This window comes from Corynebacterium sp. Marseille-P3884 (genome assembly GCF_017942225.1).
Lineage (GTDB): Bacteria > Actinomycetota > Actinomycetes > Mycobacteriales > Mycobacteriaceae > Corynebacterium.
The window spans coordinates 1-57,671 of the sequence record NZ_JAGKSD010000014.1 but is presented as its reverse complement, the minus strand read 5'-3'; the positions used below and the strand labels follow the sequence as shown (position 1 = coordinate 57,671).

52 protein-coding genes and 1 tRNA gene (1 of these 53 running past the window's edge) are annotated in these 57,671 nt (G+C 62.9%); 20 read left to right on the top strand and 33 right to left on the bottom strand.

All coding sequences use genetic code 11. The features are described from left to right. From J5Y21_RS09065 to J5Y21_RS09055, 3 genes are all read left to right on the top strand, one after another. Positions 1-1,169 carry the 3' portion of a maltotransferase domain-containing protein gene (locus J5Y21_RS09065; RefSeq protein WP_210574752.1) on the top strand. The gene continues 859 nt to the left of window position 1, outside the view, so only the last 1,169 of its 2,028 coding nucleotides appear in the window; its start codon lies off the left edge, out of view; the stop codon is at positions 1,167-1,169. Between the two features lie 46 nt (positions 1,170-1,215). Continuing rightward, a complete protein-coding gene (gene glgB / locus J5Y21_RS09060; protein WP_210574728.1) occupies positions 1,216-3,432 on the top strand; it encodes a 1,4-alpha-glucan branching protein GlgB in 2,217 nt (738 codons plus the stop codon). Positions 3,433-3,584: 152 nt separating this feature from the next. Next, on the top strand, positions 3,585-4,685 hold the full coding sequence (locus tag J5Y21_RS09055) for an HNH endonuclease signature motif containing protein (RefSeq protein WP_210574726.1): 1,101 nt from the start codon (positions 3,585-3,587) through the stop codon (positions 4,683-4,685). On the opposite strand, the gene J5Y21_RS11720 is transcribed toward J5Y21_RS09055, so the two are convergent. From J5Y21_RS11720 to rho, 17 genes are all read right to left on the bottom strand, one after another. Then, entirely contained in the window at positions 4,682-4,957 is a 276-nt protein-coding gene (locus J5Y21_RS11720) for a hypothetical protein (protein WP_246875110.1), read from the bottom strand. The two genes, J5Y21_RS09055 and J5Y21_RS11720, sit on opposite strands and share 4 nt — an antisense overlap. A gap of 2 nt (positions 4,958-4,959) precedes the next feature. Beyond that, positions 4,960-5,652 carry an endonuclease NucS gene (gene nucS / locus J5Y21_RS09050; protein ID WP_210574724.1) on the bottom strand — a complete coding sequence of 231 codons (693 nt, stop codon included), beginning with the start codon at positions 5,650-5,652 and terminating at the stop codon, positions 4,960-4,962. Between the two features lie 53 nt (positions 5,653-5,705). Next, positions 5,706-6,173 carry a DUF2550 domain-containing protein gene (locus J5Y21_RS09045; RefSeq protein WP_210574722.1) on the bottom strand — a complete coding sequence of 156 codons (468 nt, stop codon included), beginning with the start codon at positions 6,171-6,173 and terminating at the stop codon, positions 5,706-5,708. Positions 6,174-6,288: 115 nt separating this feature from the next. Beyond that, positions 6,289-6,651, bottom strand: a complete 363-nt coding sequence (locus J5Y21_RS09040) for a F0F1 ATP synthase subunit epsilon (RefSeq protein WP_210574721.1) — start codon at positions 6,649-6,651, stop codon at positions 6,289-6,291. Positions 6,652-6,660: 9 nt separating this feature from the next. Next, positions 6,661-8,211 (bottom strand): F0F1 ATP synthase subunit beta, encoded by a 1,551-nt coding sequence (atpD, locus tag J5Y21_RS09035; RefSeq protein ID WP_246875108.1) that lies wholly within the window; start codon positions 8,209-8,211, stop codon positions 6,661-6,663. A gap of 3 nt (positions 8,212-8,214) precedes the next feature. Next, entirely contained in the window at positions 8,215-9,189 is a 975-nt protein-coding gene (locus J5Y21_RS09030) for a F0F1 ATP synthase subunit gamma (RefSeq protein ID WP_210574719.1), read from the bottom strand. 79 nt (positions 9,190-9,268) lie between these two features. Further along, a complete protein-coding gene (gene atpA / locus J5Y21_RS09025) occupies positions 9,269-10,948 on the bottom strand; it encodes a F0F1 ATP synthase subunit alpha (RefSeq protein WP_210574717.1) in 1,680 nt (559 codons plus the stop codon). Positions 10,949-10,957: 9 nt separating this feature from the next. Continuing rightward, positions 10,958-11,791 carry a F0F1 ATP synthase subunit delta gene (locus tag J5Y21_RS09020; protein ID WP_210574715.1) on the bottom strand — a complete coding sequence of 278 codons (834 nt, stop codon included), beginning with the start codon at positions 11,789-11,791 and terminating at the stop codon, positions 10,958-10,960. A gap of 8 nt (positions 11,792-11,799) precedes the next feature. Next, a complete protein-coding gene (locus tag J5Y21_RS09015) occupies positions 11,800-12,381 on the bottom strand; it encodes a F0F1 ATP synthase subunit B (RefSeq protein WP_210574713.1) in 582 nt (193 codons plus the stop codon). A 47-nt stretch (positions 12,382-12,428) separates the two neighbouring features. Next, positions 12,429-12,671 (bottom strand): ATP synthase F0 subunit C, encoded by a 243-nt coding sequence (locus J5Y21_RS09010; RefSeq protein ID WP_210574711.1) that lies wholly within the window; start codon positions 12,669-12,671, stop codon positions 12,429-12,431. A gap of 100 nt (positions 12,672-12,771) precedes the next feature. Further along, positions 12,772-13,569, bottom strand: a complete 798-nt coding sequence (gene atpB, locus J5Y21_RS09005; protein ID WP_210574704.1) for a F0F1 ATP synthase subunit A — start codon at positions 13,567-13,569, stop codon at positions 12,772-12,774. 325 nt (positions 13,570-13,894) lie between these two features. Then, positions 13,895-14,323, bottom strand: coding sequence for a hypothetical protein (locus J5Y21_RS09000; RefSeq protein WP_210574703.1), 429 nt, complete (start codon positions 14,321-14,323; stop codon positions 13,895-13,897). Positions 14,324-14,334: 11 nt separating this feature from the next. Beyond that, the gene (locus J5Y21_RS08995) at positions 14,335-15,474 is read right to left on the bottom strand and encodes an MraY family glycosyltransferase (protein ID WP_210574701.1); all 1,140 of its coding nucleotides are present in this window, start codon (positions 15,472-15,474) and stop codon (positions 14,335-14,337) included. Next, a complete protein-coding gene (locus tag J5Y21_RS08990; RefSeq protein WP_210574699.1) occupies positions 15,471-16,136 on the bottom strand; it encodes an L-threonylcarbamoyladenylate synthase in 666 nt (221 codons plus the stop codon). Before J5Y21_RS08990 ends, J5Y21_RS08995 begins: the two co-directional genes overlap by 4 nt. Positions 16,137-16,167: 31 nt before the next feature. Continuing rightward, positions 16,168-17,022: a peptide chain release factor N(5)-glutamine methyltransferase gene (gene prmC / locus J5Y21_RS08985; protein ID WP_210574689.1), complete on the bottom strand. Its 855-nt coding sequence runs from the start codon at positions 17,020-17,022 to the stop codon at positions 16,168-16,170. Next, the gene (prfA, locus tag J5Y21_RS08980) at positions 17,009-18,088 is read right to left on the bottom strand and encodes a peptide chain release factor 1 (RefSeq protein ID WP_210574687.1); all 1,080 of its coding nucleotides are present in this window, start codon (positions 18,086-18,088) and stop codon (positions 17,009-17,011) included. Before prfA ends, prmC begins: the two co-directional genes overlap by 14 nt. Beyond that, a complete protein-coding gene (gene rho, locus J5Y21_RS08975; protein WP_210574680.1) occupies positions 18,088-19,923 on the bottom strand; it encodes a transcription termination factor Rho in 1,836 nt (611 codons plus the stop codon). Before rho ends, prfA begins: the two co-directional genes overlap by 1 nt. Before the next feature lie 271 nt (positions 19,924-20,194). On the opposite strand from rho, the gene J5Y21_RS08970 reads away from it, so the two are divergent. Further along, entirely contained in the window at positions 20,195-21,955 is a 1,761-nt protein-coding gene (locus J5Y21_RS08970) for a long-chain fatty-acid--CoA ligase (protein ID WP_210574678.1), read from the top strand. Between the two features lie 38 nt (positions 21,956-21,993). After that, positions 21,994-23,166 (top strand): glycerol dehydrogenase, encoded by a 1,173-nt coding sequence (locus J5Y21_RS08965; protein ID WP_210574676.1) that lies wholly within the window; start codon positions 21,994-21,996, stop codon positions 23,164-23,166. 276 nt (positions 23,167-23,442) lie between these two features. On the opposite strand, the gene J5Y21_RS08960 is transcribed toward J5Y21_RS08965, so the two are convergent. From J5Y21_RS08960 to argS, 5 genes are all read right to left on the bottom strand, one after another. Further along, positions 23,443-25,596, bottom strand: coding sequence for a VWA domain-containing protein (locus J5Y21_RS08960; protein ID WP_210574667.1), 2,154 nt, complete (start codon positions 25,594-25,596; stop codon positions 23,443-23,445). 158 nt (positions 25,597-25,754) lie between these two features. Then, complete coding sequence (thrB, locus tag J5Y21_RS08955) at positions 25,755-26,684, bottom strand: homoserine kinase (protein WP_210574665.1); 930 nt, start codon at positions 26,682-26,684, stop codon at positions 25,755-25,757. Positions 26,685-26,687: 3 nt separating this feature from the next. Further along, on the bottom strand, positions 26,688-28,040 hold the full coding sequence (locus J5Y21_RS08950) for a homoserine dehydrogenase (protein ID WP_210574663.1): 1,353 nt from the start codon (positions 28,038-28,040) through the stop codon (positions 26,688-26,690). Between the two features lie 35 nt (positions 28,041-28,075). Next, on the bottom strand, positions 28,076-29,452 hold the full coding sequence (lysA, locus tag J5Y21_RS08945) for a diaminopimelate decarboxylase (RefSeq protein WP_210574743.1): 1,377 nt from the start codon (positions 29,450-29,452) through the stop codon (positions 28,076-28,078). 36 nt (positions 29,453-29,488) lie between these two features. Further along, positions 29,489-31,159: an arginine--tRNA ligase gene (argS, locus tag J5Y21_RS08940; protein ID WP_210574661.1), complete on the bottom strand. Its 1,671-nt coding sequence runs from the start codon at positions 31,157-31,159 to the stop codon at positions 29,489-29,491. Between the two features lie 62 nt (positions 31,160-31,221). On the opposite strand from argS, the gene J5Y21_RS08935 reads away from it, so the two are divergent. The 6 genes from J5Y21_RS08935 (at position 31,222) to J5Y21_RS08910 (ending at position 38,044) form a co-directional block, all read left to right on the top strand. Further along, on the top strand, positions 31,222-32,007 hold the full coding sequence (locus J5Y21_RS08935; RefSeq protein WP_210574653.1) for a (Fe-S)-binding protein: 786 nt from the start codon (positions 31,222-31,224) through the stop codon (positions 32,005-32,007). After that, positions 32,004-33,614: a LutB/LldF family L-lactate oxidation iron-sulfur protein gene (locus tag J5Y21_RS08930; protein WP_349236981.1), complete on the top strand. Its 1,611-nt coding sequence runs from the start codon at positions 32,004-32,006 to the stop codon at positions 33,612-33,614. Before J5Y21_RS08935 ends, J5Y21_RS08930 begins: the two co-directional genes overlap by 4 nt. Next, positions 33,614-34,252 (top strand): lactate utilization protein C, encoded by a 639-nt coding sequence (locus tag J5Y21_RS08925; protein WP_210574651.1) that lies wholly within the window; start codon positions 33,614-33,616, stop codon positions 34,250-34,252. Before J5Y21_RS08930 ends, J5Y21_RS08925 begins: the two co-directional genes overlap by 1 nt. Before the next feature lie 285 nt (positions 34,253-34,537). Then, on the top strand, positions 34,538-36,109 hold the full coding sequence (locus J5Y21_RS08920) for an alpha/beta fold hydrolase (protein WP_349236980.1): 1,572 nt from the start codon (positions 34,538-34,540) through the stop codon (positions 36,107-36,109). Positions 36,110-36,373: 264 nt separating this feature from the next. After that, entirely contained in the window at positions 36,374-37,054 is a 681-nt protein-coding gene (locus tag J5Y21_RS08915) for a CPBP family intramembrane glutamic endopeptidase (protein WP_210574649.1), read from the top strand. A 99-nt stretch (positions 37,055-37,153) separates the two neighbouring features. Next, positions 37,154-38,044, top strand: a complete 891-nt coding sequence (locus tag J5Y21_RS08910; RefSeq protein ID WP_210574647.1) for an EamA family transporter — start codon at positions 37,154-37,156, stop codon at positions 38,042-38,044. Positions 38,045-38,082: 38 nt separating this feature from the next. Here J5Y21_RS08910 and J5Y21_RS08905 read toward each other — a convergent pair whose 3' ends face one another. After that, entirely contained in the window at positions 38,083-38,574 is a 492-nt protein-coding gene (locus tag J5Y21_RS08905) for a hypothetical protein (protein ID WP_210574645.1), read from the bottom strand. 472 nt (positions 38,575-39,046) lie between these two features. Here J5Y21_RS08905 and J5Y21_RS08900 point away from each other — a divergent pair, with 472 nt between their 5' ends. Beyond that, positions 39,047-39,406, top strand: a complete 360-nt coding sequence (locus J5Y21_RS08900; RefSeq protein WP_210574642.1) for a VOC family protein — start codon at positions 39,047-39,049, stop codon at positions 39,404-39,406. Positions 39,407-39,640: 234 nt separating this feature from the next. Here the strand turns inward: J5Y21_RS08900 and J5Y21_RS08895 are convergent, their stop codons facing one another. Then, positions 39,641-40,879 carry a hypothetical protein gene (locus J5Y21_RS08895; RefSeq protein ID WP_210574640.1) on the bottom strand — a complete coding sequence of 413 codons (1,239 nt, stop codon included), beginning with the start codon at positions 40,877-40,879 and terminating at the stop codon, positions 39,641-39,643. Between the two features lie 194 nt (positions 40,880-41,073). Between J5Y21_RS08895 and J5Y21_RS08890 the strand changes: the two genes are divergently transcribed. The 3 genes from J5Y21_RS08890 (at position 41,074) to J5Y21_RS08880 (ending at position 42,618) form a co-directional block, all read left to right on the top strand. Then, positions 41,074-41,538: a hypothetical protein gene (locus tag J5Y21_RS08890; protein WP_210574639.1), complete on the top strand. Its 465-nt coding sequence runs from the start codon at positions 41,074-41,076 to the stop codon at positions 41,536-41,538. Beyond that, complete coding sequence (locus tag J5Y21_RS08885; RefSeq protein ID WP_210574637.1) at positions 41,539-42,051, top strand: hypothetical protein; 513 nt, start codon at positions 41,539-41,541, stop codon at positions 42,049-42,051. A gap of 426 nt (positions 42,052-42,477) precedes the next feature. Beyond that, a complete protein-coding gene (locus J5Y21_RS08880) occupies positions 42,478-42,618 on the top strand; it encodes a hypothetical protein (protein WP_210574634.1) in 141 nt (46 codons plus the stop codon). Positions 42,619-42,661: 43 nt separating this feature from the next. Here J5Y21_RS08880 and J5Y21_RS08875 read toward each other — a convergent pair whose 3' ends face one another. Continuing rightward, on the bottom strand, positions 42,662-42,853 hold the full coding sequence (locus J5Y21_RS08875) for a VOC family protein (protein ID WP_246875112.1): 192 nt from the start codon (positions 42,851-42,853) through the stop codon (positions 42,662-42,664). Between the two features lie 99 nt (positions 42,854-42,952). Here J5Y21_RS08875 and J5Y21_RS08870 point away from each other — a divergent pair, with 99 nt between their 5' ends. Next, the gene (locus J5Y21_RS08870) at positions 42,953-43,249 is read left to right on the top strand and encodes a hypothetical protein (protein ID WP_210574632.1); all 297 of its coding nucleotides are present in this window, start codon (positions 42,953-42,955) and stop codon (positions 43,247-43,249) included. A 209-nt stretch (positions 43,250-43,458) separates the two neighbouring features. On the opposite strand, the gene J5Y21_RS08865 is transcribed toward J5Y21_RS08870, so the two are convergent. Next, positions 43,459-43,535: transfer RNA gene (locus tag J5Y21_RS08865), tRNA-Arg, on the bottom strand. A gap of 194 nt (positions 43,536-43,729) precedes the next feature. On the opposite strand from J5Y21_RS08865, the gene J5Y21_RS08860 reads away from it, so the two are divergent. Then, complete coding sequence (locus J5Y21_RS08860) at positions 43,730-44,275, top strand: YceI family protein (RefSeq protein ID WP_210574630.1); 546 nt, start codon at positions 43,730-43,732, stop codon at positions 44,273-44,275. Between the two features lie 76 nt (positions 44,276-44,351). On the opposite strand, the gene J5Y21_RS11845 is transcribed toward J5Y21_RS08860, so the two are convergent. The 6 genes from J5Y21_RS11845 to J5Y21_RS08830 form a co-directional block, all read right to left on the bottom strand. Further along, positions 44,352-44,753 carry a PspC domain-containing protein gene (locus tag J5Y21_RS11845; RefSeq protein ID WP_349236979.1) on the bottom strand — a complete coding sequence of 134 codons (402 nt, stop codon included), beginning with the start codon at positions 44,751-44,753 and terminating at the stop codon, positions 44,352-44,354. Positions 44,754-44,835: 82 nt separating this feature from the next. Next, a complete protein-coding gene (locus J5Y21_RS08850; protein ID WP_210574617.1) occupies positions 44,836-45,324 on the bottom strand; it encodes a MarR family winged helix-turn-helix transcriptional regulator in 489 nt (162 codons plus the stop codon). A 75-nt stretch (positions 45,325-45,399) separates the two neighbouring features. Next, positions 45,400-48,060 (bottom strand): AAA family ATPase, encoded by a 2,661-nt coding sequence (locus tag J5Y21_RS08845; protein ID WP_210574615.1) that lies wholly within the window; start codon positions 48,058-48,060, stop codon positions 45,400-45,402. After that, positions 48,060-49,277, bottom strand: coding sequence for a metallophosphoesterase (locus J5Y21_RS08840; RefSeq protein WP_210574607.1), 1,218 nt, complete (start codon positions 49,275-49,277; stop codon positions 48,060-48,062). Before J5Y21_RS08840 ends, J5Y21_RS08845 begins: the two co-directional genes overlap by 1 nt. 68 nt (positions 49,278-49,345) lie before the next feature. Next, positions 49,346-50,170 carry a hypothetical protein gene (locus tag J5Y21_RS08835; RefSeq protein WP_210574605.1) on the bottom strand — a complete coding sequence of 275 codons (825 nt, stop codon included), beginning with the start codon at positions 50,168-50,170 and terminating at the stop codon, positions 49,346-49,348. A 29-nt stretch (positions 50,171-50,199) separates the two neighbouring features. Next, positions 50,200-53,250 (bottom strand): DEAD/DEAH box helicase, encoded by a 3,051-nt coding sequence (locus J5Y21_RS08830; RefSeq protein WP_210574603.1) that lies wholly within the window; start codon positions 53,248-53,250, stop codon positions 50,200-50,202. 149 nt (positions 53,251-53,399) lie between these two features. Here J5Y21_RS08830 and putP point away from each other — a divergent pair, with 149 nt between their 5' ends. From putP to J5Y21_RS08815, 3 genes are all read left to right on the top strand, one after another. After that, entirely contained in the window at positions 53,400-54,959 is a 1,560-nt protein-coding gene (gene putP, locus J5Y21_RS08825; protein WP_210574601.1) for a sodium/proline symporter PutP, read from the top strand. A 284-nt stretch (positions 54,960-55,243) separates the two neighbouring features. Continuing rightward, positions 55,244-55,897 carry an HNH endonuclease family protein gene (locus J5Y21_RS08820; RefSeq protein WP_210574599.1) on the top strand — a complete coding sequence of 218 codons (654 nt, stop codon included), beginning with the start codon at positions 55,244-55,246 and terminating at the stop codon, positions 55,895-55,897. A 6-nt stretch (positions 55,898-55,903) separates the two neighbouring features. Next, complete coding sequence (locus J5Y21_RS08815; protein ID WP_210574597.1) at positions 55,904-56,386, top strand: DUF2269 domain-containing protein; 483 nt, start codon at positions 55,904-55,906, stop codon at positions 56,384-56,386. A gap of 122 nt (positions 56,387-56,508) precedes the next feature. Here J5Y21_RS08815 and J5Y21_RS08810 read toward each other — a convergent pair whose 3' ends face one another. After that, positions 56,509-57,423: a hypothetical protein gene (locus J5Y21_RS08810; RefSeq protein WP_210574595.1), complete on the bottom strand. Its 915-nt coding sequence runs from the start codon at positions 57,421-57,423 to the stop codon at positions 56,509-56,511. Between the last annotated feature and the right edge of the window lie 248 nt (positions 57,424-57,671).

Genomic DNA, 57,671 nt, shown 5'->3' with positions numbered 1-57,671 from the left:
TCGGCACCGAGAAGGACCTGAAGAAGCTGCTCGACCGCGCAAAGGAGCTCGGCCTCGAAGTCGCCCTCGACTTCGCCCTCCAGGCCGCGCCTGACCACCCGTGGGCGGTAAAACACCCGGAATTTTTCACCGTGCTCGCCGACGGCACCATCGCCTATGCCGAGAACCCGCCGAAGAAGTACCAGGACATCTACCCCATCAACTTCGACAACGACGCCGACGGGATCTACAAAGAGATCTACCGCGCGCTCATGGTGTGGGTGAAGCTGGGGATTACGACCTTCCGCGTGGACAATCCGCACACCAAGCCGGTGGACTTCTGGCACTGGATCATCAACAAGGTCCACAAGACGCACCCCGACGTGATCTTCCTCGCGGAAGCCTTCACCCGCCCGCCGCGCCTGCTCGGCTTGGCCAAGGCCGGGTTCTCGCAGTCCTACACCTACTTCCCGTGGAAGACGACGAAGAAGGAACTCACGGGCTTCACCGAGCAAGCCGTGCGGTTTGTCGACATCTCGCGCCCGTCGTTCTGGGTCAACACCCCGGATATCCTCCACGCGTTCATCCAGACGGGGAACCGCGCGGCTTTCGCGATCCGCGCCACGCTCGCGGCCACGCTCAGCCCGCTGTGGGGCATGTACTCCGGTTTCGAGCTCTACGAGCACGAGCCTGTCGCGCCCGGCAGCGAGGAATACCTCAACTCCGAGAAGTACGAGCTGCGTCCCCGCGACTTCCAAGCGGCCCTCGAGCGCGGCGATTCGCTGGAACCGTACATCACGCGGCTCAACACCATCCGCCGCGAGCACCCGGCGTTCCAGCAGCTGCGTAACCTGCACTTCCACGACGCGGACAACGACAACATCCTCGTCTTCTCCAAATTCGACGCCGCGACCGGCGACAGCGTCCTTACCGTGATCAACCTCGACCCGACATACACACAGGAGGCCACGGTCACGCTCAACATGGACGCCCTCGGACTTGCGCCCGGCGCGAGCTTCCCCGTCCACGACGAGATCTCCGGCGCCGACTACGAATGGACCATGCGCAATTACGTCCGCTTGAGCCCCGTCGACAACGTCGCGCACATCTTCCGCCTTCCGCTTATCGACGAACCCTCCCGCACCCGCCTCGCCTTCCGCCACATCCCCGACGAGGACTATCGCCCGTAAGATATTCCTTCGAACGGATATCGACCGACCATTTATAAGGAACACCATGACCTCCGGCTACGACGACACCCCCGCACAGCTGGAACCGGCGCACTACATCCCGGATGAGGACCGGCGCCGACTCCTCGAGTGCAAGCACCACGCGCCTCATGATTTCTATGGGTGGCACGCCACGTCGACAGGCTCTGTGATCCGCACGCGTCTGCTCGGCGCGACCCACGTGGAGGTGCTGATTCACAACCAGGGCAAGCCCATGACCCCGATCGGCGACGATATCTGGGTCCTGCCTCTCGACGACGACCTCGCACCGGACTACCGCATCCAGGTCTCCTACCCGGATGCCCCGCCCGTCATCATCGCGGACCCGTACCACTTCCTCCCCACCCTGAGCTCTTTCGACCTCCACCTCATCGGTGAGGGCCGCCACGAGCGCCTGTGGGAGGTCCTCGGTGCGAACCAGCACACCTACAACACCTCCATGGGCGAGGTGAAAGGCACGTCCTTCGCGGTGTGGGCACCGAATGCGCAGGGTGTCGCCGTCATTGGCGAGTTCTGCAACTGGAACCCGAACCAGTACCCGATGCGCACCCTCGGCTCGACCGGCATCTGGGAGATCTTCATCCCCGGCATCACACCTGGTACCGAGTACAAGTTCACGGTGCAGGGGGCGGATGGACGGGCCGTCGATAAGGCGGATCCGTTGGCGAAGCAAACCAAGACTCCCCCGGAAACCGTCTCCGTGGTCTCCGGTGCTGACGAGTACGCGTGGACCGACCACGAGTGGATGGCCGCACGCCCCGGCACCGACGCGACGAACGCTCCCATGAGCGTCTACGAGGTGCACATCGGCTCCTGGCGCGTCGGGTACGGCTACCGCGAACTCGCCCGCGAGCTCGTCCCCTACCTCGTCGAGCATGGCTACACGCACGTCGAATTCCTCCCCGTTGCCGAGCACCCCTTCGGCGGCTCCTGGGGCTACCAAGTCTCCGGCTACTACGCTCCCACCGCGCGGTGGGGGTCGCCGGAGGACTTCAAGTATCTCGTCGATACGCTCCACAACGCTGGCATCGGCGTGATCGTCGACTGGGTCCCCGCGCACTTCCCCAAAGATGAATGGGCACTGGCGCGTTTCGACGGCACCGCCCTCTACGAGCACCCCGACTGGCGCCGCGGCGAACAAAAAGACTGGGGCACCTACGTCTTCGACTTCGGCCGCAACGAGGTGCGCAACTTCCTCGTCGCCAACGCCTTGTACTGGTTCGAGGAGTACCACCTCGACGGCATCCGCGTCGACGCCGTCGCCTCCATGCTCTACCTCGACTACTCCCGCAACCCCGGCGAGTGGCTGCCGAACCAATTCGGTGGCCGCGAGAACCTCGACGCCGTCCAATTCCTCCAGGAAGTCAACGGCACCGTGCACCGCACCCACCCGGGCGTGCTCACCATCGCCGAGGAATCCACCGCGTGGCCGGGCGTGACCGCCCAGACCTCCGCCGACGGCCTCGGGTTCTCCCTGAAGTGGAACATGGGCTGGATGAACGACACCCTCGAATACTTCGCCCTCGACCCCATCCACCGCTCCTACCACCACCACGAGATCACGTTCTCCCTCGTGTACGCCTTCTCCGAGCGCTACGTCCTGCCGTTCAGCCACGACGAAGTCGTCCACGGCAAGGGGTCCCTGTGGGAGCGCATGCCCGGCGATGCCTGGAACAAGGCCGCCGGTGTGCGCAACCTGTACGCGTACATGTTCTCCCACCCCGGCAAGCAGCTCATGTTCATGGGCTGCGAATTCGGACAGACCACCGAGTGGGCTGAGGCCGGCTCCATCAACTGGGACGACCTCGAGGGCTGGGACAGCGAGTACCACCACGGCATCCGCACCCTCGTGCGCGATTTGAACCACCTGTACCGCGACACGCCCGCCCTTTACAGCCAGGACAACACCCCGATGGGCTTCCAGTGGATCAAGGGCGACGATTCGCAGCACAATATCCTCGCCTACATCCGCTGGGGCGCGGACGGAACGCCGGTACTCGCCGTCATCAACCTGTCCGGCGCGTCCCACCCCGATTACCGCCTGGGGCTGCCGCGCGCCGGCGAGTGGGAGCTGATCCTCAACACCGACGACGCGCGCTACAACGGCGCGGGCCAACCGCTTGCCGACGCCGTCTCCACCGACCCCCACCCCTGGGACTCCTTCGAGCAGTCCGCCTCGTTCCACCTGCCGGCGATGAGCGCGCAGTTCTACCGCCTCCGCTAGCCCCAGGTCTGCGCCCCACCAGACACGTGGGGCGCAGGGCCCGGCAGGTGTCACTCGGGCACCACAACGGCGTGAAAGGTTCCATGAAAATGCGCATTATAGTGCGCATTTAGCGCTTTACTCGGCCCTGGCGGGCCGCTAGCGTTCGAGGTATGAACCTATTTAGAACACTGATCCAGACAATGTCGGGGGCGGCGATAGACGTCCTCGCGGACTTCGATAAGCAATTAGCGCTCGACGCGGGAATGGACCCGAACCGCGTCAGAGAGTGGGAAGGACTGCACGCGGTCTACTTCGGGAAAACGTCGTCACGCCAAAAACAACGCATCGCGCGCGAAAAAGCACAGCGGAAGGGTTTCTCGCTCGACCAGCTCGTGCTCATCGAGCGGCGCATCAAGAAGGTCGCGTCGAACCGCACGCGTACCAAGTTACGCCTCATGCTTCTCGACGCGACTGGCAACTACAAGGCTCTCGCCCGCCTCGCCAGGAAGATCGTCCCCGGCACAGAAAAGCCCCCGCGCAAACAGGTCACGTTCACCCGATCCAAGGCAGGCTGCCGCACCATGACGGTCACCGCCAGCGATCGTGACATGTCGGACCTCGAACACGCGCTCATGACCGGCGTGGACACCTCCACACCCGTCGCCCCACAGATGCTCGAGAATTTCCTGCGGCTCATGCGCGGCTATCACGCGGAAGGTAGTCCGCCGGAAACAAGCGCGCACGGAGTCCCGTACGCCGTCCCGCGTCCGCTGCTGCTCATCCCGCTGCCTGACTGGGTGAAAATCCACCAAGGCACGGGCGACGAGACGATATTGCAGCTCACGGACGGCACGTCGATGACCGGCGCGGAATTCCTCAACCAGCATTACGCGACAGCGGAGAACCACCTCGAGGCGGCCACGTTCCACCCGGAGGAAGGGGCGGTGAACCTGTACCGCGGGCGTCGATTAGCGAATGAGAAACAGCGCGTTCTCGCGCGCGCAACGAGTCCCGTGTGCCCCGTGCCCGACTGCCGTCACAGCGCCGACGCGTGCGAAATTCACCACATCACCGCGTGGAAGCACGGCGGCGAGACCAACATCGCGAACCTCGCGCCGCTGTGCCGCTACCACAACCGCGTCAACGACGACGACCCGGGACGCAACAAACGCGGACGCATCGTGAACGTCGCGGGCACGCCCACCTGGCGCTCGCCGCGCGGCCGCATCGTGCCCAACACGCACGGCGCGATGCACACGCTTTTCGCTTAACGACGCTCCCAGCAGTGCCTATGCCAGTGCCTCCGATCGTCGCCCCTGCCGCCGGTGTCCCGCGGCCACGCCACGATATGTGACACCCCAGGCGGAATGTTCTGGTTGCACCGCGGACACACGTAGTACTTCTGCGCCGAGGCCGACCCCATGTGACGGACTAAATAGATGTCCCCGTGCGGGCCGACCTCCTCGCGCGTGCCGTAATACGACCCGCCGTCGCGCGGCAAAGGACGCGTTTTCGGCGCGTATCGACGATTCCTCCGCGGCATCTCTAAAACAACCGCAACTCGTTGCTCTCAATGCCGCGCAACTCATCGTAATCGAGGGTGACACACCTGATTCCGCGGTCTTCAGCGAGCGTTTTTGCCTGCGGCTTGATCTCCTGGGCAGCGAATACGCCTTTGACATCGCCGAGCAGTGAATCGCGGCTGAGCATTTCCACGTAACGCGTGAGCTGCTCCACGCCGTCGATATTGCCGCGGCGTTTCACCTCGACTGCGATCGCCGTGCCGTTAGGGTCTTTCGCCATGATATCTACCGGGCCCAGCGGCGTCGGGTATTCGCGGCGCACGAGCGTGTACCCCTCGCCTAGCACCGTGATGTGCTCCGCCAAGAGCTCCTGCAGATGGGATTCCACGCCGTCCTTGATCAACCCCGGGTCGACGCCGAGGTCGTAGGTGACATCCGAATGGATCTCCTCAACGGTCACGCGCAGCTGCTCACCCTTCGGGTTCTCCACGACCCACAGCTGCGCACCGGTCTCGTCCCCGTCGACGTCTACGATCGGTTCTTCCACGATCGTACACGGAGGGGTCATCCAGTTCAGCGGCTTATAGGCTCGGTCATCCGCATGCACCGACAACGAGCCGTCTGCCTTGACCATGATCAGACGGTCCGCGATAGGCAAATGCGCATCCAAGCGGCCGACATAGTCCACCGAACAACGGGCGATAACAAGACGCATAGTCCCCTACCCTAGCGCCGACGACGCGCCGCGCATCCCACGGCCCCCTTCGGCTAGAGATTGCCCAGGCTCGACCTGAACGCGCGATTGTGGAGCCTATTCATGTCCGTGCGCACCTGCCGCCTGTCCGGGGCAGACTCCACCCACGACACCAACGCCATGCCCGCATGGCGGTCCGTCGCGAACTCAAATTTCTCGCTCGCCGAAGAAAACAAAACGACCACCTCGACCCCTGGCATGAAATGCCGTTCGGTCTCAGTGGCCTGTCTATTGCCGTCAATCGAGAGCATGGAACGATTCAGCTCCATATCCGCCGAGAAAGACAGCGAGCGCAGCTTGAAAAAGCGCATCGTTTCGCCGGTATATACAGCAATACCGTGGCGCCACCCATGCGTGCCCGTCGCTGGGAGCTTGCGCAGCAACGCCGGTGTGCCGTTATTCCGAACCGTCAGGAACCTCCACAGCGCGCCGGCAAGCAGCACCACTACTACTGCGCCGAAGAGGAACCCGAGAAGCTTCATAAGGGTCCAGTTTAATGACAAGACCCATCATCTCTGAACCGTCGAAAGTTGTACCCCCGAGAAAAGAAATCGCCCGGACCAAGCCAGTAGGCTCAGTCCGGGCGGAAAGGGAGAACTAGGCGTTGCCGCTACGTCGCAAAGCTGCTTGCTCTGCGTCGTGACGAGCCTTCGACGTCGGATCCTCCTCGTCGAACGCACCGTTGGCATCGACCTCATCGGCGAAGATCGCGTAGTCCGCCAAAATGGTGACCTTATTGCCAGTCACCGAGACGAACCCACCCTGGACGGCCGCAACAACCTTGTCGCCGTCGACCGGGGTGATGGTCACGACACCGTTTTCCTTGAGCTGGCCCAAGAACGGCTCGTGGCCGGGCAGCACGCCGATCTCACCTTCGGAGGTCTGGGCGGTGACAACCTTCGCCTCGCCAGACCACAACATGCGCTCAACCGAAACGAGGTGCGCGGTGATTTCAGCCATGAGCTACTCCTACTTCTCTTGCAGCTTCTTGTACGCAGCCTCGACGTCTTCCAGACCGCCGAGGTTGTTGAAGGCCTGCTCCGGGTAGTGGTCGAACTCGCCGGACGCGAGACGGTCGAACGCGTCGATCGTCTCCTCGAGCGGCACGTAGGAACCCTCGTCGCCGGTGAACTTCTTCGCGACGAAGAAGTTCTGGCCCAGGAAGCGCTGGATCTTACGAGCGCGCATAACGGTGATCTTGTCTTCCTCGGACAGCTCGTCCATACCGAGGATGGCGATGATGTCCTGCAGCTCCTTGTTCTTCTGCAGGATGTTGATCACCTTCTGAGCGACCGCGTAGTGGCGCTCGCCGACGATGCCCGGCTCCAGGATGCGGGAGGTCGAGGTCAGCGGATCCACAGCCGGGTAAATACCCTTCGAGGCGATGGAACGGGAGAGCTCGGTCGTCGCATCCAGGTGAGCGAAGGTCGTCGCCGGGGCCGGGTCGGTGTAGTCGTCAGCCGGCACGTAAACGGCCTGCAGAGACGTAATCGAACGGCCCTTGGTCGAGGTAATGCGCTCCTGGAGAACACCCATCTCGTCAGCCAGGGTCGGCTGGTAACCCACAGCAGACGGCATACGGCCGAGCAGCGTGGACACCTCAGAACCTGCCTGGGTGAAACGGAAGATGTTGTCGATGAACAGCAGCACGTCCTGGTTCTGAACATCGCGGAAGTACTCAGCCATGGTCAGGCCGGACAGGGCCACGCGCATACGGACCCCGGGCGGCTCGTCCATCTGGCCGAAGACAAGGGCGGTGTCCTGAAGGACGCCCATGTCTTCCATCTCGAGGAAGAGGTCCGTACCCTCACGCGTACGCTCGCCGACGCCGGCGAAGACCGACGTACCGGAGAACTCGCGTGCAATACGGGTAATCATCTCCTGGATGAGAACGGTCTTGCCCACACCAGCGCCGCCGAACAGGCCGATCTTGCCGCCCTTGACGTACGGGGTGAGGAGGTCGATGACCTTAATACCGGTCTCGAGAATCTCGGTCTTGCCCTCGAGGTCCTTGAATGCCGGGGGCTCACGGTGGATGCCCCAGCGCTCGCCGTCCTGGCCGACCGACGGGTCGTCCAGGCAGTCGCCCAGAGCGTTGAAGACGTGGCCCTTGACCTGGTCGCCGACCGGAACCGAAATCGGGTTGCCGGAGTCGACGACCTTGGCGCCGCGGACGAGGCCGTCGGTCGGAGCCATGGCGATGGTACGGACGAGGCCGTCGCTCAGGAACTGAGCGACCTCGAGAGTAATGGTCTTAGCCACTGCCTCGAGCTCGATGTTGGTTTGCAGAGCGTTGTAGAGCTCCGGCAGCTCGCCGCGCGGGAACTCCACGTCGACGACGGCGCCGATGACGCGCACGACGCGGCCGTTCTCGGAGCCCTGCGGGTTCTGCGTGCTCTCAGCGCTACGAGCCTGGTTGGCATTATCAGCGGCGTTCTCGACGGCACCGGAGGCTGCGACGTTGTCCTCAGCCCCGGTCGGCTCGTCGTTACGCCCATCAAAAGATTGAGCTGTAGTCATGTTCTAGTCACTTTCTCCGCTACCGGACAACGCGCCAGCGCCGCCGATAATCTCGGTGATTTCCTGGGTAATCTTCGCCTGACGGAGCTGGTTCGCTTCACGCGAAAGCTCGCCGGCAAGTTCGGTTGCGTTGTCGGTCGCGTTCTTCATCGCGGTGCGTCGAGACGCGGACTCCGCTGCCGACGCCTCCAGGAAGATCGAGTAGAGCGACCTGGAAACGTACGCGGGAAGCAGCTGCTCCATGAGCGTTTCTGCATCCGGCTCGAAATCCATGTCCGGCAACACGGCACCGGACGTGCTCAACAGATCTTCCTGCTCGAACTCGACGTCATGGAAGACGGGCTCGATCGGAAGCAGCTGGTGAACAGTAGCTTCTTGCGACAGCATCGACACGAACTTCGTGTACACAACGTGCACCTGGTCGAAGCCACGGACAGCCTGCCCCTCGGTGCTGCGCAGGCCGTTACGCCACTTCGCCTCACCCTCGGAGCTAGCTTCGAAGCCCTGGATCATGTGCTGGCGGACGTCATGGGTGGACTCCCACGACGGATCCTGGGACCAACCAGTCCACTCTCCCGCAATCTCCTGATCACGGAAATCGTAGTGGCTGACGCCCTTGCCGCCGGTGATAAAGCGGACCACGTCGTAGCCGTTGTCCCGGAGCATACGCTCCAGTTCGCCAGCCTTCTTGAGCACGTTGTGGTTGTAGCCACCGGCCATGCCGCGGTCGGATGTGACCACGAGCATCGCCGCCACCTTGCCGTTTTCGCGTTCACGAAGCATCGGGTGATCCAGGTTGGTCGCAGAGACCAGGCGCTCCATCATGTCCTGCATCTCGTTGGCGTACGGCTGTGCCGCCTCAACGCGCTGCTGGGCTTTGGTGATGCGCGAGGTCGCGATCAGCTCCTGGGCCTTGGTGATCTTCTTCGTGGAATTGACTGACCTGATGCGGTCACGCAGTTCGCGAAGTGTAGCCATGGTGTGTGCTCCTCCTTTCTCTTAAGTCGTAGTGAGTCGTATTCGCTCGTCTAGTTCGTCTAGCTTGCTCTGGACTGAACTAGTCGCGCTTCTGCGACTTACGAGAAACGTTGATCTGGTGCTTCGACACATCCGACTCGTCGAGGGGCTTTGCCTCCGGCTCGCGGACGACGTGCTCCTCATTGGTCGGCTGGAAGGTGCGGGCGAAACGATCGTTGACCGACTTGAGAGTCTCCTTGGACTCGTCGGACAGCGCGGTGCCGCCTTCAACCTGCTCGTAGACCTCCGGAGCCTCAGCACGGACCGTCTCGTGCAGCTCTGCCTCGTAACGGCGGACATCTTCGACGGGAACGGAGTCGAAAGCGCCCTCGTTGGCGAGGAAGATCGAGATGATCTGGTACTCGACCGGCTGCGGCGAGTTCTCGGACTGCTTCAGCAGCTCGACGAGGCGCTGGCCGCGCTCGAGCTGACGCTTGGAAGCGTCGTCGAGGTCGGACGCGAATGCTGCGAAGGACTCGAGGTCGCGGTAGGCGGCCAGGTCCAGACGCAGGTTACCGGCGACCTTCTTCATGCCCTTGGTCTGCGCTGCGCCACCGACACGGGACACGGAGATACCCACGTCGATAGCCGGGCGGACGCCCTGGTTGAACAGGTCGGACTGGAGGAAGCACTGACCATCGGTAATCGAGATGACGTTCGTCGGAATGAAGGCGCCCACGTCGTTCGCCTTCGTCTCGATGATCGGGAGAGCGGTCAGGGAGCCGGCGCCGAGCTCGTCGTTAAGCTTGGCTGCGCGCTCGAGCAGACGGGAGTGCAGGTAGAACACGTCACCCGGGTATGCCTCGCGGCCCGGCGGGCGACGAAGCAGCAGCGAGATCGCACGGTACGCCTCGGCCTGCTTGGTCAGATCATCGTAGATGACCAGGACGTGGTTGCCCTGGTACATCCAGTGCTGGCCCAGCGCAGCGCCGGCAAACGGTGCCAGCCACTTGAAGCCCGCGGAATCGGACGCCGGAGCAGCCACGATCGTGGTGTACTCCAGAGCGCCATTCTCCTCGAGGGTGCGGCGCACACCTGCGATGGTCGAGCCCTTCTGGCCGATGGCGACGTAGATGCAGCGGACCTGCTTCGTCTTGTCGCCGGTCTCCCAGTAGGCCTTCTGGTTGAGGATGGTGTCGATGCAGACCGCGGTCTTACCGGTCTTGCGGTCGCCGATGATCAGCTGACGCTGGCCACGGCCGATCGGGGTCATGGCGTCAATCGCCTTGATGCCCGTCTGCATCGGCTCCTCGACCGGCTGACGGTCGAGCACACTCGCGGCCTGAAGCTCGAGCACACGCTCTTCTTCGGCCTCGATCGGGCCAAGACCGTCGATCGGCTGGCCCAGGGGGTTGATTACGCGGCCGAGGAATTCCTCTCCGACCGGGATGGACAGGACCTCGCCGGTCCGTACAACTTTGTCGCCCTCAGTGAGGGTCTCGAAATTACCCAGCACCACAACACCGATCGTGTCGGTGTCGAGGTTCTGTGCGACGCCGATGACGCCGTTCGGGAACTCAAGCAGCTCGTTGGTCATGCAGCCCGGCAGCCCGGAAACCTGGGCAATGCCATCTGCAGCCGACGTCACCACGCCGACCTCCTCACGGGAGGCCTCCGCGGAGTAGCTCGAGGTGTAGTTCGCTATCGCGCTACGGATCTCATCGGAGGAGATCGTCAGCTCCGCCATGTTCTTCCTGCTCTCGGTAGATTGTTCCAGCATTTTTCGTCATTAGTAAGCCGTGTTGGCTGCCATGTCGGCACGCAGGCGCTGCAGTTTGCCGCGCGTGGAGCCGTCGATAAGCTCGTCGCCAACGCGGATGGTCACACCGCCGAGGAGGCTGGGGTCAACCTCGGAGTGGATGGCCATCTCGCGGCCGTAAATCTTGCCTAGCTTGTCTGCCAGTGCGTCACGCTGCGCATCAGTCAGCTCTGTCGCGGATGCGACCTCCGCAACCGTCTTGCCCGTCAACTCGGCGGACTCGCGGGAAACTGCGGCGATGTCGTCAACCGGGTTGTGCTCGGGGCGACCAATCACCTGCAGCGCAAGCGCCTCGGTGTACATGGTCACCTTGCCGTACAGGACGCTCGCCAGAAGCTGGCGCTTCTGGTCTGCGGTTGCGCGGCGGTCGGACAGCAGCTGGGTCAGCTCGCCCTCGCGCTCAAGAAGACGGGACAGTGCGAAGAGCTCGTTTTCAACGTGCTCGAGCTTGCCCTCGTTCTCGGCGCCACGGAGGAGCGCCCGGCGACCCAGGTGCACGAGTCCCTCGCGGAACTCGCGCGGGGTCGACCAGTCCTGCTCAGCGGCCTCCTTCAAAACGGTCAGGGTGGCATCCCCCACCTTGCCGTTGAAGACGTCGCTGATCATGCCCGAGCGCTGCTCCGGCTTCAGGGAGGTGTCTGCCACTGCGACACGCAGGGGGCGGTGGTTTTCGAGCTGGTCCACAACGAGGAACAGTTCGGTGCCCACCTGCGCTGCGGTGGAGACGGTGTCGCCAGCGTTGCGCAGAAATGCGTCCAGTTTCTCGGCAACCCGAGTCTGTGCTTCGCGGCTAGCTGCTTTCATGGACTACCTCACTTCCGCGTCGCCGAGCGGGCGGAGACGGTATCCAGCTGGCTCAGGAAGGAATCGATGGTGTTGGAGCGTCGGGTGTTGTCCGACAGTTCCTCACCAAGCAGTTCCTCTGCCAACGTGATGGAGTTCTGGCCCAGGTCGTTGCGAAGTTCAGCGATGACCTGCTCGCGGGAGGCCTGGAGCTGCTTCTCGCCGTTTGCGACGATGCGGCGGGACTCTGCCTCTGCGTTGGCGCGGGCTTCTGCCTCGATCTCCTTGCCCTTCTGGCGGGCGGCTTCGCGGATTTCGGCGGCTTCGGCGCGTGCCTCAGCGAGCTGTGCGTTGTTCTTCTCCAGAGCAGCCTTGGCCTGCGCCTGAGCGGACTCGGCGCGCTCAATGCCGCCCTTGATCTTGTCTTCGCGCTCTGCGAGGACTTCCTGGAACTTCGGAAGCACGAACTTCCAGAAGAGAAGGAAGACGATGAGGAAGACAACGAGGGACCAGACGAGGTCGTAGTTCTTGGGCAGGAGGATGGAGTTTCCGCCCTCGAGCGGAAAGTCCTCGGCCCCCTCGGCCGCAAGTAGGTAGATGACGTTCGTCATTGGTTGCTCCTGTACTAAAAGGTTTACGAGTTAATGTGCGTGTTCTTTTAGAACAGGAAGCCGGCGACGAAGCCGATCAGGGCGAGCGCCTCGACGAAGGCGATACCCAGGAACATCGTGGTGCGCAGCTGGCCAGCCATCTCCGGCTGACGTGCCATGCCCTCGACGGTCTTGCCGACGAGAATGCCGATGCCCAGGCCCGGGCCGATGGTGGCGATGCCGTAGCCGATGGCGCCGAGACCGGTGTACTTGGTGGCGTCTGCTGCCTGCGCGAGGATGATGTCGTTCATGGAAAGTCGTTCCCTTTCTTGGTGCCCGTGCCGTCTGCGGCCCGGGCTTTGACGTTGTGAGTGGGGTTATTCAGTTGACCGTGTGTCAGTTCGCGCCTGACTAGTGCGAATCTGCGTGCAGCGCCAGTTCGATGTACACCGCGACCAGAAGGGCGAAGATGTACGCCTGCAGGAAGATGACAATCAACTCGAACAGGGTGAACAGGACCGCTGCGACCAGTGTGAGGCCACCCATTGCCGTCCAGCCGTTGAGCTGCCAGAAGAAGAAGTTCGTGGCGGAGTACAGCATGACGAGAATGATGTGGCCGGCCAGGAAGTTCGCCATGAGACGAAGAGCCAGGGTGACCGGACGCAGAATGAATGTCGAGAAGAACTCGATCGGCACCACCAGGAGGTGGAGCACGGGTGGCAAGTTGGGGATCACGAGCGAGTGCTTCACGTATTTGCCGAATCCGTAGCGCGATGCGCCTGCGTAGATCATGGTGAAGTATCCCACCAGCGCGAGCACGATCGGTAGACCGATTCGCGAGCTCGGCGAGATGTTCAACCCCGGAATGATCGTGGCAACGTTCATGAAGAGGACCGTGAAGAAGATGGTCGCGATTACCGGAAGGAATCGGCGGCCTTCTTTCTTGCCCAAGATGTCTTCGGCGATGTGCAGACGGACGAAGTCCACTGCGAGCTCACCGAAGTTCTGCAGACCTTTGGGAACCAGCTGGGGTTTCCGGAAGGCCAGCAGGAAAAGGATGATCAGGACGGCCGCCATGAACAGGCGGACGATCATGATGCGATCCAGCGCGAACCAACCACCGAGGAAGTCTTCCCCGATGATGTGGCCGTAGTATTGCCCCGGGAAAAATTCTGGGTCCAATTCGGGTGCGTGGAAGCTGCCCCTCATGGCCAAAGTTGTAACGCTCAGCGTTCTCTCCCGTTCTCGGGCCGCACTCTTTGGAAGTGCGGTGCGATGGACGTCTTCATTTCTGCTTTCCGCGGCGGATTCCGTCGCACATCAGCTACCGCGGTGCAGGGGACTTTTAGAGGTGATTACCCCATTAAGGCGTAGCTCTCCTCTTCTAACCCGCGATTAGCCTATCAGCAGATGGGGCGAATCGGGCACGTTGGGGGGAGGTTGTTGCGGGGGTTTATTCAGGCTGGGCGTATGAGCAGGTGTGGGCACCATTCAGGTTGCTGTTAGCTGAGTCACAGGGGCAGCGTAGGTCCTGCTACCCGACGTACATAGCCCGAGTCGTCATGATTCCCCACACTTCAGAGGCAAGGACGACAACGAGAGCCGCAATGGTGGTCACCCCGAATGCGGCGGTGTCGTAGAAGTCCATCGTGCGCAGCCACATCATCAGTCCGATCAGGACTAAAAGCTTGACTAGCCAGCTTCCAAGGACGACAGCCATGGTCATAGACGGCGTGGTGTTCGCGGTCGCGAGGACGGAGATGACGGTCAGGAGGACGAAGCCGCCGCCGACGGCTGCGCCGAGGATCACTCCCCAGATGCCGGGCAGGTCACGTGCTGCACCCCAGGCCGCGAGAGAGACGAGGGTGAGAACGATCAGAGCCCCAGTGCCCAATTTCAGTGCACGCTTGAGCGGAGCTTGGGGGTCTTCGTACTCGGGGACGTCTTTAGCTTCTGTATTCACAGATGCTCATGCTACCGCGCGGGTCCGATCTTTCCTTTCATCGCGGGCACGGCGGTAGCGGCGGCAGCGAACAGGATCGCGGTGATGAGCAGCGCGGCGGCATAGCGCGACGGAATAACGGAGAAGCTCACTGCTCCGAACGCGATCGCAGACACCCACATGTACAGCACAAGAACGGTACGGCGGTGGGTGTGGCCGAGCGCGAGGAGGCGGTGGTGAATGTGCTGACGGTCAGCGGCAAACGGGCTCTTGCCCTGGGACACGCGGCGGATAACGGCCATGATGAGGTCGATGACAGGCAGCGCGACAGCGGCGACCACCACGATAAACGGGCTGATCAGGGCGACGAAGTCGGCGGTGCCGTAGAGCGACATGTTAATCTTGCCGGACGCAGAGATCGATGCGGCGGCGAGCAGCAACCCGATGAGCATGGCACCCGAGTCCCCCATGAAGATCCGCGCGGGTTCGTAGTTGTGCGGCAAGAAGCCGGCGCACATACCCACGAGCGCAGCGCAGATGATGGCGGGCGGATAGGCGGAGACGGCGCCGCCTTGATCGTGAAGCACGGTCAACGAGAACACGAGGATAGCGGCGCCGGCGATCATGCCGAGGCCGGCTGCCAGTCCGTCGATGCCGTCGACAAAGTTGAAGGCGTTGATGAGCATCACGATGATCAGCGAGGACACAATAACGCCCTGCGCTGGGTCGAGGATCAATGTCGTTCCGCCGCCGAACGGCAGGTAGAAGACATTGAAGGACAGCCCCATCACCGACATGGTCACTGCGGCGACGACTTGGCCGAAGAATTTGGAGAGGGCGCCGAGCTCGTAGAGGTCGTCGATAATTCCGACGACCACGATGAGGAAGGCCCCCACGACCACGGCCGTCATCTCGGGGGTCACGGGAGCGAACCCGCGGGTGAGCGCCGGCAATTGCATCGCCAGGTACACAGCGGACAAGAACCCGGTGAACATGGCCACGCCGCCGAGGCTCGGGGTGGGCTGGGTGTGCACGTCACGCTCGCGGATCTCCGCGATCCGGCCGGTTCGAACGAGGACGGAGCGAATAGGACCCGTAGCTAGGAAACTGAGCACCGCAGCGACGAGGATGACCAGCCCCAGCTCTCGCAGAGGGACGCCTGATCCGGTCACCGGTCTTTCCGCCTCAGTTGCTCCGGGTCAAGGTTCAGGACCTCACCAATGCGTTCCGGGCTCACGGCGCCCTCGCGGAGAATCACCGGCGCGGGACCGGAGATGTCCAGGATGGTCGACGGCTCCCCCACCTGCGCGGTGCCTCCGTCGAGGTAGGTCTGCACGGCCTCCCCGAATTGGTCGCGCGCGCCAGCAGCCGACACCGGCGGGGCTTGCCCCGAGATATTGGCGCTCGACACAGCCATCGGACCGACTTCGCGGAGCAGCTCGATCGCAACGGGCTGCAGGGGCATGCGCAACAGGACGGTGCCGCGGGTGTCGCCGAGATTCCACGGCAGCGACGGCGCCTCAGGCACAACGAGGGAAAGACCGCCGGGCCAAAACGCCTCGACCAGCGTTTTCGCAGTATCCGTGAACTCGCGCACCAGCCCCTGAATCGTGGTCCACGAGCCCACGAGAACAGGTACAGGCATATCAGGGCCGCGACGCTTTGTAGCAAGGAGCTTTGCGACGGCATCCGGATTGAACGCGTCCACCCCAATCCCGTAGACCGTGTCAGTCGGCAACACCACGCACTGCCCCGCGCGAACTGCCTTTACGGCGGCGTCAATGCCGTCCTTGCGCCCCTGGGGGTCAAGGCAGTCGTAGATTCTGCTGGGCATTGAAGTGGTGCTCCTTAAGAGATGAAAGAGGTCAGTTTGTCCGTAGCTTACTCGCCGTGACGAAACGGTCGCGCCCCGTGAGGTCGGGCATGTTGCGGATATTTTCAAATGAACCGTCAGCTTCGACCAGTTCGCGGGTGAGCGCGGCTGTCGTGTCGTCGTGCTCGATGCCGAGTTTCCCGCCCGGGGCGAGCAGCCGAGCCGCGACAGGAATGAGCCCGCGGATAGCGTCCATGCCGTCGTCGCCGGAGAAGACGGCTTCCAGTGGGTCGCGGTAGACCTCCGGTTCGAGTTCACCGGATTCTTCCGGCACGAACGGAACGTACGGCGGATTGGCGACGATAAGGTCAACGGTGCCGGTCAGCTCGAATAGCAGGTCCGGGTCGGTCATGTCGCCCTCGATGATCCGCACGTTGGAATGCGCGGCGGCGTTGCCGCGGGCAGCTGCGATGGCGACGGGAGATTTCTCCACGCCGATGACGAGTTCGGGGCGTGCCCGCTCGGCGATATAAATCGCCAGCGCACCGGAACCGGTGCCGAAGTCGACGACAGTGCCGGTGGGTGCCTGCTCCACCGCCCACTCGGCGAGCACCTCGGTCTCCAGGCGCGGGATGAACACGCCCGGGCCGACCTTCAAATCGTGCACTCCGAAGGGCGCGGTGCCGAGAATGTGCTGCAGCGGCTCACGCTCGACGCGGCGGGCGATAAGGGCCGCGTAGTCCGCCTCGAATTCAGGCGTCGGCTCGGCCAAAATCAGCTGAGTTGCGGGCACACCGAGAAGGTGGGCGGCGATGAGGCGGGCATCGACTTCGGGGGAGGCAACGTGGGCGTCGATAAGCGATTGCGTTGCGTTATCGATCGCTGAGCGGAGGCTACTCTGCTTCAAGTCGTTCCTGGCGCTCGTGGGTCTGGAGCGCGGTGATCAGGTCGTCCATGTTGCCGTCGAGCACGGAGTCGAGGTTGTTCGCCTTGAAACCGATGCGGTGGTCCGAGATGCGGTTCTCCGGCCAGTTGTAGGTGCGGATGCGCTCCGAACGGTCCATGGTGCGGACCTGCGAAGCGCGGCCTTCCGCTGCCTCGGCCTCGGCCTTTTCACGCTCGGCCTGCTCGAGACGGGCCTGGAGAACCTGCATCGCACGCGCGCGGTTCTGGATCTGGGAACGCTCCTTCTGACACGTGACCACGATGCCCGTGGGCAGGTGCGTGATGCGCACGGCCGAGTCCGTCGTGTTGACACCCTGGCCGCCCTTACCGGAGGAACGGTACACGTCGACGCGGATGTCCTTTTCGTCGATCTCGATCTCGCCGACGTCCTCCGTCTCCGGGAAGACGTACACGCCAGCTGCCGACGTCTGGATGCGGCCCTGCGATTCCGTCACCGGAATGCGCTGCACGCGGTGGACGCCGCCCTCGAATTTCAGCTTCGACCACGCGCCGTCGCGCGACGGGTTCTTCATGGTCACCGAGACAGTCATGTCTTTGACACCGCCCAGGTCGGACTCTGCGACGTCGAGAACATCCCAGCTCAGACCCGCCTTCTCGGCGTACTTCTGGTACATGCGGGCCAAATCGCCGGCGAAGAGCGCGGCTTCTTCGCCACCTGCGCCGGCCTTGATCTCCATGATCACGTCGTCGGCGTCGTGCTCGTCGCGCGGAGCGAGCAGATCAGCGAGCTCCTCCTCCAGGCGCACGATCTCGCCTTCGAGGCGCGCGGCCTCCTCGGCGAACTCCTTGTCCTCGGCTGCCATCTCAGCGGCGGCCTCGTGGTCCTCGCGGGCCTGGTTGAGATCGTTGTTGACGTTGATGATCGGCTGCAGCTGCGCGTAGCGCTTGGACAGCTTGCGGAAGAGATCCTGGTCGCCGACCACTTCCGGGTCGCTCATCTGGGCTTGGATGCCCTGGTACTCGGAGACGTAGTCGTCGACAAGCGAAACCTGCGATTTCTCTGCCATTACTGGTATTCCTCCGTCTCCTGGTCCGCGGCCATCGGTGCGGATTGCGCCACGCCAACGAGGAATTCGCCGTTGTTCTTCGTCTTCTTCAGCTGCTTGATCAGCATGTCAATGGACTGCTGCGGGTCGAGCGCGGAGAGGATGCGGCGCAGCTTGTGCATGATGCGCGTCTCCTCCGGGCTCATGAGCAGCTCGTCCTTGCGCGTGCCGGACGGATTGACGTCCACGGCCGGGAAGACGCGGCGCTCGGCGATCTTGCGGTCGAGCTTGAGTTCAGCGTTGCCGGTGCCCTTGAACTCCTCGAAGATGACAGTGTCGCCTGCCGAGCCAGTCTCCACCATGGCGGTCGCGATAATGGTCAGCGAGCCACCTTCCTCGATATTGCGGGCAGCACCCAGGAAGCGCTTCGGCGGGTACAGGGCGTTCGAGTCGACGCCGCCGGACAGGATGCGGCCCGACGCCGGCGACGAGTTGTTGTACGCGCGGCCCAGGCGGGTGATGGAATCGAGCAGGACCACGACGTCCTGGCCCATCTCGACGAGGCGCTTCGCGCGCTCGATGGCCAGCTCCGCCACGGCAGTGTGCTCGCTCGGCGGGCGGTCGAAGGTGGAGGCGATGACCTCTCCCTTCACGGAGCGCTGCATGTCGGTGACTTCCTCGGGGCGCTCGTCGACAAGCACGACCATGAGGTAGCACTCGGGGTTGTTATGCGCGATCGCGTTGGCGATATTCTGCAGGATCGTCGTCTTACCAGCCTTCGGCGGGGAGACGATCAGCGCGCGCTGGCCCTTGCCGATCGGCATGACCAGGTCGATCACGCGCGTGGTGAGGATATTCGGCTCGGTTTCCAGACGCAGACGCTGATTCGGGTACAGCGGGGTCAGCTTGTGGAATTCCGCGCGCTGCTTCGCCTCGTCCACCGTCATTCCGTTGATCGTGTCCACTCGCACCAACTGGTTGTAACGGTGGCGGTTACGGCCGTTGCCGTGCGTGTGCCCCTGACCGTTCGCGCGGACCTGGCCGATCACCGCATCGCCCGAGCGCAGGCCGCAGCGGCGCACCAGGTTGTTGTTGATGAACACGTCCGCCTGGTTCGCCCGGTACCCCGTCGTGCGCACGAACGCCGCGTTGTTATCGACGATATCGACGATGCCCGCGACCTCCTGCAGTTCCTCCGGGTCCAGGTCCTGGCCGTTGTTGTGGTTCTGGTTGTTGCCGCCACCGCCGTTGTGGTTATCGCGGTTGCGGCGGTTCCTGCGGTTGCGGCGTCCGCGACGGCCCCCCCCGCCGCCATTTCCGCCGTTACCGCCACCGTCGTGGTTGTTTCCGCCGCCGCGGTTGTTGTTACCATCTCCGCGGTTGTTCCGGTCACCACGGTCGTCGTGGTTGTCTCGGTTGTCGCGATCGTTCCGGTCGCCCCGGTTATCGCCGCCACGGTCGTCGCGGGAGTCGCGGGAGTCGCGGTCGTCGTGGGAGTCCCGGTTAGCAGAGCCGTCGTCAAGCTTCTGCTCGTGCTTGGCGCGGTTGCGGCGCGCGCGGCGAGCGGCGGAGCGGGATTCGTAGCGCTGCTCGTCGCCCTTGTTGTCGTCGCTCTTCTCGGTCTTTTTGTCGTCGTTCTTCGGAGCTTCAGCAGCGCCGGCGTTGTCTGCGGCGGCTTGCTCGCTGGCGCGCTGACGTGCGCGCTGCGGGACGGTGCCCGTGGTGATGGCTTGGATCAGCTCGCCCTTGCGCAGGGCGGACGTGCCGCGCAGGCCTTTTTCGGCGGCGATCTTGCGCAGCTCCGGAAGCTTCAGCGATGCGAGGTCCTGGCTCGCGGCGTTACCCGTATCGGTCACGGATGTCCTTTCGTCATATTCGTGCGACGCTGTGTTTTCACGCGGTTGTCCCCACTCTCGGCCGACAGGCGATCAAAGCCCGCAATATATAAGGGGCGGAGGTGGTGCACGCTAGATCGGAGACGCGCTACATGCGGAAAAGCTAAGGGCATGGGCGGAATCTGGAGGCGAAAAGCGCCTCAGCTCGCGATCTTGTCCGACAGTGTAGCGGACGCGCGCAAAATGCGGTTCACCAACCCGCGCTAAAGGGGGCCACGGTAGAGTGAGCTGCATGCTTTCCACCATGCAGGAAGTGCCGTTTTCCGTCGGGCGCATTCTCGAATACGGGGCGTCGGTGCACGGGAGCACGAAGGTGACCACGTGGCGCAACGGCGAGGCGGAGGAAACCACGTTCGCGGCGGTCGGTGCGCGCGCGGCGGCGTTCGCGCATGCGTTGGAGGACCACCTGGGCATCGACGGGGACCAACGGGTGGGCTCGTTGTTGTACAATTGCGCGGAGCACCTCGAGGTGATGTTCGCCGCGTCGGCGAAGGGGTCGGTGTTCGTGCCGCTGAACCTGCAGTTGATGGAGGACCAGATCGCGTACATCGTCAACCACGCGGAGATCGAGGTGCTCATCGCGGATCCGCGCCTCGCGCCGAAGGTGGGCCGCATTGTGGAGGAATGCCCGACGGTGCGTGCCGTGTGTTTCACGGGGCTGACAGATTTGAGCGCCGAGCGCGCAGCGGTCCCGGACGGGGTCGAGGTTTTCTCGTACGAATCGCTTCTCGACGGCGCGTCCACCCTCTATCCCTGGCCCGAACTCCCCGAGAACACTGCCGCAGCGATCTGCTATTCCACCGCGACCAGTGGCCCGCCGAAGGGCATCGCGTACTCGCACCGGTCGATCTGGTTGACGGCGATGAGCCTGCGTGCCACTGATTCGCTGGCGATCACCCACGGTGAGTCGTTCTTGTGCTGCATCCCGATCTACCACGTGCTGAGCTGGAACGTGCCGTTCTCCGCGTTTTTGGCGGGCACTCCCCTTGTACTGCCTGATTCGGATGTGTCGGCACCGACGCTGGCGAAGCTCATCGCCGGCACGCACCCGCGCGTGGCGCACGGCGTGCCCACCTTGTGGATCCAGCTCATGGTGCACTACCTGCACAACCCGCCAGAACGCATGTCGCTTACAGAAATCTACGTCGGCGGTTCCCCTGCCCCGCCGGCGCTGATCAAGGTGTGGGAGGAACGCTACGGCGTGGACATTATCCACGTCTGGGGCATGACGGAGACCTCCACGGTGGGCACGGTTGCTCGCCCCCCATCGGGCGCGTCCGGCGAGCGCCGTTGGGCCTACCGCATCTCGCAGGGTCGCTTCGCCCCGTGGCTCGAATACCGTGTGGTCAACGACGGCGGCATCGTCTCCCGCACCGACCGCAACGACGGTGAGATCCACGTTCGCGGAAATAATGTCATCGCGTCGTATTACTGGCCGTCGAATCCGGAAGCAGCAAAGCGCGTATCGACGTTCCGCGGCGAGCCCGTCCCCACCTCCGACGACTCCTTCACCGAGTCCGGGTGGCTGCGCACTGGCGACGTGGGCACTGTGACGTCCGACGGCTTCATGACTCTCTACGACCGCTCCCGCGATGTCATTCGCTCCGGCGGCGAGTGGATTTACTCCGCCCAGCTGGAGAACCTCATCATGGAGTCCGACGAGGTCGTCGAATGCGCCGTCATCGGCTACCCCGACAAGAAATGGGGCGAGCGCCCCCTAGCCATCACCGTCCTGCACGCCGATGTCACCCCGACGATCGACGTGGCCAAGAAGCTCCGCAAGGACCTCGCTGGTGAGCTTCCCACCTGGATGGCTCCCGAGTACTGGACTTTTGTCAGCTCGATCGACAAGACATCGGTGGGCAAATTCGACAAGGTGGATCTGCGCTCGCACTTGGCCAAGGACGAATTCGACATCATCACCCTGCCCGGCCCCGGCACCCGAACCGCAGAGGAGTCTGGCTCCAGCTCCGACGCGGCAGTCCCCGAATAGTCTGGCTCGCCTGCCGACGTTTCGTCGGACAAAAACGCATGTCACGAGATCGGCGTACCGTTGGGGCCATATCACAACACGACATTTTCTCTTCCCCGTCCCGCTATATCCAAGGCAAGGGTGCGATCTCCGATCTGGGCGAGCACCTGAAGAAACTCAGCGAGAACCCGTTGCTGGTGTCGGACGACACGGTGTGGGGGATCGTCGAAAAGCAACTTGCTGAAGGCTTCGAATCCGCTGGTCTTCCCGTCAACCGCGTGGGCTTCGAGAAATTCGCGACCGCGAAGGCCGTCGATGGCCTGGTGGAGAAGATCAAGGCCGAGGACCACGACATCATCGTCGGCATCGGCGGCGGTTCGGCGATCGACGCCGCGAAGGCCGCTGGCTTCGACGCTGACATCGTGTGGGCCAGCGTTCCCACCGCCGCATCCTCCGACGCCCCGACGTCGACGCTCGCCGTGATCTACACCGAGGACGGCGCGTTCGACGAGTACCGCTTCTTCCCGAAGAACCCGGACGTCGTGCTCATCGACACCCAGCTCGTCGCCCGCGCTCCGGTCGAATTCCTCGTTGCCGGCATCGGCGACGCTCTCGCGACCTGGGTCGAGGCCCGCGCCACCGCGAAGGGCAACGGCACCACGATGAACGGCGGCCACCCAACCCGCGCCGGTGCTGCCCTGGCGAAGCTCAGCTGGGACATCCTCTGGGAGCACGGCCTCGCCGCGCTCGACGCCGTCCGCTCCGGCGTGGTCACCCCCGCGCTTGAAGCTGTCGTCGAGGCCAACACCCTCCTGTCCGGCCTCGGCTTCGAGTCCGGTGGCCTCGCCGCTGCCCACGCCATCCACGACGGTCTCACCGCCGCCGAGCAGACTCACGGCCTGTCCCACGGCCAGAAAGTCAACGTCGGCACCTGCGCCCAGCTGATCATGGAGGGTGCCGACGCCCAGGAGATCGAGGACTTCATCGAGTTCACCACCAAGGTCGGCCTGCCCAATACCCTGACCGAGATCGGCCTCACCCCCGAGGACACCGACGAGCTCGAGGCCGTGGCCAAGGCCGCCACCGCCGAGCACGAGACCATCCACAACATGCCGTTCCCGGTCACCCCGGAGATGGTCGTCGAGTCGCTCATCGCACTCGAGCGCATCTCCCGCCGCGTCCGCGAAGACCGCGGCCTGCCGGAGCCCGTCAAGTACGAGGCCAAGCACTAAAACGCACCTTCGCCTAACGACGAATCGCCCCGCAGCCCACCCCGCTGCGCGGCGATTTTGTCGTCTCTGCCCCGGCTTCTCCCCCCGCCCCGGGGCGAGTTCTGCGTCCTTCCCCAGCTTCCTCGTCGCAGCCGCGTCAGAAGCACTATGCGATGCTGTTCTTCACCGAATCCCAACCTGGGATTTCAGCGATTGCAGAGTGCACATCGCATAGTGGAGATCGCATAGTGCCCACGGCATAGCGCCCTGCACGCCTACTCCGGCGACCGCGGGGCTCTACGCGTACGGGTTGCCGCCGTAGGGATTGCCGTTCTGGCCCTGCGCCCCTCCGGGGCCGTGCGGACCGGCCTGACCATGCGGGCCTTGCTGGCCGTGCTGACCGAACTGGGCGGTTGAGCCATTGCGCGGATCGTGATGAACGTTGCGCGGATCGTGGTGGAACTCGTCATTCGCATTCACACGGGACGTAGCGCCCTTCTTCCGGCGTCGCAGCAAGAACACCAACAGACCGATAAGCAGCAGGAGCAGCAAGCCCGAACCGATCACGACCGGCAGCAGCCAGCCTGGTTTCCCGGACTCGTCGTCGGCGGCACCAGCGCCGTCTTCGTCGTCGCTCTCCTTCTTAGAGTCGTCGTTATTGGCACTGTCGAACTTGATCGGCTCATCCGACGGCTCCGGACCATCCTCGTAGGTCGGCTGCCAATCCGGGCCACCATCAGCTGGCTCACCATCGAGCGTCACCGCGAACTCGTACGGCTGCTCCACACCAGTGATCTCGCTTTCGCCTTTAGTGCCCATGCCGAACCACAGGAAGTAGTAACCCTGCCACGGGCTTTTGGTGGCATACCATGCGTAGTCACTCGGAGCGACTGGACCCGCTGTTTCCTCGTCATCGTAGATGCTCAACGCGGCACCGCCAGTCTGGCCCCGGAACGGGCTTTGAAAGCCGAACCCGATAGAATCGACGTCTTCAGTCACGGACTTGGGCGACTTGGCGCTCACTACCGGGCGCTGGCCCCACTCGACAGGGATTTTGTACATCCGGAATTCGCCGGGAACGATCTTGTCGGAATAGGAACCTTCAGAAATCTCCACCGCATCATTGAAGCCGGAGCCACCCGTGATCGCTTCGGCGTCCTCGATTTTTGGCTCATTCTCTGGTTCACCCGGCGAATTGATTTTCCGGTCGTCCCACTCCTTCGCCTGTTCCTCGTCTGGGAGCGGTTCATAGAACACGTTGACTTCCAGATTCACATCTTCAGTGATCTTGTCACCGGTTTGATAGACCTGAGTGCCGATCAGCCAGTTGCTCATGTCGCACTGGTTTTGCTTGCCATTCGTGGTCAAACTGTCGGAACGATCCAAAGTGATCTGGTACGTATCGATCCCGAAACGTGGAGTGGAAAAGTTTGACGCACTTGCCAATGTCGTTGCTGATCTACCGCAGTCTGGGTCGCTTTCGTTCGTGACGTCGCTGGTCGAGATGAATAACTCGCTGTCGTGGTGGGCGCCGTTGGTCTGCCATACCGGGGTGATCGTGATGCGGGCGTTATGGCCCTCCGGGACGGAAACACGGAAGAAACGGTCCTTCTTCGCGTTGGTGTCGGGGGTCACCTTGGACTGGTACTGCCCCTCATCCAGCCATTTGGCGTCCTCGGGGTTATCCGCGAACTCGAACTTCGTGCCCTTCAACTGGTACTTACCCACATCACGCTGAGTCAGGAACTTCAAAGAATCAGCCAAACTACCGGCATCGTCGGCTTCCAGGAACTGTCCCTTGCCGGCATCAGCAATGCACTGCAGCTCCTTACGGGCCTCCTCATCAACCTTGAAACCGACAGTGTGAATAGCAAGATCCACACCCTCCTCGGCCAGCTCCTTAGCCACCTCACACACCGGCGGCGGAGCACACGAATCAATACCGTCGGAAACAAGAATGATGGAGCGCTCGCCTTCGTCGCCAAGCTCCTTGGCGGCCTCACGCAGCGAGTTGCCCATCGGGGTATACCCCTTCGGGGTCACACCCTCAATCGCCTTGACGTACTTCTCCTTATCGACCTGGCCGACCTTCGCCAACGTCTCAATATCCTTACACCCCGCCTCACGGTTATCCGGCGCATCAGACTCCTGCGCACCATAAACCATCAAACCCAACTGGGCAGTCCCCGGAAGAGACTCAATCAGATCCTTCGACGCCTTCTTCGCCGCATCAATACGCGGACCATCAGCATCGTCCTCCAACATCGACGACGACGCATCCATAATCAGCATCGCCTTGCTATCCGCACTCCCCTCACCACCGGAAGCATCAGCCGGCGCCGACGAATCAGAAGAATCAGACGAATCGGAAGCCTTAGACGAAGAAGTCTCAGAAGACGCCTCAGACGACTCCGAGCCACTCTGCGCGAACACCACCGGCGCCCACGCCACACAACACACCACGGCAAACAAAAAAGCGAGGAAACCCCTCGCCCGCACCGATGAAGACAACGCCTGCATAAACCTTCGTTCCTTCCCAACTGTGGTAAACGTCACCAAACAGAATAAAAGAAACGCAAGCCCCACGCAGGCTTCGTTACCTATTTGTTTTATGCGCGAAGCAGTTCAGCGGTGATCGGGCCGGCGACGTCGAGCTCGAGGACGCGCAGGCCGTCGTCACGCGCGGAGTCGAGGATCTTCGGGTCGACGGGCTCGGTGGACAGCACCATCGCGGTCGGACCGGCGCCGGAGAGGTAGGCGGCGTAACCGCGGTTGCGCAGGCGGTTCACCCACTCGGCGGTGACGGGCAGGACATCGGCGCGGTACGGCTGGTGCAGGCGGTCGCGGGTGCCCTCCCACAGGAACTGGGGGTGGGTCTGGATCGCGACCGTCATGACAGCGGTGCGGGAGACGTTGAACCGGGCGTCGGTATGCGTGACGTGCGACGGCAGGACCTTGCGCACGGCATTCGTGGACGCGCGGAAGTCGGGCACGAGCGCGGTCGCGATAATGTCCTGGTGCACGGTCAGCGGCACCGCGCGGTACTCAGGCTGCGAGACGCCATCGACGGGGATGTCAGTCCACGACACCACTGCCCCACCGACCACGCTGGCGGCGGCGTTGTCCGGGTGGCCTTCAAAGGCGGAGCTGAGCTGGATGACCTCATCGGTGCTCAGCGGATCACCAGCAAGCGTGTTGGCGGCGACGACACCGGCGACAGCAGCAGCGGCGGACGAGCCGAGACCGCGGGACTGCGGGATGTTGTTGTGGCAGGTCACCTTCAACCCCGGGGCATGAACATCGGCAGCGTGCAGGCCGGAATTGATGGCCTTGACCACGAGGTGGGAAGAATCACGGGGCAGCTCGTCGGCGCCCTCGCCGAAGATCTCCACCTCGAGGCCGGAAGAGGTGACCTCGACCTCGACGGTGTCGTAGATGCCGACGGCGAGGCCGAGGGTGTCGAAGCCAGGCCCCAGGTTCGCGGAGCTGCCGGGAACAGTCACGCGGGCGCGCAGGCCCACTTCGAGATCAACGCTCATTGTCTACGCGCCCAGACGAATGACGGAGTTGATCGACTTGACCTCGTCAATGTCGCGCAGCTCGTCGACGATGCCAGCGAGCTTGCGCTCGAGCGACTTGTGGGTGACCACGATGAGGCGGGAGTCTTCGCCGGACTCCTCCTGGCGCACGGCGGAAATGGAGATGTCCTGCGCGGAGAAGCGCCGGGAAATCTCGGCGAGGACGCCGGCGCGGTCCACGACGGACATGTCGATGTGGTAGCGCGTCGGCACGTCGCCGAAATCGGCGACCGGGTAGTGCGCGTACGGGTTCTCCGCCGGGGCACGGCCGCCGAGAATCTTATTGCGGGCGGCACCGACGAGGTCGCCGAGCACAGCGGACGCGGTGGGCGCACCGCCGGCGCCATTGCCGTAGAACATCAGGCGGCCAGCAGCTTCAGCTTCGACGAAGACAGCGTTGTAGGACTTATCGACGCTCGCGAGCGGGTGGTCGTTCGGCACCAGCGTCGGGTGGACGCGAGCGGAGACGGAGGTGTTGCCGGCGTCGTCGATAAGCCTCTCGCAAATAGCGAGCAGCTTGATAGTGAAGCCGGCTTCGGCTGCGGCTTCGATGTCTGCTGCGGTGATATTGGTGATGCCCTCGGCGTGCACGTCGTCGTAGGTGACGCGGGAATGGAAGCCCATCGACGCCATGATCGCAGCCTTGGAGGCGGCGTCGTGGCCTTCAACATCGGCGGTGGGGTCGGCCTCGGCGTAGCCCAAGCGGGTGGCCTCGGCGAGGGCTTCCTCGTAGCTCGCACCGGTGGACGCCATTGCATCGAGCACGTAGTTCGTCGTGCCGTTGACGATGCCGGATATGCGCTGGACCTGGTCGCCGGCCAAGGAGCGGCGCAGCATGCCCACGACGGGGATCGCGGCGGCCACGGCGGCCTCGTAGTAGAGGTCGACGCCTGCGGCGTTGGCTGCGTCGGAAAGCTCGTCGGCGTGCGCGGCGATGAGCGCCTTGTTGGCGGTGACCACGGACTTTCCGGCGTTGAGCGCGGCGAGGACCAGTTCGCGCGGGTAGTCGATGCCGCCGATGACCTCGACGACGACGTCGATATCGTCGCGGTCGATGAGCTCGCGGGCGTTGTCGGTGAGCGTGATGTCCGGGAATTTGTCCAGGACCTCGCGCTTCTTGCCCAGGTCGGACACGGCGATCCCGCGGACGTCGATCGGGCCGCCGATGCGGTTTTCCAGGCTGCCGGAGAACTCGTTGATCAAGCGCAGGACCTCAGTGCCGACGGTACCCATACCGAGCACGGCGACCCCCACGGGTTGCCCGATGCCCTTGCCCGGGTAGTTTCCGTTCCTTCCTTCGGCGCTCAGCGCAGTCATGGTTCTCCTATGTCTAGGGGGTGGACAGCAATGGCCTACGAGTCTACAAAAACCTCCCGCGCGAGTAGGTCCTCAACCGTTTCGCGGCGCACCATCGGAGTGACTTCGCCCTCGCGGACACTGACCACTGCGGGGCGGCCGAAGCAGTTGTAATTGGACGCCATGGAGAAGCAGTAAGCCCCGGTGGCGGCAAGGGCAATGAGGTCGCCGGGGACAATATCGTCAGGCCAGAGGGCATTATTGATCAGAATGTCGCCGGATTCGCAGTGCGATCCGACCAAGCGCGTGGCGTGCGGAGCGCCTTCGGTGTTCCGGTTGATCACGCGCGCGTCGTATTCCGCGCCGTAGAGCGCGGTGCGAATATTATCGCTCATTCCGCCGTCCACAGCGATGTAGCGGCGGGTGGCATCGTCGGTCACGTGAACGTCTTTGACGGTGCCGACCGAGTAGACGGTCACGGCCGCCGGACCCGCGATCGCGCGGCCGGGCTCCACGATGACCTTCGGCGGTGTGAGCTCCAAGTCCCCCGCTGCCTCGCACACGGCGCGCAGCAAATCGCGGGCGACGGAATCTACGTTGAGCGGCTCCTCGTCCACGGTGTAGGCGATGCCGTAGCCACCGCCCAAGTCGAGGTATTCCAACTCCACACCAAGCTCGCGGTAGATCTTCGCGTACAGGCCCAGCACACGGGAGGCGGCGAGCTTGAAGCCCTCAGCGTCGAAGACCTGGGAACCGACGTGGCAATGCAGCCCGGTCAGTCGAATATTCGACGCGGCGTGAGCGGTCTGCGCGGCGAGGAACGCGGACCCAGATGCGAGCGACAGGCCGAATTTCTGGTCTTCGTGGCTGGTGGCGATGAACTCGTGCGTATGCGCCTCCACGCCAGGCTTGACACGGATGAACACGTCTTGGACCACGCCCTCTTCCCCGGCGATGCGCTCGAGGGTGTCCAGCTCCTGGTGGGAGTCGATCACCACGTGGCCGACGCCACTGGTCACGCAGCGGCGCAGGAAGGAATCGGACTTGCTATTGCCGTGGGCGGTGATGCGCTCGGCCGGAAAATCGGCGGCCAGCGCGATCAGCAGCTCGTTCTCGCTGGCGACATCGAGTGCGAGACCTTCCTCGGCGACCCATTTCGCGATGCGGGAGGTCAGAAAAGCCTTCGCCGCGTAGTGCACGTGCGCCGGATCGCCGTAGGCGCGGGCCATGTCGCGGCAGCGGGAACGGAAGTCGTCCTCGTCGACGACCATGACCGGGGTGCCGTACTGCGCGGCGATATCCGTCAACGGCACACCAGCGATAGAGACGGTGCCGTCGTCGTGGCGCGCGGCGTTGCGCGGCCACACGTGCGCGGGCAGGTCATTGAAGCAGCCGGCTTCGTCGTGACGCACGCGCAGTAGATCATCGCGCAATAGGTTCGCCGTATTGAGGACGGGATCGAGCACGAATTACATCCTTTCCGGTGCGGTGATGCCGAGGAGTCGCAGGGAGTTCGCGAGCACTTGGCGGGAAGCAGCGGCCAGAGCCAGACGTGCGGCGTGGATCGGCTCCGGGTTCTCGCCAGCCTTCGGCAGGATCTGGCACGCGTCGTAGAACTTGTGGAAGACGCTGGCCAGTTCCTCGGCGTAGCGGGCGATGCGGTGCGGTTCACGCAGCTCAGCGGCGGCCTTCACCACTGCCGGGAATTCGCCGAGGGTGCGGATCAGGTCGCCCTCCTTCTCGTGGGTGAGCAACGACAGGTCGACGTCGTTCCCGTCAGCCGAGCCGACGAGGCTGACCCCGGCCTCAGAGGCCTTGCGCTCGATCGATGCGAGGCGCGTGTGACCGTACTGGACGTAGTAGACGGGATTGTCGTTGGACTGCTTTTCCCACAGGTCCAGGTCGATATCCAGGGTGGAATCCACAGACGAGCGGACCAGCGAGTAGCGCGCGGCGTCGCGGCCGATCAGGTCGACGAGGTCGTCGAGAGTGATCACGGTGCCGGCGCGCTTGGACATCTTCACCGGCTTGCCGTCGCGCACGAGGTTGACCATCTGACCAATGAGCACCTCGACGGCCTCCGGGTCGTACCCCAAAGCCTGGGCGGCGGCGCGCAGACGCGCAATGTAGCCGTGGTGGTCGGCACCCAGCATGTAGATCGCCAGCGTGTGGCCGCGGTCGAATTTGTCAGCCACGTACGCGATATCGCCAGCGATGTACGCGGCGTCGCCGTCGGACTTGATCACCACGCGGTCCTTGTCGTCGCCGAAGTCGGTCGAACGCAGCCACCACGCGCCGTCGGCCTCATACAGGTTCCCGTTGTCCTTCAGCGTCTGGATCGAACGGTCCACAGCGCCGGACTCGAACAGGGAGTTCTCGTGGAAGTACACGTCGAAATCCACGCCGAACTCGTGCAGCGACTCCTTGATCTGCGCGAACATCATTTCCACGCCTTCCGCGCGGAACGCTTCCTGCACCTCGGCGTCAGTGCCGTCGAGAGCATCGGGGCGCTTATCGACGACCGCGCTAGCGATCTCCCCGATGTATTCCCCGCCGTAACCGTCCTCGGGCGTCGGCTCATTCTTCGCGGCGGCGACGAGGGAGCGGGCAAAGCGGTCGATCTGGCCGCCGTGGTCATTGAAGTAGTACTCACGGGTCACCTCGGCACCGGAGAACTCCAGTACGCGGCCGAGCGAATCGCCGACAGCGGCCCAACGCGTGCCGCCCAAGTGGATCGGACCGGTCGGGTTCGCGGAGACGAACTCGAGGTTGATTTTCGCATCCGAGAACAGGTCAGATGAACCGAAAGATGGACCCTTTTCAAGGATGTCGGAAACAATGCTTCCGGTAGCAGCTGCACCCAGGCGGAGATTGATGAAGCCGGGGCCAGCGACCTCGGCGGAGTCGATCTCGGGGCGGGCAGACAAGGCGTCGATAAGCCAGCCCGCGAGCTCACGCGGATTGGTGCCCGCCTTCTTGGCCACCTGCAATGCGATATTCGTCGCGTAATCGCCGTGCTCCGGGTTACGCGGACGCTCGACGGTGACCGTCTCGGGCACGACCGAGGAGTCGAGGTCATGTTTGTCGAGGGTATCGACGGTGATGGTGCGGACAATGGAGGTGAGGTCTGCAGGCGTCATGGGAACGGAGTTTAATTGAACCTGGCCACTGCCCGGCAACTTACCCAGAAAGGAGCCAATCAGTGCGCGTAGCCCTGTTTTCCACATGCCTCGGGGATGCACTGTTCCCCGATGCGCACAAGGCGGCCGCTCTCGTCCTGTCCCGACTTGGATGCGAGGTCGTCTTCCCTCCGGAGCAAACCTGCTGCGGACAAATGCATATCAATACCGGGTACCAGAAAGAGACGGTGCCCATGATTGAAAACTACGTCGACGCATTCGCCGACGATTCCATTGATTACGTGGTCACTCCGTCCGGCTCCTGCACCGGTGCCGTGCGCGAGCAGCACACCCGCATCGCCGAGCGCTACGGGTCCAAGGAGCTGGTCGCCGGCACCAAGAAGACCACCAAGAAGACCCTCGACCTCTCCGAGTTCATCGTCGATGTCATGGGCACGACCGATGTGGGCGCATTCTTCCCGCACCGCGTCACCTACCACTCCACCTGCCACTCCCGCCGCTTCATCAAGGTCGGCGACCGTCCGACTGACCTGCTCAAGGCCGTCGACGGGCTGGAGCTCGTGGAGCTGCCCAACTCCGAGGAATGCTGCGGCTTCGGCGGCACCTTCGCTGTGAAGAACGCCGATACCTCAGCCGCGATGGTCTCCGACAAGGTCCGCCACATCAAGGACACCGCCGCGGAGTACGTCACCGCAGGCGACTCCTCCTGCCTGATGAATATCGGCGGAGCCATGTCCCGCCAGCACACGGGCATTCGCGCAATCCACATCGCTGAGATTCTCGCCTCGACCCGCGAAAACCCGTGGACGCCCGAGTCCGCCGCGTACACGAAGGAGAAGATGCTGTGAAGGTCGGACTTGGTAACCCGACGATGCCGCCCCACGCGCCGCACGACCTGGGGCACTTCCGCGAATACAACAAGTTCCAGAAGAACGCTAAGACTGAGCTGAACAACTCGACTCAGCGCCGCAACCTGAACTACGCCACGACGCAGATCCGTCTGAAGCGCCAAGGCGTCGTCGACGAGCTCGACGATTGGCAGCAGCTGCGCGAGGCCGGCTCGACCATCAAGCGCGACACCTTGGCGCGTCTTCCCGAGCTGCTCGAGCAGTTTGAGGAGAACGTGACCAAGCGCGGCGGCCACGTCCACTGGGCGCGCGACGCCAAGGAGGCGTCCCAGATCGTCACTGATCTGGTCAAGGACACCGGCGAGACCGACATCGTGAAGATCAAGTCGATGCTCACCCAGGAGATCGCGCTCAACGACGTTCTGGAAGAAAACGGCATCAACGCTCGCGAGACGGACTTGGCCGAGCTCATCGTGCAGCTGGGCGAGGATTTCCCGTCCCACATCGTGGTCCCGGCGATCCACCGCAACCGTGCGGAGATCCGCGACATCTTCACCCAGAAGATGCCGGGCGCGTCGAAGGATCTCACCGCTGAGCCCGCTGAACTGGCCGAGGCGTCCCGCACATTCCTCCGTGAGCAGTTCATGAAGGCCAAGGTGGCCATCTCCGGCTGCAACTTCGGCATCGCGGAGACCGGTTCGGTCTCCATCGTCGAGTCCGAAGGCAACGGACGCATGTGCCTGACCATGCCGGAGACGCTGATCACCGTCATGGGCATCGAGAAGATCCTGCCGTCCTACGAGGACCTGGGCGTGTTCATGCAGCTGCTGCCGCGTTCGTCGACAGGCGAGCGCATGAACCCGTACACCTCCATCTGGTCGGGCGTGACGGAAAACGACGGTCCGCAGGACTTCCACATCGTGCTGGTGGACAACGGCCGCACCGCTGCCCTGTCCAACGAGATCGGCCGCGAGGCGCTGAAGTGCATCCGCTGCTCCGCGTGCCTGAACGTGTGCCCAGTCTACGAGCGCGCCGGCGGCCACGCCTACGGTTCGGTCTACCCGGGCCCGATCGGCGCGATCCTCACCCCGCAGCTCGCAGGCATGGACTCGACGGACGACGTCACCGCGTCGCTTCCGTACGCGTCCTCCCTGTGCGGGCGTTGCGACGAGGTCTGCCCCGTCAAGATCCCGATCACGGACGTGCTGCTGGAGATGCGCCACCAGAAGGTCGAGCAGCACCGCCCGCCTGTCGAAGGCGCAATGTTCTCGGCCATCGGCCAGATGTGGGGCCACTCCAAACTGTGGGACAAGGCAGTGCGCATGGTCGCCGCAGGCCGCATCCTCGGTGGATTCAACGGTGTCATCAACAAGATGCCGCCGCCGGTGTCCGGCTGGACGGACTACCGCGACGTCGCAGTTCCGCCGAAGAAGTCCTTCCGCCAGTGGTTCGAGTCCGACGAGGCCAAGCGCCTCATGGCCGAAGCCAAGGCGGAGGGCGTCAAGGGTCACACCGCACCTGATGCGACCGGCACCGCCGGAGCCGAGGAGACACCCGCCTCGGGCGCTTCCTGGACCCGCTACAACCGCAAGGAGGACGAGAAGTAATGGGTACCGCTAAGGAAGACATCCTCGCTCGCATCCGCGACGCGCACAAGCTCGCCGACTCCCCTGCCAGCGTCGAGCACGCCCACGAGTACCGCACGGAGTCGCCGCTGAACCGCGACGAGCTGCGCGAGATGCTCGTCGACCGCCTAGTGGACTACAAAGCGGAGGTCAAAACCGTCTCCTCCGCCGAGCTGCCCGGCGCGATCGTGGACATTCTCCGCGAGCACGAGTGCAACGAGGTCCGCTACGCGCAGGGCCTCGACGCCGAGCTGTTCGCCTCCTTCGACGGCAATGCGCAGCCGGACGATGTCACCATCGATCCGCGCGAGCTTAACGACGTCGACGCTGTCGTCACCGGCTCCGTCGTCACGTCCGCCCAGACCGGCACCATCTGCCTCCAGTCTGAAGGCGGCGCCGGAAAGTGCGGCCGCCGCGCACTGAGTCTGGTCCCCGACCGCCACCTGTGCATCGTGCACATGGACTCCGTGGTCTACGGCGTCCCGGAGATGTTCGCCAAACTCGACCCAGAGCTGCCCAGCACGCTGATTTCCGGCCCGTCGGCGACCTCCGATATCGAGCTCGTCCGCGTCGAGGGCGTTCACGGTCCGCGCGACCTGATCGTCCTGCTCGTGGACTAGCCAGCACGCCTTTTCGGGGCGACATCACCGCCCCGGAATGCTGCGCGCATCGAGAAACGGCCCGCTCTTCTGTATCAGGAAGGGACGGGCCGTTTCACATTCTTCATCACCCTGCGTCCAGCCCATGCGAAGACTATTATCAGTGACTGTTGTTTTTGAAGAATTTCAATAGAACCTGCTGGATTGGGAGGCTGCGCTGTGTTTCGCAAGAAAACACCGTCACTGAAACAGACACCGTCAGGCACACGGGAAAGGAGCACCGCCCCATTTCTAGCAGCAGTAGGCGTGGCGGCATCGCTGATTGCCGCACCCTTTAGCACCGCGACGGCGCAGGCGGACCCTGCACCGGCCCCGGAGGTGAAGTGGGGACCGTGCCCGGCCACGGTCGACGCCCCGGGCGCTGAATGCGGTGAGGTCCCTGTGCCGATGCGCTACGGCGATCCGAAGAGCCCGAAGATCTCTGTCGGTTTCGTCCGTGTCCCGGCCGCACAGCCGGCAGCAAAACGCGGGGTGCTCTTTGCCAACCCCGGCGGTCCCGGTGGCGATGCCTACACCTACGTCGGCTCTGACTCGCTGGGTTTTACTTGGCCGAAGGAGATCCGCAACGAGTGGGACATGGTCGCCGTTCAGCCGCGCGGATTGCAGCACTCTACGCCGTTGGTGTGCGAGCCCGCCGCACCTGCGAACCAGCTCGACGCGATGAGCAGCCAGCTAGAAAGCACGGTCAACGCCGGTGCAGTGTCCCGTCAGATGTGTCAGAAGGAGCATCCTGGCCTGGCGGAGTCCATCACCACCGAGAACAACGCCCGCGACTGGGAAACGGTGCGCCGTGCACTCGGCTACGACACGGTCTCCATCATGGGTCTGTCCTACGGCACGTACCTCGGTTCCGCTTACGCGTCCATGTTCCCGGACCACACTGACAAGGTCGTGCTTGATTCCGCGATGAATCCGGACCAGCAGTGGAACAAGCTGATGATCGAGCAAGAGGGCGGCTACGAGCGTGCCCTGCACGACTACTTCGACTTCGTGGCACGCAATGACGCCACGTACCACATGGGCGACACTCCGCTGAAGGCGTACCAGTACTGGTCCGCGAAGGTCGTGCAGGAGACCGGCACCAACCCCACGGTCGTCCCGCCGCCAGCTCGCGTCGGTGATCTTCCTCCCGGGCTCGAGTTCGCGGGCCAGGCAGGTGCCGACGCCATGACCGCGACCGGTAAGGCGCGCGTGGAAGCAGATGGAATTGTGAGCCGGATGCTCAAGCCCGGTGCAACCCAGTTCAACTCCCAGCTCCTGCAGCAGACAAAACTGATCATCCCCGCACCCAGCGACTGGGACACTCTCGCACGGATGACCAACGGCACCTTCAAGCCGAAATCCACTCCGTCTAAGCCTGTCGTCGACGAGCTCATGGGCGCAGACAAAACCCGCCTGAACCTGCTGTTCATTCAGATCTGCAACGAGAATGTCACGCCGGCGGACTACTCGCTGATTCCGCGGGCAATCTGGACCAACAATATTTCGCAGGACGTTTTCGCGGCAGCGCACACCCTCATCGGAAGTGGCCTCGCGTGCAACGGCGCAGCTCCAGTGGCGAAGCCCATTCCGCTCAACGGCGGCGGTCTGGCCGCGCGCCCGCTGCAGATCAATGCGACCGGCGATCCGCAGACCCCCTACTCCGGTCGCGGTGTGATCCAGAAGGAGATGGGCACGCAGCTGGTCACCGTCCACGGTCCGGGCCACGGCCATGTCGCTCGCGGTAATGCGGCGGTAGACAAGATCGTGATCGATTACCTGCGCTCCGGCAAGGTCAGCCAGCACGACGCTCCCGGCTACCACGCTCAGCAGCGTTAGAACTACTCCGCGCACACAAATCGGCCCGCACCTTCTCGTTGGAGGGTGCGGGCCGATTTGCTGTCATTTTCCCGTGCCGCGCTTGTCGCGCGCAAGAACAACTATGAGTCATAAACCGTTGAGGGCAATGACGAACCAATGCCGGTTCCATCGGGGTTGCCTCAGGGTTGGCTGGCAATGGTGCTGGGAGGCAGAGCGGGCTGTGCGTCTGCCCCGCGCCGTCGATAATCTGCTGGCATGGACATTAGGATGCAATCTCCTGGAATGGACATTAGGAAACTCGATCCGCTAAGCATCCGCCCGCAGCTCAAAGACATGCTGGTCGGCATGGGGGCGCTGGTGGCCGTCTATGCGTTGCTCATTGGCTCAGCTTTCGGGTTGAGTGGTCTGGATCTCGGTGACATGGTCAAACCACTCATGCCGGTGATGATTATCTTGTCGCTGGTCATCCCCACCATCTTCTTGGTGGTTTATTTCAAACGCCGGGGGCTTCCCCTTGGATTTCGACCGTTGGGCAAGCGGGGCTGGCATTTGCTGTGGCAGGTCCCCCTCGCGATTATCGCGGCGGCGTTGTGCACGGGGCTCGTATCCTCGCTGCTCCACGTCGAATCGAAGGGCCCGTCGGCCCCGGCTGGCGCGGGAGACATGCTCGTACTGTTCACGCTCGCCGCGTACATGCTGATCGGCCCGTTCCTTGAGGAACTCGTGTTCCGGCGCCTCCTCATAGGGTACCTGGATACCCTCCTGCCCGCTTTCTCCAGCGTGCTGCTTACCTCGCTGGTGTTCGGGCTAGTGCACATCGCGCCACCCGTCGTGATTTACACGTTCTTCGGCGGCCTCGCCATGGCTCTGCTGACCCGCTGGCACCGTTCGATATGGGCGGGATTCATACTGCACATGTGCAATAACGCGTTGGTGCAACTGCTCGTGCTCGGCATTGCGTAATCGCCCCCCTGCCCCTCCCCCGGACTGGCCCTGCCGTTACGATGAACGGGTTTTCTTCCGCTTCGCGCGGAGGGTTGTTTCGGGTAGAGGAGGTGGCGTGTGGCGCGGACGAACGATGCGGTGGATCTGCGGCCTGTTGTGCTCGTGCTGATCGGGTCGTTGGGCATCCAGTCGTCGGCGATCGTGTCGTCGACGCTTTTTGCTGAGCTGGGCACCGTGGCGGTGTCGACTTTCCGATTGCTCATCGCCGCCGTGATGCTGCTCGTCGCGTTTCGCCCGGCAGTGCGCACATTCACCCGCCAACGTTGGATCAACGCGTGCGTCTACGGCATCGCGATGGCCGCGATGAACCAGTTCTACTTCGCCGCCGTCGACCGCCTCCCGCTTGGCGTCGTGGTCACGCTCGACTTCCTCGGCCCGTGCGCAGTCTCCTTTTTGGGGCTCAAACACTGGCGCGAACGCGGCTGGGCGCTCATCGCGTTCATCGGCGTCGTGCTCATCGCGGGCCCGTCGTCCGGCATGGACCCGGTGGGCCTCATCTATGGCTTCCTCGCCGGCGGCTTCTTCGCCGCCTACACCGTCTTCGCGGAACGCGTCGGCAAAGCAGAGGGCGGCGGCCTGACAGACCTCGCCATATCGGTCGCGGTCGCAGCACTCGTCACGCTTCCCATCGCCGCGCCAAAGCTTATCGACGTCTCCCCCACCTCCTGGCTCATCCTCACCCTCGCCGCCCTGATCGGCGTGGTCATCCCCTATATCGCCGACACCCTGGCCGCGCGAATCACCTCCGCCCAGGTCGTCGGCACGCTTTTCGCCCTCGATCCTGTCGTCGGTTCAATCCTCGGCTGGCTCTTTAAAGGCGATGAGCTGACTACCCGCATGCTCATCGGCATCCCCATGGTCGCCCTTGCCGGCGCCGTGATCACATGGCGCTCCTCACCCCGCCGCGAGGCCGGCGGATCAGCCGTCAGGGCGCAGGTGCAGGATTAACGCCCCGGCCTCGAGGGATGGGCGGGGAACGAGACTCATCACTCATCTAGATACGCGGCCCACGCGTCGGGCGCTTCGACGCGGAACGTCTCGGCCGCAGTCAGCGTCGGTGAACTGTAGGTGATGGTGCGGTTGTCGACCAGCACCGAAGCCTCACTGTCCAGCAGCCAACGCGCGGCGAAGAACCCCGTATCGAGACGAATAGCCTGCGGCTCGGCATCGAGATGGCCACGAACCACGGCGACGACATGGGCGATACGCTGCACCGACTCATCGGAAGTCATGTCGGTGTCGGGCGCCCACACCGTGTGCGCCTGGTTGATCGCGAGAGTGTCCGACGCCCCCGTCACCGATCCCGACAGTCCCTCCGGATGCATCAGACGAACGCCACGACGCGTCGGTGACCAGCCCCGGTCCAGAAGGTGCTGGGCCGTGGTGTCGCGCGGTTGTGTCCACTCGACGGTGGCCCCTAGGTCGAGCAGGTCGACGATCGCCTCATCGGAAAGTGTCTTCTCTGCGCCGCCAGTCATGTCGTTGCCTCTTGTCGTGTCGCCGGGATGTGGATCATTGGTGGTCGATCTTTGTCCACGCTGGGGAATCTCAGGAAGGGAAGGGGGACACGAAAACGGTACCGCAGCCCCGCCCGCGGATCAGCGAATACTCCAACGGGGCCTCATCAAGAGCCTTGAGGAGATCGGGGTTCACCCGGAACGTCGGGGCATGGCACAGGATGTCATCACACCAAGACGACGGTTTGTCCACCATGTCGCGACTGATCTGTCAACGACGTCCCGACTGATGACACTCATCGGCATCCCCATAGTCGCCCTTGCCGGCGCCGTGATCACATGGCGCTCCTCACGCTGCGAGGCCGGCGGATCTGCCGTCAGGGCGCAGGTGCAGGATTAGTCTCCGCCCCGATCCGGGCTCATCCCAGCGCCCTTCGCTCCGCAGTGGTTTTCTTTATCCTGGCATCACTGTCCGCTATCTAAGGAGCAACCAGTGAACCGCGAAATCGTCTTCATCGTCTATGTCTCGGATATCGACACCTCTGTCGCGTTCTACCGCGATCTTCTCGGCCTCGACACCGACTTCGTCTCACCCCGCTACGTCACATTCGCCCTGGCGGAGAACGTGTACCTTGCCTTGTGGACCGGCAACTCTGAAGCCCTCGGTGCCGCAGGAAACCGCACCACCGAAGTGTGCCTCAACGTCCCCGCTGACGAAGTCACCACGACGTTCGAGCGATGGAATGACAAGGGCGTAAACGTCCTCCGCAAGCCGTACGAGGAAGTCTTCGGCACCACCTTCGTCGTCGCCGATCCAGACGGCAACCTCATCCGCGTCGCCCCCATTGACTAGCGGCGCACACTCACCACACGGGCACGCGACCATCACAAAGTCGGGCAAAAAGTCTCGAGACAACGGGGGTTTCGGAAAACTCACTGACCACCACCAACGCAGCTCAGTTCCAGTCCTAGTTCCATGGCATTCTCTGTTTAGTTCCAGATTCATCCTAGCCGGCGCCCGAAAGGGGCCCATGCAGCGGAAATCGAATCGCCCGCGGTGAGAACGCCGCAGCCCCGTATTTGCCCCTTAGTTCACCAGATGGCTCACGTTAGCCAAGTAGAAGAGCCCATCATTCCGTGCTTCCTTCTTGCGGTTCTTTGCAACGCGGTAGGTTTTGAGTCCTTCTTCAATCCCCTGATTCGCATACTTGTACATCGCGCCACCCGAAAAAGCGGCAGCGCCAAGTGCTGCGAAGGCGGCTGGGTTGTTCTGGAAACCCGCAAAATCCCATGCGGGCACTGTTGCAAGGGCAATAGAAAATGTGCCGTGAACGGCCGCTCTCGCCCCCTCCTTCACCGAGGCAACAAGAACATCTTTCGCAGTTCCCAGATTGCTGTCGTATACCGCCTGCGTGAGTTCCTCGACTTGAACAGAAACGTCATCAAACCACAGTTGTTCGATTTCCTCGTCAAGGTGGGGCGATAGTGCGTCCTCTCGGAGTTTCTCCTGTAGATTTCTGGTGCTTCTCCGATAGTTGGCAAGGCTGGCGGTGACCTCTTGCTTCACCTCTAACACCTTTTCGACATCTACACCAGCCATATTTGGAAGCAGCAAAATCATCTGGTTGCCTAACCGGGTGGTTTTGATGTTTGTCTGGTGAAAGTTGGGCAATACCAGCCGGCCCTCTTTGTGCATCGCGCGCGCTAGCCCACCGGCCATGGAGTCGAACAGGAGATTTCCCTTGGCCGTGGTAATCGCTTCTCCAAGAATTTCCGCGGCCTCCTCAACGCTGTCTATTTTCTCCATGAGCGCATCGGCCCATTCATCGTTGATGGACAGGAGGCCCGTTTCAAGTGCGACGTCGAGCTCATTACCTCCGTAGTTGAGCCACATTCGCTCGACAGTTCTCTTTGTCTCATTTCCTGCTCGGCGAAGGCTCTTTAATGAGTCATTGAAAAGACTGTCGATTTTCCGGAACTCCGGGTTGTTTCTACGCGAGGACCGATTAAACGTTTTTCGCAGCGCTGCGTATGATTCCACCATTTCAATGAGTGTCATCAGTTGAGTTCTTTTCGAGGGCTCAATGTCTTCGGTTTGCGCCGTCATGGCATACATACGCAGTGCGAGGTCTAAATCCCCGTCAGCAGTGAACTCCTTCATTTGGCGGAGCATCGACGTTCCTGCCGAATACATCTCAACATGGTCGGCATACAAGAGTGCGGACCGGACCATCTTTATATCCTCAGCAATGGACGTCGTTGTTGCACTCATGTCCTGGACACCGGAAATTATCCGGATATGACTTTCGGAATCGCTTTGCGCCATACGCGACTGTCCTCCTTCAAGCAGTGTCATGGGAATCGGTTACCCTTAGTCGGTTTGCCCGAATGGAACACGGGGTTTTCCAGCGCTTGTAATCAGTTATATCGACCGAATCAGCTCTGGTCGCATCATCGTCCACAGCCTCCGAGGGGGCACCCGACTTGTGGGTGGCTCAGCTGCCGTAAATAATTCTCAACGTGGGAACGACGAACCCGAAAAGTAATCGTGGCTACCGCAGCGCTGATATGAACATGTTCAAGGCTGGCACATTTGAGTACTCGGCTCCCGAAGATGCCATTACGCTCTTCGATTACCCGGACGACTTGGGGCACGGGCAGTTCCTCAATGTGCGGTGCGACTATCTTGAACACCCCTGGCGCTATGTTGACTTCGCATTTAACCACTACGTGGAACCGACCCACGAATACAACAGGACAGGTGGCAACGTCGACGTAGCTCGCATCGACTGTAAAGATAACAGTATTCATAGACATCAATTTTTCCGGAGCGGTCGGAATCAAGAGAGACATATCTACCGAGATTTCGCGGAGCAGTCTTCCGCAGAAGACTGCATCGAAATCATCAATGCGATGTACGATGAGTGCTACATCGAGATGATGGAAAAGGCAGAACAGCACTACAAAGAATGGAGGGACAGGTAAGTGAACGCTGAACTCATCGAAAAGGAAAACACGCAGGTCAGCCTGTCTCGCCAACTTATTGAGGCTGACCAGAACAAGCGAATTGCAGAGCAGCGACTTGCGGAAGTCGAAGTAAAGTTGCGCATGGCAATCGGCGCCCTTTTTCGCCGGGTCATCATCCGTGACGCGGATTTCCGAAATAAGATGGCTCAAGACCACCGCTGGACGCCTTCCACACCGGCTATCCCATGTGAGTGGTCCCGAACTGTCGGTGATGTTCGACAGGCCGCGGAGCGTTTCTTCGACCAAGGGCACGACACTGTTATCGTTCCATTGCTCGTTCGCGAAGACGGTGCCTTGAAGCTCGTAGTCGGTGCCATGCTCAACTCCGAAGGCAGACTCGATGCTGGTGAGAACATCACGGAGATGGCCCCGTCAGTAACGATGGAAGACCTCCACAAAACGGTTTCGCTCAACGGCGAATGGGACATTGCGCAACTCGAAGAGTCCGACACCGCCCTGTTTCAGTTTTAGAAACCGACTTCTGTTGTCACGAAGCGGCGAAGTTAAACCGTCATTGCAAACCGCCCCACCGCCTGAAAGAACTCATCGCTTGGTGACCAGACATCGCTCTGCCTAGCGACTGGACGGGGGCACCTGATGAAATGAGCCTGTCGCCGCCGCGCACCCCGGCGCGGCTCTCGTGTCGTGTCTAGGTTCGAGAATTGGCGTCTGCCCGTTCGGAGTCAATGGCGAGACGCTGTCGCACGACTATCTCGACCGCGAAACCCGCCCGGCCAAGGTGCTTGCCTCAGGCCAGGCGGGTTGAGAAGTAGGGTCTGCTAGACGGTGTAGAACGTGCGGGTGGTCTTGGTGAGCAAAGAGTTTACGCCTTCTGCTCACAGCTGAAGCACAATGTGCTTGCCCGTCACGTAGGACTTCGCGCGGCCAAGAAGTTCAGTGCCGGTACAGTCGGTCTCCGGTGCGGACACCGAGTCGCTGAAGGTGCTCGACTTGAAGTCCGAAGCGGTTCGCGCGGCGGTGGCCGAGGCGGTAAGCGCGGAGGCCGTGTACGAGAAACACGGGTACGACTACAAGTAACGGTCGTTTCGTGGACCTCAAGGCTTACCTGGCCAATGAATGACTAGTCGATTGGCGCGACCCGAACGCGATTGCCGTCAGGGTCGGCAACGACGAATGTGGTGCCGAATACGTCCTCGTGCGGCTCTTCGATGACGCGAACACCCTTCGCAACCCAGGCGTCGTAAGTCTCCTGCACCTGCTCTGCTGTGACGTTCAGACAAACTTCCGAAGTACGTACCGGTTCGCCCGCCAGAGCTGATGACTCTCCAGTCCACAGGGCCAGAGCGACGCCTTCCGCTAGTCCGAAAGTGACGTAAGATCAGGCTATGATCGTCGCAACGCTGTCGAGGCGATGAACGCAAAGCTCAAAGGCTCAACCGGATCAAACCTCCACGACCCGCGCACACGGCTCATGCGAGGCTGGGCAGCACAGTTCATTCTGACGTCTCTGGCCGCAGCCGGAACAAACCACATCCTTATCATCGGAGCTTCGAAAGACGGGGTGTTCACCTCCGGCCCGGACCCGAAAAGGCCCGATCCGCCGAAGCGCCGTCGCTTCGTCTCCGAATGGGACGAAGACTCTGCCGACTTCGACTTCCACAAGAACAGGCGAACCAGAGCGCCGGGCGCTGTCCCTGCTGTCGCCTAGACCGACCACCACAAGGTGCTCGGTCTACCAGTCGTGGAGAGACGTCGAAAACAGCCCAAAAATGGCCCCAGAAACTACTGAATTTGTAGTCTCTGGGGCCGTTTTATCGCGAAATGAGCGGCTTCGCCCAGATCTTGTCCCGACTGGCGACATCGACGCCAATTATCCGAAAAAGTGCTGGTTAAATACCCGAAACCGCCCAGGTCAGATGGTGTCCCCGACAGGACTCGAACCTGCGACCTTCGGTACCGGAAACCGATGCTCTAATCCACTGAGCTACGGAGACATCGCTTGTAACAGCGCTCCTTAATCTAGCACCCCTTGAAGCACGGCTACTAATCACCTCGGGACGGCCGGTGAGCTGTTCCGATTCCGACCGTTGACACGCGAACCAAGCGCCCGTACGGTTGGAACCTGCATGTTGTAGACGTGTCAACAAGATTAGAAAGCCGCTTTAAAACAAGGAGTCCGACCCACCCTATGGCCACACAGAACTACACCGGCGTTTACGACCTCGACACCGCGCACTCCTCCGTCGCATTCACCGTCCGCCACGCAATGGTGACCAAGGTGCGCGGCGAGTTCACGGACTTTAGCGCCACTCTTACCGCCGACCAGGACAACCCTGCAGGCAGCAAGGTGGAGGCGACGGTGGCAACGGAGTCCGTCGATACGCGCAATGCCGACCGTGACGCGCACATCAAGTACGAGGACTTCTTCGATGTGGAGAAGTTCCCGCAGATGACCTTCAAGTCCACGTCTTTCGATGTCGACGCATCCGGCAACGGCACCGTCACCGGCGACCTGACCATCAAGGGCACGACCAAGCCGGTCACCTTCGACGTCGAGACCTTCGGTGTTGAGGAAGACCCATTCGGCAACACCCGCCTGGGCTTCGAGGCCCGCACCACGATCAACCGCAAGGACTTCGGCATCGACTTCGAGGCCCCGCTGAACTCCGGCGGCGCACTCGTCGGCGAGAAGATCACCATCGAGATCAACGCATCCGGAATCAAGCGCACCTAGTTATAACGGCCGCACAAATAAAACGGCAGTGCAGGTACCCACACTCCTGCACTGCCATTTTTGTGGCTGAAAACCCCTAGTAGGTGGGATCCGGAATGACGATCCAACAGATGAGGTAAATGAGAAGACCGGAGAAGCCCATCACGGTCGCGGCGACAAAGAGAACGCGCACCAAAGTCGGATCAATGTCGTAGGTCTCCGCGATGCCGCCGCACACACCAGCAAGCATGCGGTCGTTCGTCGAGCGGTGCAGCTTGCGCTGCCCCATCGGCGTCTGCTGCTGGCTCTGCTGAAAGCCGCCCTGCTGGTACTGGGTTTGGCCCGTCGTGTAGTTCGGGTCGCCCTGCTGCGCGGTAGCGTCGTAATACGCGTCGCCGCTGCCTGGGTTATCGGCCGAATTATTGGCCGCGAAATCCCCGGGATTATTTTCCGGGTTATTCGCGCCGTTGTTCTCGTACGGGTTAATCGGAGTGGACATCGTGGGCCCTTTCAAGTGGAGTGGACTGTTTTGCCTCTACAACTCCCATTCAACCCCTACACGCTGGTGTTGGCAACGACCTTTAGTCACCAACGGGAATTTTAGGGTCCACCACCGCTTCATCGAGCGCCAGGACACTGTCGAAGAACCGACGGATGGCGGGGATATCTTCCGGGTCGAGATGGTCGAAGACGACTCGACGGACAGTTTCGACATGGTCGGGCACGGCACGCTGGAGGCGCTCGAAACCGGTGTCCGTCAGGCACACGAGGACACCGCGGCCGTCGGACTGGCTCTTCTCCTTCGTCACCAGACCACGGCGCGCCATGCGGGTGATCTGGTGGGAGGTCCGGGAGCGGTCCCAATTGAGGTAGGCACAGAGTTCACGCAGACGCAGGCTGCGGTCTTCGGCCTCAGACAGGGAAACGAGCACGGCATACTCGGGGCTTGAGAGATCAGAGCTGGCCTCAAGCGAGTCTTCGACAATGCGCTGAAGTTTCCTATGCGCGGCGAGCAAGCAGCGCCAAAACACCTGTTCCTCTTCACTGAGCCAGCGAGGTTCCGTGGTCATGTCACCTAGATTACTAAACGCGGACACTACCAGCGAATTCAAGGCTCAATCCGCAGGCAAAGCTACTAGTGCGCATTAGCGGCCGCCTTTGAGTTCTTGGATCGAAGCACTGCGGGCTGCGGCGACGCGGTCGAAGCGCTGCGGGAAGCACGTCAGCACGAAGACTTGGGAGTTCTCCCCTACCTGGGAGAACAGCGCATTCATTCGAGCGAGACGCTGCGGGTCGGTCGCGCCGAGGGCATCATCAACAACGACTGGGACGCGGGCCTCCTCGGAGTCAGTGCCCGCGCCAGCGACCATGTCGGCGATGGCGAAACGCGTGAGCAGAGCCATCTGCTCTTTCGCTCCACCAGATAGCTGAGCGAGATCAATCGTCGTTCCGTCGAGGGTGCGAGCCTCGACGCTCAGTGCGTCGTCGAGTGTGAACTCGGTGCCCGGCCCGAAGATCTGGCTGGCATAGCGCTGCAGCGATTGCGCGAAGGGTGCGGCGTATTTCGCGCGGGCGGCGTCGCGGTACTCGACGAGCATCTCGCGGAGCAATTTCACGGCATTTGCTTTGCGACGCAACCTGTCCCGCCCCACACGCGCCACCTCCAGCGCGGCACGTGCGTGGTCGAGCTTCTCCCCTTCTCCCTCCGCACTGGTGACGCGGGACTCGAGCTGCAGACGCCGGTCGCGCGCTGCGTAGTAGCGCTTGGTGAGGTTGTCCAGACGGTTGCGGGCGCCGTCGCGGAGCCTTTCCGCCTGTGTCGGGTCAGCCGCCGCGACCTCCTCTGCGATGTTGGCGGCTTCCGCGGCAGCGGTCTCACTCGCCGCCACAGCGGTATCGCGGGCAGCGACTAGGGCGTCGTCGGCGTGCTTCTCACTTGCGGCAGCAAGATCACTGCGGGCGCCACTGGCGGTGGATTCCAGCCCGGCGATCTGGGCTTCGAGGGCGACGAGCTTCGCGTGCTCCGGTTTGGTGCGCAGCTGCACCAGCTCGAGAGCTAGATCGTGAACAGCCCGGGCAATCTCCTCGACCTCTGCGCGTGCGGTGTCGACGGATGCCTGCGCGTCGTCGACGGACAACGACTCAGACTCAGATTCCTCGACGAGTTCGGTAAGACGCGCGTGTTCGTGGTGCACCTCGTCGGCATCACGGCCGCGGAGGATGTCGCGGCGGCGGTCGATCGCGGCGGTGAGAGCTGCAGCTGCCTCGCGGTGGGAATCGCGCAGCGCACGAGCTTCGTCAACGTCGGCGCAGCCGAGTGCACTGATGAGGCGTTCGAGTTCGGCTTCGGCGTCGCGGAGCGCGCCGGAAGCGGTGTCGGTGCCGGCGGCGGCGCGGTAGGTCAAGGTGACATCGCCGATGCCGAGTTCAGTTCCGTCGTGCAAGGCGATGGAATCAGGGTCCCCACCGACGGTGTGACCGCTGCCGTCGACGGTGATGGTGGTGCCGTCAGGAGCGGTGATGTCCACATGCGCGGCAGCGGCATCGCGCAGGCGGCGCTGCAGGGCGACCTCGTTGGAGGCAGTCTCTACGGCGCGGACATCGTCGTCGGTGACCGGGCGGTCCGGCACGGTCTTCCGCAGGCGGGCGATCTCGGCGTCAGCATCGTCGAGGCGGGCCACGGTGTCGGCGAGATCGCGTAGGCGCTCCGCGGCTTGGGCCACGGCGAGGGATGTCTCCGCCTCGGCGAGGCGCTGACGTGCGGTGGTCTCTTTTTCGCGGGCCTCGGTGTGACTCTCCTCCTTGGCTGCCAGCGCTTCTGCTTCAGCGCGGTCGCGTTCGCGAGCAGGCGCGAGGGACTCGTTGACGGAAGCGAGTTCGGCCTCGACCTCTTTCACGCGGGCGACAAGGGCGGTGCGGCGCTCGAGGTCTTCTTCGATGCGCTCGACATCGACGGCGGCGCGGGCCGCTTTTTCTTTAGCTGCATCGAGTCTGCCGGCCAGCTCTTTCGCCGCGGCGGCGTCTTTCTCACGTTCGGCGAGCTCTTCTTCTGCACCTGGCAATTCGGTTTCGATCTCAGCCATCGTGGCTTCACTTTGGGCGAATTCGTCGACATCGCGCTCATAGGAAGCCAGGTTCGCTTCAGCTTCACGGACGGCATCTTCAGCTTCAGTGACGGCCTTGTCGGCGTCGGTGAGCACCCGCTTGTCGTTGCCCTTCCCGGTGAAATACCGGGCGAATTCGGCCTCGACGCGCTGCATCAAACCGGAATCGTCGAGGGGTGCCTCGGAGGAATCAGCAGACGAGCCGGAAGCATCGCTCGATGCCTCCAGCGCGCGGGTGAACGACGGGATACCGGCGGCGGAGATGGTCTCGGTGAAAGCGCCTTGGCGGAGAAAGAGTGCGTCGAAAAGCTCTTGGTCGACGTGCTCGGCGAGGATCTCCCCCAGTCGATTGTGGGCCTGCTCTCCTGTCAGCTCTTCGCGGCGCGGCGCGGTGATGGTGAGCTCAGCTTTGCCCTTAGCGCCTTTGCCGAAGCGCTTGTGCACGGTGAAGGTGTAGGGGCCGACGGTGGCGGCCAGGGTGACCTCCGGCTGCTCGTCGCGGCCCTTCGGGTAGAGAGCCCGGATCTTCGCGGCGGTGGAATCATGCTTGACGGTCAGCACTGCATCGAGCGCGTCCAAGATCGTGGATTTGCCGGCCTCGTTCTCGCCGTGAATGAGGATGACGCCGGTGTCAGGCAGGTCGGTGAGCTCGAGGTGCTCGACTGCCCGGACATTGTCGATGATCAGCGAGTGGATACGCATTAATTCGGCTCCTTACTCAGGCGGAACAGCAGGTTGACGGCGTCGCGGGCGGAGGCGGCTCCCTCGGGGTCGGTCGGGACGGAGGCCATCTCGAGCAGGGTGGACATCGTGTCGCGGGCATAGCCGGAAAGCGGCAGGTCGGTGAGTTCCTCATCGCTGGGCTCGAGGTGCAGGTCCATGAGGCGCTCACGCTCGTACAGTGCGCCAAAGACATTCTCCTTCGCCGCGAGCCCCTCCTCCAGCTCACGGGTCGCCTCCAGCCCGAGCGTGCCAGCGATGGAGTATTTCACCACCGTGCGGGATTTCTCCGGGTATGCCTCGAGCTGGTCCAGCAGGTCTTTCACGTCGGAGGAATCGGAGACCTCGAAGTGGAGGGCGTCGAAGGTCCATTCGCCCACGGTGCGCTCGTCGACGCTCACCTCGGAATCTGCGGCAGAGCGCTTGTCCACGCCGACCACCAGCGCCTTGCCTGAGTTCACTTCCCCGCCCTCGACGTTGTCGCGGCGGTCGTGGAAATCGGTGACCTCGGGTGCACCGGAGAACCACACGCGGCCGCTGGTACCGATCGGCCCGGCGGAGTGGGTGTCGCCCATGGCCACGTAGTCGATGACGCCGGCATCGAGCGCTGCCTCGAGCCCGGGCAGGTCGATCCGGTCAGGCTTATTCTCCCCGCTGCGGTCCTCGCACTGGCCGTGCGCGACGAGAATGCGGATGGCGTCGGTCGGCTCGAGACCGGCGAGGGCCTTCGCGGCGAGGTCTTCTGTTGCGTAGCGGGCCAGAAGCGGAGCACCGACGAGCTCGACGCCGGGACGGACCTCGACCGGCGTGGAATCCGCCAGCACGGTGATGTTGTCGCGCTGCGCGGCGCGCTCCAGGGCGGCACCGGGCAACAGCGCGTCATGGTTGCCGGGCAGCAAATAGACCGGCACGGGCAAGGCACCGAGCACCTCGAGCGCACGGTCCATGGTCTGGGAGTTGAGCGCATTGGCGTCGAAGACATCCCCGGCCACCACAATGAATTCAGCGCCGTTTTCTTCGGCGAGGTCGCCCAAGCGGGCGATGGCGCGCAGGCGCGAGTCGTTGAAACGCGACTGTGCGTCGTCTTCCAAGAACCAGCGGGTCATGCCCAACTGGAAATCGGAACTGTGGATGAACGTGACATGCTGCGCACCGGAATGCGCGCCGGCAGATGTCGTGGACTGTGCGCTCGAGGTCATGCTGCTAGTACTACCACCGCGGGTGAACCATGCGGTTTACATGGGCGTATGTGGGCGAACAGATGTTCTTATCGGCGGGTGAGCTCGTCGTAAAGATCCTCGAGATCGGACACGGCGCGCAGCTGGTCGATATTGGTGAAAGAGATGGTCTGCATCGCCTTGTGCAGCAGATCCAAGTCGGAGTCCTCGATCATCGGGGCGACCTTTGGGTCGGGCAGGTTGGGCAGGATGTGGCCGTCCCAGAAGAACTCGGAGCCTTCGCGGGCAGATTCCTTGGCCCGCTCACCGGCTGACTCGCGAAGTTGACGCTCAAGGGTGTTCAGGTCGAGGTTGCGGAGGCGGAATAAGAGGGTGGGGTCGGCGTCGATAAGCTCTGCTGCTTTGATCGCGGCGGCGACGCTGTGCTTGCACACGCGAGTCTCATCCGGGCAGTCGCAGCGGAAGCGGATCTTCTCGTCCTCGGCGGCGAAGAGGCAGTCGAGCAGCTCACGGGTGAAATAGCCGTTGCGGACCTCGGCGAGCGCATTGGCGTTGTGCGCCATGATCCCCAGGGCTTCGCGGATGGTGCCGGTGTCGCGGTACGGGAGGATGACCAGCGTGGTGAACGGCTCGTTCTGGGAACCGGCGACCGTGGCAGTGAAACGGCCGGGTTCGGGGCGGATGTCCACGACATTGCCCTGGTAGGCGTAATTGCGGCCGCGGGAGAAACGTCCTTGGTCGGTGCCCTGCTGCGCGGTGCGGTAGATGGCGCGGGCGGGCTCGTTGAAGCGCAGAATCTGCGAGCGGACCTCCTCGGACACGCCGCTCGGCGTGGTGGTCTCGGCGGCGCTGTCGACTTTTTTGCGCGAGCCGAAATTCACGAAGGTGACGTTGTCCATTGTCGGCCGTGGCATGTCTGCTCCTTTCTTCCCTTCTCGCCTGTCTACTCGCTGGTCCGGTAGCTCATGAGCGTAGCCAGATCCTCGGTACCGAGCTCAGTGATCCAGCCTTCGCCCTCCCCTACGACGGCGCCGGCCAGCTGGAGCTTGCCGTCGAGAATGTCCTGGATGGATTCTTCCATCGTGCCGCGGGTGATCATCTTGTACACCTGAACATTCTTCGCCTGGCCGATGCGGTAGGCGCGGTCGGTGGCCTGATTTTCCACCGCCGGGTTCCACCAGCGGTCCATGTGGACGACCATGGAGGCGGCGGTGAGGTTCAACCCGGTGCCGCCGGCGCGCAGCGACAAAATCATGGCGCGGGGGCCGTTCGGGTCCTGGAAGTCATCGACCATGTCGTCACGCTGCTTCTTGGACACCCCGCCGTGCAGAAACGGAATGGTCTGGCCCAGCCGGTCGCTCAGATATGGCTGGAGAATATCGCCGAAGGCCTTGTATTGGGTGAAGACGAGGACGCGCTGATCGGTGCGCACGGCGTCGTCGATAAGCTGCACGAGCTTTTCCACCTTGCCGGAACGGTGCTTGCCCTTGATGGTCACGGCTGAGCCGTCGCCCAAGAAGTGCGCGGGGTGGTTACAGATCTGCTTGATGCGCGTGATGGTCGACAGCACGAGTCCCTTGCGCGCCATGCCGGTGCGCTCCGCGAGCTCTTTTTTCATTGCCTCGACGAGCGCGGTGTAGATCGCGGCCTGCTCGTCAGTCATGTCGACGGTGACCACTTCCTCGCTCTTTTCCGGCAGGTCCGAAATGATCGCCGGATCCGTCTTCAGCCTGCGCAGCACGAACGGCGCGGTGAGTCGCTGGAGACGTTCCTGCATCTCGTCAGCCAGCTGCTCGTCCCGGCGCGACTCGATCGCTTTGGCGAAATGATTGCGGAAGAAGCTCTGCGAACCAAGAATGCCGGGGTTGACGAAGTCGAGGAGGCTGCGCAGCTCCGCCAGCCGATTCTCCACGGGAGTTCCCGTCAGCGCGATGCGGTGACGCGCGCCAATCGCACGCACGCTTTGCGACGCCCGCGTGGACGCATTCTTGATCGCCTGCGCCTCATCGAGCACCACATGGTCCCATTCGACCCGCCCCAGCTGTTTGTAATCGCGGGAGACCACGCCGTAAGAGGTGATGAGCAGATCGAGCTTGTCGATCTCCTCGATCAAGGCATCACCCTTGAGGCGGCCTTGCCCGTGGTGGACGCCAACGCGCAGGCCCGGAACGAATCGCGCAGCCTCACGCGCCCAGTTCCCCACGACCGAGGTCGGCGCGACAACCAGCGTCGGGCCTGTCCTTTCGTTCTTGTCTGCCTCGACCGCCAGCAGTGCGAGCAGCTGGAGCGTCTTGCCCAGGCCCATATCGTCGGCGAGCACCGCACCGAGCTGGTTGCGGGACATGAAGTACAGCCAATCGACGCCGCGCCTCTGGTAATCGCGCAGCTCCACCGTCACCGTGTCCGGGATGGGCTGGCGCTCCGGTGCCGGACGGTCCGTGCCACCGATGAGCGCGTCCATCCACGCGGGCGAATCGACGTCGCCGGCGATCTCGAGCGCCCCGCCTTCGGATTCCGCTGCTGCCTCGAGCGCGAGCTGGCGCAATTCTTCTGCGGTAATGACGCCTTCGTCCACTTCCTTCTGCGAGAGGGACTCTATATATTTGCGCGACTTGGCCAACGACCGCGCATCCGCCATCACCCACTGGCCACGCAGCTGGATCAACCCGGACTTCGAGTTGATCAGCAGGCGCATCTCTTCCTTGGTCAATTCGGTGTCACCGACTGAAAGCGACCAGTCGTACGAGATGAGCTGGTCCACACCGAAGCGGCGGACCGTCGCCTCGTCCGCGTGATCGTCGTTCGAACCGACAGTGAGCTTCGCCCGCGTCTCCATCCGCTGCCACGACCGCGGCAGCATCACGGTGATGCCTTTCATCTGCAGCCGCGTCGCGTCACGGGCGACCAACTGCATGAGCTCCTCGGTGTCTAAGTACGCGTCCCAGTCTCCGTCGCGGTTGGTCAGTGGAGTCTGCGGCAGCCGCGGGTGGTGTTCCGGGTCAACCAAGTCGGTGACTTCCACGGCGCGGCGCAGTTGTTCGCGCAGGCTGGACAGGGCGGCTACATCCACCTCGTCTAAGTGAATCGGCTGCGGCGCATCCGTTCCGGCGCGGACCTGCGCACGCACCGGCCACTGCACCTTCGCCGGATCCAGCGGCGTGTTGTTGTCAGTGCCAGTGACATCGGCAAGCTCGCTCAACATCGCGCTGGCCGGGTCAGCATCCACCGCCATTGACACCGGGTCGGACGGTTCCTCCACGATGAAGACCAGCTGCACATTCACAGCGGTGATCGAGCCATTCCAGTGCGCGATCTGCTTGGACACGCTCGACCCGCCGCGGCGCAACGGCTGAGAGGTAAGCAGCGCTTCGGCGAAATCATGCCACGGATACGCGCGTTCCTGGTCCTTCAGGTGACTCAAGTGCGCGCTGGCGATCCAGTGGACGAGCGTGGTGGCCACGTCCTCACCCAGGTTCATATTGTTCGCGGTGACCACGCCCGGCGCGGCTGCGATCATAGACGCCAGCCAACCGCGCTCCTCCAGCCCGGTGCCTAATTGCCACTCCGGGTACCACGCGCCGTCCGACGGGCGGACGCGGATGCTCACGCGCCCGGCGCGAACGAACCGCGTCAGCCCCACATACAGGCGGATGATCCAGTACAAATCCGGGGCGATCGCTTGGCGTTGGGTGGCGGTGGCGGCGGGAGACGCGTCGTCGAGAAGCGAAATATTGCTCAAAAACGCGACTGTCTCCTCCGGCGAGAACGCCGCAGTCGGCGCGCGCAGCTGAAGCTGCCGACCCCGCGGCGTTTGCAATGTGATCGCATCGCGACGGCGGAACTGCGAATCCTTCAGCATGTTCTCCACCATCGGCGGGAACGTGCCCGACGGGACCTGCGACGGCAGCAAAATCTTATGCCCGTCCACACGTTCAACCCACAGGTTGAGCCCCGTAGCGGGCAGCCACAGGCCGTGCAGAAGGAATTTAGGCATAACCTCTTTTCTACCACCGTTGGCGCACCGCACACTCAGGGCGAAAATGAGACCTATACCACCCTGTGTGCTCCCGTACGTTATCCTGATCGTTGCTTCTGAAAACCACGAGCCTTTAAAGCTACGGGCTTCTAGAACAAAGGAGATCTATGTCCGAGAACACATGGATGATCATTGCAGTGGTCATCTACTTCGGAATGATGCTCGCCATCGGTTATTACGGATGGCGCAAAACCACCAAGTACGGCGACTACGTCATCGGTGGCCGCGACCTTCCCGCTTTCGTCGCCGGCATTTCCGCCGGCGCCTCCGATATGTCCGGCTGGCTGCTGATGGGCCTGCCCGGTGCGCTGTTCGTCTCCGGCATGAGTGAGCTGTGGATCGTCATCGGTCTGTTCCTCGGCGCCTTGGCTAACTGGCAGTGGGTCGCGCCCCGCATGCGCGCCTACTCCGAGGTAGCCAACAACTCGATCACGCTTCCGAGCTTCTTCGAGAACCGCACCCACGACCAGACACGCGCGCTGCGCATCATCGCAGCCATCATCATCATCTTCTTCTTCACCTTCTACGTCTCCTCCGGCATGGTCGCCGGTGGACGCTACTTCGAGTCGACCTTCAAGGGCGACTACCTGTGGGGCATGCTCATCGTCGGCGCGATCACCGTCGTATACACCTTCGTCGGCGGCTTCTTCGCCGTGTCCTACACCGATGTCGCGCAGGGCATCCTCATGTTCCTCGCACTCATGATCGTCCCGGTCATGGCGCTGTTCGCACTGGACAACGCCGGTGAGATCTTCAGCTACCCGCTGGATAACCCGTACGGCCCGCACCAAGAGGGCAACCCGACATTCTTCAACTTCTTCGCTGGCGTGTCCGCCGCCACCATCATCGGCAACCTGTCCTGGGGCTTCGGCTACATGGGCCAGCCACACATCGTCACCCGCTTCATGGCCCTGCGCAGCCCGTCCGAGGCACGCTCCGGCCGTAACGCCGGCATGATCTGGGTGGGCATCTGCTACATCGGCTCCGTGTTCACCGCCATCGTCGGTGCCTCCTACTTCGGCACCACCCAGCACTCCGTCACCGACCGCGAGGGCTTTGAGACGATCTTCCTGGACATGACCTACCTGCTGTTCCACCCGCTGTTCGCCGGTCTGGTGCTCACCGCTGTCCTGGCCGCGATCATGTCCACGATGTCCTCCCAGCTGCTGGTCACCTCCTCCGCCCTGATCGAGGACCTCTACCGCGGCTTTGCCAAGAAGGATCTGACCGGCCGGGGCCTGCTCATCGCGTCCCGCGGCATGGTCGTGCTGATCGCCGTGATCGCCGTCCTCATGGCGCTCAACCCGTCGGACACCATCCTCGGCCTGGTCGGCTTCGCATGGGCTGGCTTCGGTGCCGCGTTCGGCCCGGTCGTCGTCGCCTCCCTGTTCTGGCGCCGTCTGACCGCCCCGGGCGCCATGGCCTGCATGATCGTCGGCGCCCTGACCGTCCTGGTCTGGGGCTACCTCCCGGCGACCTCCGACCTGATCTACGAGATGGTTCCGGGCGTCCTGTTCGCCACCATCGCCATGGTCGTTGTCTCCCTGGCCACCAAGCCGAAGCCTGAGTCCGAGGCGGAATTCGACCGCGCCGGCAAGGTCTTCGACTACGCAATGGAGCACCCGGAGCAGAGCTTCGACGACGCGCTGGAGCACACCCCGCGCTAAGCATCTAGCTCCCTCCCGGCTCACATGAGCCGACATTACAAAGGGCGGGACGTACGGTTTCAACTCCGTGCGTCCCGCCTTTGTCATGCCAGCTGCGTTTGGGGCCCCACTACGCGATGGCGTCCTTCTTTGGACGCCACTTTGTGATGTCCACTATGCGATGCCGTTTCCAGGCGAAGCGCGACCTGGGGTTTTCGCGATCGCATAGTGGCATCGCATAGTGGACATCGCATAGTGCACCCCGCCCACGGAACCTCAGCGCGTCCGAGGCAGTCCAACTAGGCATGACCTTCTTCCGCGCATACCTCGCCGTCCTTTCCACCATCACAGTCGCGGTCGTGCCGTTCCCCACGCCGCATTCGCTTTTCGACGTCCCCTCCCACCCCCAACCCCGCCACACCGTTCTCGGCTACGAGCGCGAATACTTCGGCGACGGCTGGGGCACGCAGCGCACAGGCTGCACCACCCGTGAGGCTGTCATGGCTAGCGCGTGGCAGGTCGATTCCTGCGCTCTGCCCTACCGCCAATGGGACATGTCCACCGCCGTACCCTTCGACGACCCGTACACCGGCGCCCCACTCGACCCGTCCGAGGTGGAGATCGATCACATCATCCCCCTGCGCGCCGCCTGGGATTCCGGCGCCCACGCCTGGCCGGAGGAAAAGCGCATCGCCTTCGCCAACGACCCGCTCAACCTCGTGGTCACGTCCCGCACCGCGAACCAGTCCAAGTCCGATTCCCTTCCCAGCGAATGGGTGCCGCCGAAAAAGAATGCCCGCTGCGACTACGCCCGACGTATCGCGCTGATCGCACGCACTTACAGTCTTGCGCTCCCGAAACCGGACGTGCGCGCCATGCGCCGCCAATGTTCAGGTGTGCGTGGCCTTATAGATTCTTTCGTCCCAGCTGGGACAATTCCGTTGCATTCCGTAGAGTAAGGTGCCATGACAACATTTCTGCTTTTCCTGCACGTCACCGCCGCTGTCCTTCTCATCGGCCCGGTGACCGTCGCCGTGTCCGCGTTCCCGAAGGCCGCTCAGAAGGCCGAGTCTGGTTCGGAAGAAGCTGTCGGCCGCGCTTCCTTCCTGCACAGCTTGTCCACCAAGTACGGTCTGATCTCCCTTCTGGTCCCGCTGCTCGGCGGCGGCCTGCTCGCGTTCGACTGGGAGACCCACAAGTCCAACTACTGGATGCACACCGCGATCGTGCTCAGCGTCCTCGCCTGGGTCTTCCTGTTCGCCATGGTCATCCCGCAGCAGCGCAAGATGATGGGCAGCCTCGGTGCTCTGCACCCGGCTGACGCCGACCCGCGCGATATTGCCACCAACTTCGATTCCGCCCGCGTCAAGGCAGCTGCCGGCGGCGGCATCTTCTCCCTGCTGTGGTTCCTCACGCTGATCCTCATGTTCCTGCCGACTCCGGCTTAAGACCAGCGGCATCTCGCCCCTCGGCGGTTTAGCACTTACTACAAGGCGCTAAACCACCGGGGGTTTCTTTCATTCTGGCTCTGCCACCGGCAGCAGTGAGGGGAGCCGAAGCCAAGACCCGCCTAGAAGAACCCGAGGACCTGCCCCGCCAAGGGCACCGCAGCCACGATGATCAGCAGCAGGTAGCCGATGATCGCGCCGGGGCTGAGCGCCCCGTTAGACGAGGAGCCAGTGCCACTAGGGTTCTGCGGGGAGTCAAGAGGGTAGTCCTCATAGGCCGGCGCGGTCGGGCCGGGTGTGCCGGTGGGCAAGAAGACAGAGGTGTCGTCGATAGGCACAACGCCCGGATTCGTGCGCTCGGCGAGGTAACGGGTCAAAGCCCAGTTCTTGAAGGACTGGAACGTGTTGGTCGGGCCGTCCTCGGGGAAGGTGGCGCGTAGGAATCGCGCGTGGACTTTCTCGCCGCCGTCGCGCGGGGAATGCAGCTTCGGGTTCAAATGGCCGGACATGACGCCGACCATCCCGCGGCCGGGAATGAACACGGGGCCACCGGAATCGCCCTTCTGCCCCGTGACGCCGATGGCGAAGAGCTCGTGGCCGAAATCGGCGGCGGCACGCCCGCAATGGGAACCGAGGGTGCCGCGGTGCGTTGTGGCGCCGTGGAAGCAGACCTTCTCGCCGGGGCGCACCTCCGACGGACGGATCAGTGTGTCGCCTGTGATGTTATTCGGGGCGAGACGCACATTGTCGTTCCACTCGATATAGCCCCAGTCATTCGGCGACTGCAGGTCCGAATACAGCGGTGAAACGCGCAGATGACCAAGCACAGGCGAGCGCTTGGTGTAATCAGATGGATCGACTAAGCGCACCCCCGCACCGTCAGCACCGCAGTGCGCGGCGGTGAAGCTGCGCTGGTTGTCGGCATCGTTGTAGCCAATCGTGCACAGGCTGTCCGTGTCGTCCACGACGAACGGCATGCCCTGGTACACAGCCGATGGCACCGCCGCCGAGGCGGGCGCGACGCCGCCAGCAACCACACCAGCAGCAGCTACACTCGCGCAGGCGAGCGCGGCGCCTGCAGTCAGCGCAGCAGAACGCGCCCGCAGCGCAACGCCCGTCTGGGAGACACATCTAGAGGGGTAAATGAGACAGGTAAACGTCCGATTCCCATACCATCGAATGGGGGACGCCGAAAAAGAATGCACTCTGCGACCAAGATCTACGTATCGAGAGCATCGCACGCACTAACCGTCTTGCGCTCGATCAACCGGACGTACTCTCCATG

Excerpts from the sequence above, each read along its gene's own strand:
- glgB (WP_210574728.1), top strand. The coding sequence starts at position 1,216 with ATGACCTCCGGCTACGACGACACCCCCGCACAGCTGGAACCGGCGCAC.
- J5Y21_RS09055 (WP_210574726.1), top strand. The coding sequence starts at position 3,585 with ATGAACCTATTTAGAACACTGATCCAGACAATGTCGGGGGCGGCGATA.
- J5Y21_RS11720 (WP_246875110.1), bottom strand. The coding sequence starts at position 4,957 with ATGCCGCGGAGGAATCGTCGATACGCGCCGAAAACGCGTCCTTTGCCG.
- nucS (WP_210574724.1), bottom strand. The coding sequence starts at position 5,652 with ATGCGTCTTGTTATCGCCCGTTGTTCGGTGGACTATGTCGGCCGCTTG.
- J5Y21_RS09045 (WP_210574722.1), bottom strand. The coding sequence starts at position 6,173 with ATGAAGCTTCTCGGGTTCCTCTTCGGCGCAGTAGTAGTGGTGCTGCTT.
- J5Y21_RS09040 (WP_210574721.1), bottom strand. The coding sequence starts at position 6,651 with ATGGCTGAAATCACCGCGCACCTCGTTTCGGTTGAGCGCATGTTGTGG.
- atpD (WP_246875108.1), bottom strand. The coding sequence starts at position 8,211 with ATGACTACAGCTCAATCTTTTGATGGGCGTAACGACGAGCCGACCGGG.
- J5Y21_RS09030 (WP_210574719.1), bottom strand. The coding sequence starts at position 9,189 with ATGGCTACACTTCGCGAACTGCGTGACCGCATCAGGTCAGTCAATTCC.
- atpA (WP_210574717.1), bottom strand. The coding sequence starts at position 10,948 with ATGCTGGAACAATCTACCGAGAGCAGGAAGAACATGGCGGAGCTGACG.
- J5Y21_RS09020 (WP_210574715.1), bottom strand. The coding sequence starts at position 11,791 with ATGAAAGCAGCTAGCCGCGAAGCACAGACTCGGGTTGCCGAGAAACTG.
- J5Y21_RS09015 (WP_210574713.1), bottom strand. The coding sequence starts at position 12,381 with ATGACGAACGTCATCTACCTACTTGCGGCCGAGGGGGCCGAGGACTTT.
- J5Y21_RS09010 (WP_210574711.1), bottom strand. The coding sequence starts at position 12,671 with ATGAACGACATCATCCTCGCGCAGGCAGCAGACGCCACCAAGTACACC.
- atpB (WP_210574704.1), bottom strand. The coding sequence starts at position 13,569 with ATGAGGGGCAGCTTCCACGCACCCGAATTGGACCCAGAATTTTTCCCG.
- J5Y21_RS08990 (WP_210574699.1), bottom strand. The coding sequence starts at position 16,136 with ATGCCCAGCAGAATCTACGACTGCCTTGACCCCCAGGGGCGCAAGGAC.
- prfA (WP_210574687.1), bottom strand. The coding sequence starts at position 18,088 with ATGGCAGAGAAATCGCAGGTTTCGCTTGTCGACGACTACGTCTCCGAG.
- J5Y21_RS08970 (WP_210574678.1), top strand. The coding sequence starts at position 20,195 with ATGCTTTCCACCATGCAGGAAGTGCCGTTTTCCGTCGGGCGCATTCTC.
- J5Y21_RS08965 (WP_210574676.1), top strand. The coding sequence starts at position 21,994 with ATGTCACGAGATCGGCGTACCGTTGGGGCCATATCACAACACGACATT.
- thrB (WP_210574665.1), bottom strand. The coding sequence starts at position 26,684 with ATGAGCGTTGATCTCGAAGTGGGCCTGCGCGCCCGCGTGACTGTTCCC.
- J5Y21_RS08950 (WP_210574663.1), bottom strand. The coding sequence starts at position 28,040 with ATGACTGCGCTGAGCGCCGAAGGAAGGAACGGAAACTACCCGGGCAAG.
- argS (WP_210574661.1), bottom strand. The coding sequence starts at position 31,159 with ATGACGCCTGCAGACCTCACCTCCATTGTCCGCACCATCACCGTCGAT.
- J5Y21_RS08925 (WP_210574651.1), top strand. The coding sequence starts at position 33,614 with ATGGGTACCGCTAAGGAAGACATCCTCGCTCGCATCCGCGACGCGCAC.
- J5Y21_RS08915 (WP_210574649.1), top strand. The coding sequence starts at position 36,374 with ATGGACATTAGGAAACTCGATCCGCTAAGCATCCGCCCGCAGCTCAAA.
- J5Y21_RS08905 (WP_210574645.1), bottom strand. The coding sequence starts at position 38,574 with ATGACTGGCGGCGCAGAGAAGACACTTTCCGATGAGGCGATCGTCGAC.
- J5Y21_RS08895 (WP_210574640.1), bottom strand. The coding sequence starts at position 40,879 with ATGGCGCAAAGCGATTCCGAAAGTCATATCCGGATAATTTCCGGTGTC.
- J5Y21_RS08870 (WP_210574632.1), top strand. The coding sequence starts at position 42,953 with ATGAACGCAAAGCTCAAAGGCTCAACCGGATCAAACCTCCACGACCCG.
- J5Y21_RS08860 (WP_210574630.1), top strand. The coding sequence starts at position 43,730 with ATGGCCACACAGAACTACACCGGCGTTTACGACCTCGACACCGCGCAC.
- J5Y21_RS11845 (WP_349236979.1), bottom strand. The coding sequence starts at position 44,753 with ATGTCCACTCCGATTAACCCGTACGAGAACAACGGCGCGAATAACCCG.
- J5Y21_RS08850 (WP_210574617.1), bottom strand. The coding sequence starts at position 45,324 with ATGACCACGGAACCTCGCTGGCTCAGTGAAGAGGAACAGGTGTTTTGG.
- J5Y21_RS08845 (WP_210574615.1), bottom strand. The coding sequence starts at position 48,060 with ATGCGTATCCACTCGCTGATCATCGACAATGTCCGGGCAGTCGAGCAC.
- J5Y21_RS08840 (WP_210574607.1), bottom strand. The coding sequence starts at position 49,277 with ATGACCTCGAGCGCACAGTCCACGACATCTGCCGGCGCGCATTCCGGT.
- J5Y21_RS08835 (WP_210574605.1), bottom strand. The coding sequence starts at position 50,170 with ATGCCACGGCCGACAATGGACAACGTCACCTTCGTGAATTTCGGCTCG.
- J5Y21_RS08830 (WP_210574603.1), bottom strand. The coding sequence starts at position 53,250 with ATGCCTAAATTCCTTCTGCACGGCCTGTGGCTGCCCGCTACGGGGCTC.
- putP (WP_210574601.1), top strand. The coding sequence starts at position 53,400 with ATGTCCGAGAACACATGGATGATCATTGCAGTGGTCATCTACTTCGGA.
- J5Y21_RS08820 (WP_210574599.1), top strand. The coding sequence starts at position 55,244 with ATGACCTTCTTCCGCGCATACCTCGCCGTCCTTTCCACCATCACAGTC.
- J5Y21_RS08815 (WP_210574597.1), top strand. The coding sequence starts at position 55,904 with ATGACAACATTTCTGCTTTTCCTGCACGTCACCGCCGCTGTCCTTCTC.